At 34.3% G+C, this 57,671-nt stretch carries 60 protein-coding genes, 1 tRNA gene, 4 pseudogenes and 3 riboswitches (1 of these 68 only partly in view); of the genes and pseudogenes, 43 read left to right on the plus strand and 22 right to left on the minus strand.

Going from position 1 to position 57,671, the window contains the following annotated elements:
• From DM447_RS09760 to tenA, 6 genes are all read left to right on the plus strand, one after another.
• On the plus strand, positions 1–3,133 hold the 3' portion of the coding sequence (locus DM447_RS09760) for a DEAD/DEAH box helicase (RefSeq protein WP_112181047.1). The gene continues 62 nt to the left of window position 1, outside the view; only the last 3,133 of its 3,195 coding nucleotides appear in the window; the start codon falls outside the window, past its left edge; it ends in the stop codon at positions 3,131–3,133.
• 256 nt (positions 3,134–3,389) lie between these two features.
• Positions 3,390–4,745: a cytochrome ubiquinol oxidase subunit I gene (locus tag DM447_RS09765; protein ID WP_112181048.1), complete on the plus strand. Its 1,356-nt coding sequence runs from the start codon at positions 3,390–3,392 to the stop codon at positions 4,743–4,745.
• Positions 4,742–5,755, plus strand: coding sequence for a cytochrome d ubiquinol oxidase subunit II (locus tag DM447_RS09770; protein WP_112181049.1), 1,014 nt, complete (start codon positions 4,742–4,744; stop codon positions 5,753–5,755). The genes DM447_RS09765 and DM447_RS09770 overlap by 4 nt, the downstream gene beginning before the upstream one ends.
• Before the next feature lie 39 nt (positions 5,756–5,794).
• Positions 5,795–7,528, plus strand: a complete 1,734-nt coding sequence (gene cydD / locus DM447_RS09775) for a thiol reductant ABC exporter subunit CydD (RefSeq protein WP_112181050.1) — start codon at positions 5,795–5,797, stop codon at positions 7,526–7,528.
• Entirely contained in the window at positions 7,525–9,243 is a 1,719-nt protein-coding gene (gene cydC, locus DM447_RS09780; protein ID WP_112181051.1) for a thiol reductant ABC exporter subunit CydC, read from the plus strand. The genes cydD and cydC overlap by 4 nt, the downstream gene beginning before the upstream one ends.
• A 55-nt stretch (positions 9,244–9,298) precedes the next feature.
• Positions 9,299–9,407: riboswitch (TPP riboswitch) on the plus strand.
• Between the two features lie 86 nt (positions 9,408–9,493).
• Positions 9,494–10,168 (plus strand): thiaminase II, encoded by a 675-nt coding sequence (gene tenA / locus DM447_RS09785; protein ID WP_112181052.1) that lies wholly within the window; start codon positions 9,494–9,496, stop codon positions 10,166–10,168.
• Between the two features lie 178 nt (positions 10,169–10,346).
• On the opposite strand, the gene DM447_RS09790 is transcribed toward tenA, so the two are convergent.
• Positions 10,347–10,859 (minus strand): DUF3231 family protein, encoded by a 513-nt coding sequence (locus DM447_RS09790; protein WP_112181053.1) that lies wholly within the window; start codon positions 10,857–10,859, stop codon positions 10,347–10,349.
• Positions 10,860–11,075: 216 nt separating this feature from the next.
• Here DM447_RS09790 and DM447_RS09795 point away from each other — a divergent pair, with 216 nt between their 5' ends.
• On the plus strand, positions 11,076–11,639 hold the full coding sequence (locus DM447_RS09795; protein WP_232824051.1) for a spore coat protein: 564 nt from the start codon (positions 11,076–11,078) through the stop codon (positions 11,637–11,639).
• 45 nt (positions 11,640–11,684) lie between these two features.
• On the opposite strand, the gene DM447_RS09800 is transcribed toward DM447_RS09795, so the two are convergent.
• Complete coding sequence (locus DM447_RS09800) at positions 11,685–12,818, minus strand: zinc-dependent alcohol dehydrogenase (RefSeq protein WP_112181054.1); 1,134 nt, start codon at positions 12,816–12,818, stop codon at positions 11,685–11,687.
• Between the two features lie 133 nt (positions 12,819–12,951).
• Between DM447_RS09800 and DM447_RS09805 the strand changes: the two genes are divergently transcribed.
• Positions 12,952–13,383: a DUF2512 family protein gene (locus DM447_RS09805; protein WP_112181055.1), complete on the plus strand. Its 432-nt coding sequence runs from the start codon at positions 12,952–12,954 to the stop codon at positions 13,381–13,383.
• A gap of 113 nt (positions 13,384–13,496) precedes the next feature.
• Here DM447_RS09805 and DM447_RS09810 read toward each other — a convergent pair whose 3' ends face one another.
• A complete protein-coding gene (locus tag DM447_RS09810) occupies positions 13,497–14,330 on the minus strand; it encodes a manganese catalase (RefSeq protein ID WP_112181056.1) in 834 nt (277 codons plus the stop codon).
• 157 nt (positions 14,331–14,487) lie between these two features.
• Between DM447_RS09810 and DM447_RS09815 the strand changes: the two genes are divergently transcribed.
• Positions 14,488–15,813, plus strand: a complete 1,326-nt coding sequence (locus tag DM447_RS09815) for an amino acid permease (protein WP_112181057.1) — start codon at positions 14,488–14,490, stop codon at positions 15,811–15,813.
• Here DM447_RS09815 and DM447_RS09820 read toward each other — a convergent pair.
• The gene (locus DM447_RS09820; protein ID WP_112181058.1) at positions 15,799–16,428 is read right to left on the minus strand and encodes a LysE family transporter; all 630 of its coding nucleotides are present in this window, start codon (positions 16,426–16,428) and stop codon (positions 15,799–15,801) included. The two genes, DM447_RS09815 and DM447_RS09820, sit on opposite strands and share 15 nt — an antisense overlap.
• A 109-nt stretch (positions 16,429–16,537) precedes the next feature.
• Here DM447_RS09820 and DM447_RS09825 point away from each other — a divergent pair, with 109 nt between their 5' ends.
• Positions 16,538–17,359 (plus strand): manganese catalase, encoded by an 822-nt coding sequence (locus DM447_RS09825; protein WP_112181059.1) that lies wholly within the window; start codon positions 16,538–16,540, stop codon positions 17,357–17,359.
• Positions 17,360–17,411: 52 nt separating this feature from the next.
• Here DM447_RS09825 and DM447_RS09830 read toward each other — a convergent pair whose 3' ends face one another.
• Positions 17,412–17,738: a four-helix bundle copper-binding protein gene (locus DM447_RS09830; RefSeq protein WP_112181060.1), complete on the minus strand. Its 327-nt coding sequence runs from the start codon at positions 17,736–17,738 to the stop codon at positions 17,412–17,414.
• A gap of 209 nt (positions 17,739–17,947) precedes the next feature.
• Here DM447_RS09830 and DM447_RS09835 point away from each other — a divergent pair, with 209 nt between their 5' ends.
• The 3 genes from DM447_RS09835 (at position 17,948) to DM447_RS09845 (ending at position 20,522) form a co-directional block, all read left to right on the plus strand.
• Positions 17,948–19,390, plus strand: coding sequence for a UDP-N-acetylmuramoyl-L-alanyl-D-glutamate--2,6-diaminopimelate ligase (locus tag DM447_RS09835; protein ID WP_112181061.1), 1,443 nt, complete (start codon positions 17,948–17,950; stop codon positions 19,388–19,390).
• A 96-nt stretch (positions 19,391–19,486) separates the two neighbouring features.
• Positions 19,487–19,675, plus strand: coding sequence for a PspC domain-containing protein (locus tag DM447_RS09840; protein WP_112181062.1), 189 nt, complete (start codon positions 19,487–19,489; stop codon positions 19,673–19,675).
• Between the two features lie 160 nt (positions 19,676–19,835).
• Positions 19,836–20,522: an SGNH/GDSL hydrolase family protein gene (locus tag DM447_RS09845; protein WP_112181063.1), complete on the plus strand. Its 687-nt coding sequence runs from the start codon at positions 19,836–19,838 to the stop codon at positions 20,520–20,522.
• A gap of 84 nt (positions 20,523–20,606) precedes the next feature.
• Here the strand turns inward: DM447_RS09845 and DM447_RS18535 are convergent.
• Both DM447_RS18535 and DM447_RS09855 read right to left on the minus strand, forming a co-directional pair.
• Positions 20,607–20,681 (minus strand): annotated as a pseudogene (locus tag DM447_RS18535) (YjcZ family sporulation protein); the annotation flags it as partial.
• 123 nt (positions 20,682–20,804) lie between these two features.
• Entirely contained in the window at positions 20,805–20,927 is a 123-nt protein-coding gene (locus DM447_RS09855; protein WP_112181065.1) for a YjcZ family sporulation protein, read from the minus strand.
• Positions 20,928–21,100: 173 nt separating this feature from the next.
• A riboswitch (PreQ1 riboswitch) is annotated at positions 21,101–21,145 on the plus strand.
• 84 nt (positions 21,146–21,229) lie between these two features.
• Here DM447_RS09855 and queC point away from each other — a divergent pair.
• The 4 genes from queC (at position 21,230) to DM447_RS09875 (ending at position 24,044) form a co-directional block, all read left to right on the plus strand.
• On the plus strand, positions 21,230–21,898 hold the full coding sequence (gene queC / locus DM447_RS09860) for a 7-cyano-7-deazaguanine synthase QueC (protein ID WP_112181066.1): 669 nt from the start codon (positions 21,230–21,232) through the stop codon (positions 21,896–21,898).
• On the plus strand, positions 21,898–22,365 hold the full coding sequence (gene queD / locus DM447_RS09865; RefSeq protein WP_112181067.1) for a 6-carboxytetrahydropterin synthase QueD: 468 nt from the start codon (positions 21,898–21,900) through the stop codon (positions 22,363–22,365). Before queC ends, queD begins: the two co-directional genes overlap by 1 nt.
• A complete protein-coding gene (gene queE, locus DM447_RS09870; protein ID WP_198663110.1) occupies positions 22,358–23,086 on the plus strand; it encodes a 7-carboxy-7-deazaguanine synthase QueE in 729 nt (242 codons plus the stop codon). Before queD ends, queE begins: the two co-directional genes overlap by 8 nt.
• Before the next feature lie 127 nt (positions 23,087–23,213).
• Positions 23,214–24,044, plus strand: coding sequence for an undecaprenyl-diphosphate phosphatase (locus DM447_RS09875; RefSeq protein WP_112181069.1), 831 nt, complete (start codon positions 23,214–23,216; stop codon positions 24,042–24,044).
• A gap of 49 nt (positions 24,045–24,093) precedes the next feature.
• Here the strand turns inward: DM447_RS09875 and DM447_RS09880 are convergent, their stop codons facing one another.
• On the minus strand, positions 24,094–24,636 hold the full coding sequence (locus DM447_RS09880) for a site-specific integrase (RefSeq protein ID WP_112182714.1): 543 nt from the start codon (positions 24,634–24,636) through the stop codon (positions 24,094–24,096).
• A 611-nt stretch (positions 24,637–25,247) separates the two neighbouring features.
• Between DM447_RS09880 and DM447_RS09885 the strand changes: the two are divergent.
• A pseudogene (locus DM447_RS09885) lies at positions 25,248–25,714 on the plus strand (GNAT family N-acetyltransferase).
• 160 nt (positions 25,715–25,874) lie between these two features.
• Positions 25,875–26,684 (plus strand): YitT family protein, encoded by an 810-nt coding sequence (locus tag DM447_RS09890; protein WP_112181070.1) that lies wholly within the window; start codon positions 25,875–25,877, stop codon positions 26,682–26,684.
• 49 nt (positions 26,685–26,733) lie between these two features.
• On the opposite strand, the gene DM447_RS09895 is transcribed toward DM447_RS09890, so the two are convergent.
• Positions 26,734–27,624, minus strand: coding sequence for a vanadium-dependent haloperoxidase (locus DM447_RS09895; protein ID WP_112181071.1), 891 nt, complete (start codon positions 27,622–27,624; stop codon positions 26,734–26,736).
• A gap of 146 nt (positions 27,625–27,770) precedes the next feature.
• Complete coding sequence (locus DM447_RS09900; protein WP_112181072.1) at positions 27,771–28,331, minus strand: hypothetical protein; 561 nt, start codon at positions 28,329–28,331, stop codon at positions 27,771–27,773.
• Positions 28,332–28,435: 104 nt separating this feature from the next.
• Here DM447_RS09900 and DM447_RS09905 point away from each other — a divergent pair, with 104 nt between their 5' ends.
• The 5 genes from DM447_RS09905 (at position 28,436) to DM447_RS09925 (ending at position 31,317) form a co-directional block, all read left to right on the plus strand.
• A complete protein-coding gene (locus tag DM447_RS09905) occupies positions 28,436–29,344 on the plus strand; it encodes a phosphatidate cytidylyltransferase (protein ID WP_112181073.1) in 909 nt (302 codons plus the stop codon).
• 84 nt (positions 29,345–29,428) lie between these two features.
• Entirely contained in the window at positions 29,429–29,770 is a 342-nt protein-coding gene (locus tag DM447_RS09910) for a hypothetical protein (protein ID WP_112181074.1), read from the plus strand.
• Between the two features lie 228 nt (positions 29,771–29,998).
• The gene (locus DM447_RS09915; protein WP_112181075.1) at positions 29,999–30,100 is read left to right on the plus strand and encodes a YjcZ family sporulation protein; all 102 of its coding nucleotides are present in this window, start codon (positions 29,999–30,001) and stop codon (positions 30,098–30,100) included.
• 495 nt (positions 30,101–30,595) lie between these two features.
• Complete coding sequence (locus DM447_RS09920) at positions 30,596–30,700, plus strand: YjcZ family sporulation protein (RefSeq protein WP_112181076.1); 105 nt, start codon at positions 30,596–30,598, stop codon at positions 30,698–30,700.
• 227 nt (positions 30,701–30,927) lie between these two features.
• Positions 30,928–31,317 carry a hypothetical protein gene (locus DM447_RS09925; protein WP_198663120.1) on the plus strand — a complete coding sequence of 130 codons (390 nt, stop codon included), beginning with the start codon at positions 30,928–30,930 and terminating at the stop codon, positions 31,315–31,317.
• Between the two features lie 47 nt (positions 31,318–31,364).
• On the opposite strand, the gene DM447_RS09930 is transcribed toward DM447_RS09925, so the two are convergent.
• From DM447_RS09930 to DM447_RS09960, 7 genes are all read right to left on the minus strand, one after another.
• On the minus strand, positions 31,365–31,931 hold the full coding sequence (locus DM447_RS09930) for a polysaccharide deacetylase family protein (protein WP_112181077.1): 567 nt from the start codon (positions 31,929–31,931) through the stop codon (positions 31,365–31,367).
• An 82-nt stretch (positions 31,932–32,013) separates the two neighbouring features.
• Entirely contained in the window at positions 32,014–32,778 is a 765-nt protein-coding gene (gene phnC / locus DM447_RS09935) for a phosphonate ABC transporter ATP-binding protein (RefSeq protein ID WP_112181078.1), read from the minus strand.
• 49 nt (positions 32,779–32,827) lie between these two features.
• A complete protein-coding gene (gene phnE, locus DM447_RS09940) occupies positions 32,828–33,583 on the minus strand; it encodes a phosphonate ABC transporter, permease protein PhnE (protein ID WP_112181079.1) in 756 nt (251 codons plus the stop codon).
• An 11-nt stretch (positions 33,584–33,594) separates the two neighbouring features.
• The gene (gene phnD / locus DM447_RS09945; RefSeq protein ID WP_112181080.1) at positions 33,595–34,488 is read right to left on the minus strand and encodes a phosphate/phosphite/phosphonate ABC transporter substrate-binding protein; all 894 of its coding nucleotides are present in this window, start codon (positions 34,486–34,488) and stop codon (positions 33,595–33,597) included.
• 12 nt (positions 34,489–34,500) lie between these two features.
• Complete coding sequence (locus tag DM447_RS09950; protein ID WP_112182716.1) at positions 34,501–35,412, minus strand: NAD-dependent epimerase/dehydratase family protein; 912 nt, start codon at positions 35,410–35,412, stop codon at positions 34,501–34,503.
• Between the two features lie 83 nt (positions 35,413–35,495).
• The gene (gene selD, locus DM447_RS09955) at positions 35,496–36,548 is read right to left on the minus strand and encodes a selenide, water dikinase SelD (protein ID WP_198663111.1); all 1,053 of its coding nucleotides are present in this window, start codon (positions 36,546–36,548) and stop codon (positions 35,496–35,498) included.
• 38 nt (positions 36,549–36,586) lie between these two features.
• Positions 36,587–37,582 (minus strand): glycosyltransferase family 4 protein, encoded by a 996-nt coding sequence (locus DM447_RS09960; RefSeq protein ID WP_198671265.1) that lies wholly within the window; start codon positions 37,580–37,582, stop codon positions 36,587–36,589.
• Between the two features lie 249 nt (positions 37,583–37,831).
• On the opposite strand from DM447_RS09960, the gene DM447_RS09965 reads away from it, so the two are divergent.
• Positions 37,832–38,410 carry a cupin domain-containing protein gene (locus DM447_RS09965; protein WP_112181082.1) on the plus strand — a complete coding sequence of 193 codons (579 nt, stop codon included), beginning with the start codon at positions 37,832–37,834 and terminating at the stop codon, positions 38,408–38,410.
• Between the two features lie 157 nt (positions 38,411–38,567).
• On the opposite strand, the gene DM447_RS18355 is transcribed toward DM447_RS09965, so the two are convergent.
• Positions 38,568–38,664: transfer RNA gene (locus DM447_RS18355), tRNA-Sec, on the minus strand.
• Positions 38,665–38,973: 309 nt separating this feature from the next.
• Here DM447_RS18355 and DM447_RS09970 point away from each other — a divergent pair.
• The 5 genes and pseudogenes from DM447_RS09970 (at position 38,974) to DM447_RS09990 (ending at position 44,620) form a co-directional block, all read left to right on the plus strand.
• A complete protein-coding gene (locus tag DM447_RS09970) occupies positions 38,974–39,450 on the plus strand; it encodes an NUDIX hydrolase (protein ID WP_112181083.1) in 477 nt (158 codons plus the stop codon).
• A 197-nt stretch (positions 39,451–39,647) separates the two neighbouring features.
• Entirely contained in the window at positions 39,648–41,528 is a 1,881-nt protein-coding gene (selB, locus tag DM447_RS09975) for a selenocysteine-specific translation elongation factor (protein ID WP_112182717.1), read from the plus strand.
• Positions 41,529–41,663: 135 nt separating this feature from the next.
• Positions 41,664–41,849 (plus strand): annotated as a pseudogene (locus tag DM447_RS18745) (Rdx family protein); the annotation flags it as partial.
• A gap of 105 nt (positions 41,850–41,954) precedes the next feature.
• A complete protein-coding gene (gene selA / locus DM447_RS09985; protein ID WP_112181085.1) occupies positions 41,955–43,364 on the plus strand; it encodes an L-seryl-tRNA(Sec) selenium transferase in 1,410 nt (469 codons plus the stop codon).
• A gap of 23 nt (positions 43,365–43,387) precedes the next feature.
• Positions 43,388–44,620 carry an NADH:flavin oxidoreductase/NADH oxidase family protein gene (locus DM447_RS09990; RefSeq protein ID WP_112181086.1) on the plus strand — a complete coding sequence of 411 codons (1,233 nt, stop codon included), beginning with the start codon at positions 43,388–43,390 and terminating at the stop codon, positions 44,618–44,620.
• 57 nt (positions 44,621–44,677) lie between these two features.
• Here DM447_RS09990 and DM447_RS09995 read toward each other — a convergent pair whose 3' ends face one another.
• Positions 44,678–45,856 (minus strand): acetyl-CoA C-acetyltransferase, encoded by a 1,179-nt coding sequence (locus tag DM447_RS09995; protein WP_112181087.1) that lies wholly within the window; start codon positions 45,854–45,856, stop codon positions 44,678–44,680.
• 412 nt (positions 45,857–46,268) lie between these two features.
• Between DM447_RS09995 and DM447_RS10000 the strand changes: the two genes are divergently transcribed.
• A complete protein-coding gene (locus DM447_RS10000) occupies positions 46,269–47,441 on the plus strand; it encodes a hydroxymethylglutaryl-CoA synthase (protein ID WP_112181088.1) in 1,173 nt (390 codons plus the stop codon).
• Between the two features lie 79 nt (positions 47,442–47,520).
• On the opposite strand, the gene DM447_RS18365 is transcribed toward DM447_RS10000, so the two are convergent.
• Together DM447_RS18365 and DM447_RS10005 are read right to left on the minus strand one after the other, a co-directional pair.
• Complete coding sequence (locus DM447_RS18365; protein WP_157967309.1) at positions 47,521–47,697, minus strand: hypothetical protein; 177 nt, start codon at positions 47,695–47,697, stop codon at positions 47,521–47,523.
• A 172-nt stretch (positions 47,698–47,869) separates the two neighbouring features.
• A complete protein-coding gene (locus tag DM447_RS10005) occupies positions 47,870–49,159 on the minus strand; it encodes a hydroxymethylglutaryl-CoA reductase, degradative (protein ID WP_112181089.1) in 1,290 nt (429 codons plus the stop codon).
• 255 nt (positions 49,160–49,414) lie between these two features.
• Between DM447_RS10005 and DM447_RS10010 the strand changes: the two genes are divergently transcribed.
• The 5 genes and pseudogenes from DM447_RS10010 (at position 49,415) to DM447_RS10025 (ending at position 52,137) form a co-directional block, all read left to right on the plus strand.
• Positions 49,415–49,930, plus strand: a complete 516-nt coding sequence (locus tag DM447_RS10010; RefSeq protein ID WP_241964512.1) for a DUF5412 family protein — start codon at positions 49,415–49,417, stop codon at positions 49,928–49,930.
• A gap of 213 nt (positions 49,931–50,143) precedes the next feature.
• Positions 50,144–50,263: pseudogene (locus tag DM447_RS18675) on the plus strand (DUF5613 domain-containing protein); the annotation flags it as partial.
• Positions 50,243–50,734: a GNAT family N-acetyltransferase gene (locus DM447_RS18545; RefSeq protein ID WP_241964513.1), complete on the plus strand. Its 492-nt coding sequence runs from the start codon at positions 50,243–50,245 to the stop codon at positions 50,732–50,734. The pseudogene DM447_RS18675 and the gene DM447_RS18545, both read left to right, overlap by 21 nt.
• A gap of 98 nt (positions 50,735–50,832) precedes the next feature.
• A complete protein-coding gene (locus DM447_RS10020) occupies positions 50,833–51,330 on the plus strand; it encodes an LURP-one-related/scramblase family protein (RefSeq protein ID WP_112181090.1) in 498 nt (165 codons plus the stop codon).
• 24 nt (positions 51,331–51,354) lie between these two features.
• Complete coding sequence (locus DM447_RS10025; protein WP_112181091.1) at positions 51,355–52,137, plus strand: alpha/beta hydrolase; 783 nt, start codon at positions 51,355–51,357, stop codon at positions 52,135–52,137.
• 85 nt (positions 52,138–52,222) lie between these two features.
• Here DM447_RS10025 and DM447_RS10030 read toward each other — a convergent pair whose 3' ends face one another.
• Positions 52,223–52,786, minus strand: coding sequence for a hypothetical protein (locus DM447_RS10030; protein ID WP_112181092.1), 564 nt, complete (start codon positions 52,784–52,786; stop codon positions 52,223–52,225).
• A gap of 219 nt (positions 52,787–53,005) precedes the next feature.
• A riboswitch (cyclic di-GMP riboswitch) is annotated at positions 53,006–53,102 on the plus strand.
• Positions 53,103–53,233: 131 nt separating this feature from the next.
• Here DM447_RS10030 and DM447_RS10035 point away from each other — a divergent pair.
• From DM447_RS10035 to DM447_RS18845, 7 genes are all read left to right on the plus strand, one after another.
• Complete coding sequence (locus DM447_RS10035; protein ID WP_112181093.1) at positions 53,234–54,217, plus strand: HD-GYP domain-containing protein; 984 nt, start codon at positions 53,234–53,236, stop codon at positions 54,215–54,217.
• 59 nt (positions 54,218–54,276) lie between these two features.
• Positions 54,277–54,414, plus strand: coding sequence for a YpzI family protein (locus tag DM447_RS10040; RefSeq protein ID WP_112181094.1), 138 nt, complete (start codon positions 54,277–54,279; stop codon positions 54,412–54,414).
• A 192-nt stretch (positions 54,415–54,606) separates the two neighbouring features.
• Positions 54,607–55,374, plus strand: coding sequence for a DUF975 family protein (locus DM447_RS10045; RefSeq protein WP_112181095.1), 768 nt, complete (start codon positions 54,607–54,609; stop codon positions 55,372–55,374).
• A 102-nt stretch (positions 55,375–55,476) separates the two neighbouring features.
• Complete coding sequence (locus tag DM447_RS10050; RefSeq protein WP_112181096.1) at positions 55,477–55,869, plus strand: hypothetical protein; 393 nt, start codon at positions 55,477–55,479, stop codon at positions 55,867–55,869.
• Positions 55,870–55,940: 71 nt separating this feature from the next.
• Positions 55,941–56,495: a GNAT family N-acetyltransferase gene (locus tag DM447_RS10055; RefSeq protein WP_112181097.1), complete on the plus strand. Its 555-nt coding sequence runs from the start codon at positions 55,941–55,943 to the stop codon at positions 56,493–56,495.
• Between the two features lie 99 nt (positions 56,496–56,594).
• Entirely contained in the window at positions 56,595–57,152 is a 558-nt protein-coding gene (locus tag DM447_RS10060) for an isochorismatase family protein (protein WP_112181098.1), read from the plus strand.
• A 58-nt stretch (positions 57,153–57,210) separates the two neighbouring features.
• Positions 57,211–57,585, plus strand: coding sequence for a DUF4181 domain-containing protein (locus tag DM447_RS18845; RefSeq protein ID WP_162632620.1), 375 nt, complete (start codon positions 57,211–57,213; stop codon positions 57,583–57,585).
• The last annotated feature ends 86 nt before the right edge of the window (positions 57,586–57,671 follow it).

Here is a 57,671-nt window from a genome sequence, read left to right on the forward strand (position 1 = left end):
TGGGAATGTTTTTTATCGTAATAATAAAGTTAAGATTGAAACAAGTACACCGAACTTATGTAAAGCAACTGTTTTAGGTAAAGAAGCTTTTCAAGTTGAAATTGAGAAAAAATCAAATAAAGATTTCCAAGCGACTTGTAGCTGCCCTAATTTAGCTAGTTATACGTTTGATTGTCAACATGTAGCAGCGGTATTAATAACAATCAATGAACTACAACGCAAGACGAATGACTCTCAGCCATCACCACATTTGACAAATGGCTTGTTGGAAATTTTTAATCAACCCACTTCACGCACAAGTGCAGAACAATTACATTTTGAAAATAGAAAAGTACTTGATGTTGCTTTTATTTGCAATCCTGTAATAGTAGATAAAGAAGGTCATCTACTAACAATAGAAATGAAAGTAGCTGGAGTAAATGTGTCAGATATTCGAGCGTTCCTAACAAATCTTAAAGAAGGAAGATCCTATAGAATTTCTTCAGGGTTTATAGTTGACTTACAAGAACATTGTTTTAATCATAAGACGGATGAAGTTATTCAATTACTAATTCAACTTATGACGGATGAACGTTTTTATCTCGAGCATTTATCGAGTGAAACCATCGATCAGATAAAAAAGCAGCAAATACTCATTCCTGCTACTTCATGGGCCAAAATATTACCGTCATTAAAAAACGTATCAGAGGTTACTGTTCATTATAAATCAGCTACTTATCAAGGGATCCAACTAACCGAAGAAAAATTACCGTTACTGTTTGAATTAATTGAGACAGCTGAAGATGGTTACCAATTAATTGTAGACGGCTTAGATAATATGATTGTGTTTCTGTCCTATAAGATGGTCTTCTTCGATGGTAAATTCGAACAATTAAATCAGCAACACACGAAGCAATTAACGGAATTAAAAAGAATATTAGATAATTCAAATGCGAATAAAATACCAATCCCTAATCAGCAAGTAAACTTTTTTTTAGAAAAAGTTGTACCAGGACTGAATGGATTAGGAAAGGTTACGATTTCAAAAGAACTACAAAAAAATGTTGTACAAATCCCGTTGATTGCTAAACTCTATCTGGATCGTGTTAAGAACCGTTTGCTGGCAGGACTAGAATTTCATTATGAAAATACTGTGATTAATCCATTAGAAAATAGGGAACCAACGTTAAATACCCTGTTTATAAGAGATGAAGCTAAAGAAGCCGAAATTTTGCAAGTTATGGAAGATAGTCTGTTTGCTACGACTGAGAGTGGATATGTTCTTTATAATGAGGAGTTAGAATATGACTTTTTATATTATAAGCTTCCAGATTTACAACGGTTGACACAAGTTTATACAACAACTGCAATTAGAAACCGGATTGTAAAAAGTAACTCGTTTCCCAAAATAAGAGTGAAGTTTAAAAGAGAAAAAACAAACTGGCTAGAATTCACTTTTGAAATGGATGGAATACCAGATGATGAAATTCGAGAACTTTTAGAAGCATTGGAAGAAAAGCGTAAATATTATCGTTTGCAAAATGGTGCTTTACTCACATTAAATACAAAAGAATTTGACGAGATAAATCGTTTTCTTCAAGGTCTACCTAGAGAAGAAACCGGTAATTTAGTAGATGGTTTAACCATTCCAATAGTTAAGTATATGGAGATACTCGATTCGGTCGAATCGAGCAATACCTTTTTAGTGGAAGACTCATTTCGCCACTTTTTAAAAACAATTGAAGATCCTAAAAATATTGCTTTTGCTGTACCTGAAAAATTAATATCTATTTTAAGGGATTATCAAGTAGATGGTTACCAATGGTTAAGAACACTAGCTAGCTATGGCTTCGGTGGAATATTAGCCGATGACATGGGACTTGGTAAAACGATTCAGAGTATTACTTATATTTTATCTGAGTTGCCAGCCATTCGGGAACAGAAGCGGCCAATATTGATTGTATGCCCATCATCTATTACCTTTAATTGGTTAACTGAGCTTACTAAATTCGCACCAGAAATAAAAGCGATTGTTATTGGCGGAAATAAAAATAAAAGGATGAAACAACAAACAAATCTACTGAAGATGGATGTCATTATTACTTCCTATCCAATTGTGCGTCAGGACATCCGAATTTTTGAAAAGAATGTTTATCATACTGTCTTTTTTGATGAAGCACAGGCTTTTAAGAATCCTGTCACTCAAACAGCCAGATCCGTTAAACGGATTGATGCTGATCATAAATTTGCTCTAACAGGAACACCAGTAGAAAATACAATAGAAGAATTATGGGCTATTTTCCACGTTATCTTTCCAGATCTATTTTTAGGACTTAAGGAATACAGCACACTTTCTAGAAAGACAATAGCAAGGAGATCGCGTCCTTTTCTACTTCGTAGGTTGAAGACTACAGTATTAAAAGAACTTCCTAAAAAAACAGAAACACTCGAAACAATTGAGTTATTTTCGGAACAAAAGAAACTATATACAGCATATTTGGCTAAACTAAGACATGACACAGTAAAACATTTGGATAAAGAGACATTTCGAAAAAACAAAATTCGAATTTTGGCAGGATTAACAAGATTACGACAGATCTGCTGTCATCCAAGTCTTTTTATTGATGGTTACACAGGAACATCAGCAAAATTCGAGCAATTGTTGGCTATAGTTGAAGAGATTAAACAATCAGGTAGAAGGGTGTTAATCTTCTCGCAATTTACGAAGATGCTCGATCTAATTGGTAGAGAATTAACCAACAGAGAACATGCTTATTTCTATCTTGATGGACAAACACCTGCTGAAGATCGTCTTAAAACATGTAACCATTTTAATGATGGTGTACGAGATATCTTCCTTATATCAATGAAAGCAGGTGGACAAGGACTTAATTTAACAGGAGCTGATACTGTGATTTTCTATGATAGCTGGTGGAATCCTGCTGTCGAAGAACAAGCTGCGGACCGTGCTTACCGATTTGGACAAACTCGAGATGTACAAGTGATAAAACTTGTTTCTAAAGGAACAATTGAAGAAAAGATGCACGCATTACAAGATAAAAAAAGAAATCTAATCGGTGAAATCATTGATTCAGAAGAACAAATTAGCGCGGCAATTACGGAAGATGACATTCGTGATATTTTGATGCTTTAAATAGATCAATTCAAACTTTCACGAAAATAATGGTTTATTTAATACGTTAAAAGGTAAATTAAGAGCAATGATATTTTAATAAAAGGTAATCGTCACGAATTCGTCACAGAAACTTCATTAGCTATTCACAACTTTTTGAACCTTAAAGTTTATAATGTAAAAGGATAACATTTCTTACTTGATAAATGTTAAGATAGAAAACATAGTATGTGTATTACTTCACTTAAATGTAATAGCCGCGAAGGAGGAATAACCAATGGAATTTGATACAGTCACCATAAGTAGATTAATCACAGCAATGACCCTGACATTTCATATCATCTTTGCGACATTAGGTGTTGGTGTGCCATTATTTATTTCATTAGCAGAATTTATCGGAATTAAAAAGAAAGACAAACATTATGAGTTATTAGCGAAGCGATGGGCAAGAGGTTTTGTTATAACTGTCGCAATTGGTGTTGTTACAGGAACAGCAATTGGTCTGCAACTTTCATTAGTTTGGCCAAACTTTATGCAACTTGCAGGTAATGTAATAGCATTACCGTTATTTATGGAAGTTTTCGCTTTTTTCTTTGAAGCAATTTTCTTAGGTATCTATTTATATACGTGGAACCGATTTAAAGGGAAATTTACACATTGGTTTATTTCATTACCAATTGTAATTGGAGCAGGTATGTCTGCAGTTTTCATTACGACAGTAAATTCGTTTATGAATTCACCTGATGGCTTCACAATGGAGAATGGAGAGTTCGCTGCTGTCAATCCACTTGAAGCAATGTTAAATCCATCTGCACCAACTAGAATTGCGCATGTAGTAGGAGGATCATATCTTACAGTTGCCGCAATACTAGCAACGATTGCTGCAATTGCATTATTACGACGAAAAGGGGCTGCTGAGTATCATAAAAAGGCGTTAAAGCTAACTGTGATCTCAATGTTTGTATTCTCTTTAATAACAGCAGTTGCAGGAGACGCATCGGCAAAATATCTGGCAAATAATCAGCCTGAAAAATTAGCTGCTGCAGAATGGCTTTTTGAAACAGAAGAGAACGCTGATCTGCTCTTATTTGGCTGGCTAAATGAAGACAATGAAATTGTTGGCGCAATTCGAATACCTGGAGCGTTAAGCTTTTTAGCACATGGAAATTTCATGAGCGAAGTTACAGGTTTAGAAGAAACGCCCGAAGATGAACGTCCACCATTGTGGATACATTATATGTTTGATTCAATGGTTTCAATTGGAATGTTTTTAATCGGTATTTCATTTCTCTATCTGGTTCTAACTCGATTTAAAAAATGGGATGAAAATAATAAATTTATGCTTTGGCTTATAGCATTAACTGGACCATTAGCAATGTTAGCTGTAGAATTCGGTTGGATATACGCAGAAGAAGGAAGACAGCCATGGATTTTGCGTGGTTATATGCGAGTTGAAGAAGCAGCAACATCATCTCCATATATTTTGCATATGTTCTTTTTGTTTTTAGCTTTATATATTGTTTTAGGTACATTATTTGTTATCACGTTAAGAAAATTATTTAAAGACAATCCGGCAGAGATAGAATTAGAAAAACACTACCCTGAAACTATGGAAGAGGGGGAAGAAAAATGAGTTATGAAATAATTGGAATTACTGTTCTATGGTTATTTTTGTATGGGTATCTGATCATTGCATCGATCGATTTCGGTGCAGGGTTTTACGCCTTTTACGCAAAAATGACGAAACAAGATCATATTATCAATCAAATAATTTCAAGATATTTATCACCGGTTTGGGAAGTTACGAATGTGTTTCTAGTTTTCTTTTTTGTTGGAATAGTAGGCTTTTTCCCATCAACGGCATATTATTATGGTTCTGCTTTACTCGTTCCAGCAAGCTTTGCTATCGTACTGTTAGCTATTCGAGGATCATTTTATGCTTTTGAAAATTATGGGTCAAAACAAAGTAATATTTACATGTTTTTATATGGAGCAACTGGGTTGTTAATTCCAGCCTCTTTATCAGTTGCGCTAACTATTTCAGAAGGTGGATTCATAACCGAAGAAAATGGTGTAGTTTCGCTTAAATATTTGGAATTGTTCACAAGTCCTTTAGCATGGAGTATTGTTGCATTAGCGATAACGGCACTATTATTCATTAGTGCGAGTTTTTTAACGTACTATGCTTCCCGAGCAAATGATCACGCAGCTCTTAAAATAGTGCGAAAATGGGCTCTCTTTTGGGCTACACCAACAATTATAATGGCTTTAACGACAATGATTGCTTTAGGTCAGCATAACGAACGTCATTTTGATAATATGTTAGATCTATGGTGGATATTCGGTTTATCTATGGGCTTTTTCTTAATAGCAATGGGTCTATTATATATTGGCAGAAATTATGGATCAGCGTTTATCGCCATTATGTTGCAATTTTTCTTTGCATTCTTTGGCTATGGTGTTGCGCAGTACCCATATTTGCTTGATCCGTACATTCACATAGAGGATAGTGTAACGAATGAAGCTATGGGTATTGCTTTAATTGTGGCCTTCATTGGGGGATTACTCTTGTTAGTACCTTCTCTTTTCTTGCTCATGCGTTTATTTCTATTTAATGCAGATTATGCGAAAGGGGAAAAATAATTGTGTACGCAAAATTTGTATTAAAGGACTGAGTCGTTCATGCAAAATTTACAGCAAACCGTATGGATGCATAAAATAAGAATCTTCTTCTTAATTGGATTAACCGTAACACTAGGCCTCTCTATAATTGTACAGGCTTTTGCTATGACAACTATTGTCGATGGGGTCTTTTTAAAAAACCAAACGTTTCATGCGATGATTCCATGGCTACTGTTATTGTTAATCGTTCTATTTATTCGCGCATTAACGGATTATATAAGTAAACGAATTGGTGTTTCACTAGCAAGTGATGTAAAAGGAAATGTACGTAAAAAACTATTATCTAAATATGCTGCCCGTCCTGTTCAACTGGCTGAAAAAGGACAAACGGGTAAGAAAGTTAGTATGTTATTAGACGGTGTCGATGAGATGGATAGTTTTTATAGTCAGTTTATTCCTCAAGTAATGCAGAGTACTTTTGTACCGTTACTTGCCATGATCGTAATTTTCACTCAACATGTTAATTCAGGAATTATATTGCTTGTTACAGCACCGTTTATTCCAATTTTTATGATTGTAATTGGCTTACAAACACAAAAAAAGTCAGAAGAAAAGCTAGATAAATTAGCTTCTTTTTCTGGCACTTTTTTAGATACATTACAAGGTCTTGTTACATTAAAACTATTTAACCGAACAAAACAGCAGAAAGATAAAATTGAAAAGAGTAGTTTAGGCTTTCGAGATACGACAATGGAGATTTTAAAAGTTGCTTTCACTCAATCTTTTATGCTTGAAGTCATTTCGATGCTAAGTATTGGTATTGTTGCTTTGGAATTAGCTATCCAGTTAATAATATATGAAAGTATTTCGTTTTTCACTGCATTTGTCATACTTGTGCTTGTACCTGAATTTTTTACGTCGTTGAAAGAACTTGGTACGACTTTTCATAATGGTAGAAGTAGTTTGGGCGCCGCTAAAAAAGTATTAGAAGAATTCGATGAAGAAGACGGTGCGATACAATGGGGAGAAAAGCAATTAAGTAAAGAAGGCGGACCTCCAATGATTACGTTGGAACAGGTAGACTTTAGTTATCCAGATAGTAATTTTAACTTGCAGGCTATCACAGCGACTTTTCACCCGAAACAGAAGATAGCAATTGTAGGAGCAAGTGGTGCGGGTAAATCTACGTTATTACATTTGTTGGCTGGTATGATCACTCCTGAACATGGTGCAATCAAACTTGATAATCAACCGCTTGTTGAATTTTCGGAGTCATCATGGCTTGGGAAGCTTTCTTATATTTCACAGCAACCATATATCTTTTCAGGTACAATCGGCGAGAATATCGAAATGGGAACAAACTTACCAGTTGATGAACAGGATATACGAAAAGCTGCGCAGTTAGCAGGAATTGCGCCATTGATTGAATCATTGGAGAAACAATACGATACACCCATTGGAGAAGCTGGTCGAGGATTATCTAGCGGGGAAAAACAACGTGTATCTATTGCACGTGCATTTTTAAAAAAGCCAAAAGTTGTCTTACTCGATGAACCAACACGTGGACTTGATCTAGCTACAGAAAAAATCTTACAACAATCTATCGAACAATTGTCCAAAACGGCAACTGTTATCACGGTAGCACATCGATTACACACGATTAAAAAAGCAGATCAAATTCTATTTATGGAAAAAGGACAATTACTAGCGATAGGAACACACGAAACATTGCTAGCTACTTTACCTGCTTATAAAGATATGGTGACGATTCAACAGGGGGGAGAAGAAGCATGAGCGCTCTTTTTAAAGTCATAAAACTTATGTTGATTGAGAAAAGGGATATTTTGTTTGCTATTTTATTTGGTTTTATTGCTGGTATTAGTAGCGTTGGACTATTTGCTGCTAGTGGCTATCTTATTTCCAAAGCAGCTTTAATGCCTCCATTCTATGCATTAATTATGCTTACTTCTACAGTTAAATTACTTGGGTTTATTAAAGCTAGTTCAAAATATGGCGAACGTATTTATTCTCACAGGGCAACTTTTACTATCTTAAGTAATTTACGTGTTACTTTTTTTGAAAAGTTAGAACCTCTTGTTCCACAAATTTTTCATAAGTATAGAAGTGGAGACATACTTGGTCGAGTAGTAGGAGATGTGGAGAGTTTACAGAATTTCTTTTTACGTGTTTTTTATCCACCAATTGTGTTATTACTCGTTTTTGTAACAACAATCTTATTTAGTAGCTTTTATTCCATTGAAATCGCGCTTATTTTATTAGTTGGTTTCTTACTAACGGTATTTGTTATCCCAGCTTTTTTTTCGTTACGACAAGTAAGAATTAATGGTAAAGTCAGACAAGAACGTGGAGATCTTTCAACGGAAATTACTGAATTGATGTATGGTTTTCGAGATTTAAAGATATTTCAACAATTAGAAAAAAAACAAGAACAAATAACTATGCAATCAGAAAGTTATATTGAAAAACAAAAACGTGAAAATATTAATAAAGTCTATAGTCAATCGTTTAATGGTTTTATAACCTTTATCGTAAGCTGGTTCGTACTTGCAGTCGGAGCTTATTTGGTTGTAGATGGTAGGTTAGAAGGGATATTTTTAGCTATGCTTGTTATGATCTCACTAACCGTTTTTGAACCTGCTGCTCCAATGGCTGTTTTCCCAATTTATATGCAAGAAAGCCGCGATGCATCCAGCCGTTTGTATGAGGTAGTGGAGGATCCAGATATTCAAGTTAGCGAAGTCGAAACTAACGTTGAACAAATCACTAATAAACCACCAATGATTGGATTTAAAAATATTACCTTCACGTATAGGGGGGATTGGCGCACAACCATTCCATCACTTAGTTTAGAGATTCCTGCAGGTTCGAAAACAGCGATTGTTGGAGCAAGTGGTTCAGGAAAATCAACCTTACTACAGTTAGTTTTGAAACTACAGCAAGTACAAGCAGGTAAAATTTATTGGGATCACCACGATATTTCAACTGTTTCAGGAAATGCATTGTGGGAACAGTCAAAAGTCGTGCTACAAGAAAATCATTTCTTTTATGGAACAATCCGTGAAAACTTATTACTCGCAGATTCTGATTTAGATGACATTGTATTACATGAAGCATTAATGAATGTGCAACTTGAAAACTTTTCACTCGATGACCATGTATTAGAAAACGGTGAGAATCTTTCTGGCGGTGAAAAACAACGTCTAGCAATTGCTAGAGCAATCTTGAAAAACGGTCATATTTGGATTTTAGATGAGCCAACGTCATCACTTGATGCTAAAACAGAAGAAAAAATATATAAACAACTTTTTGAACAAGCACAAACAGATACATTATTGTTAGTTAGTCACCGTTTAAAAGGATTAGAAAAGATGGATCAAATTATAGTCATGGATCATGGTGAGATTATTGAATCGGGATCTTATACGAATTTAATGAAAAAGAATGGTTATTTTTATCAAATGAAGACACTGGAAGAAAGTTTACTTTAAGAGTATTGACATCTTCTTCCTAGATTTTATTCTATAGACAGAATAAAATAGCAAGAAAAACCACTAGAGGAGTCTTTATAAAAGACTGAGATTGAAGTGTTACTTCAAGACTCTTAGAACCTGATCTAGTTTAAACTAGCGGAGGGAAGTGGATGGGAATAAAGTCCTTTGGTTCTTTTACTTTATCATGCCACCACTTTCTTTTAATCAAGGAAGGTGGTTTTTTTATGCAGATAGGGAGGAAGTTGAGATGAAATTTTCACAATACATTCGGAAAGAGGCAGATCCAGTTTGGCAAGCTAGTTTTAATCATCCTTTTGTTAAGGGGATTGGTAATGGCACATTACCTTTAGAGAACTTTCGCTATTATGTCATGCAGGACTCTTATTATTTAGCACAATTTGCTCGTGTCCAGGCAATAGGTGCTGCAAAGGCGGAAGATTTAGAAACAACCAGTAGTATGGCGGCACATGCACAAGGAACTTATCAAGCAGAATTAGAATTACATCGTACTTTTTCTAAGCTATTATCTATTACTGAAGCAGAACAAAGAGCATTTAAACCTGCTCCTACCTCTTACGCTTATAGTTCACATATGTATCGAGCTGCTTATCATGGTCATCTAGGTGATGTGATTGCCGCAATATTACCTTGCTACTGGGTTTATTATGAAGTTGGAGAACAGTTAAAAAATAAAACACCAGATGAACCAATTTATCAAGAATGGATTAAAGCATACGGATCGGATTGGTTCAGAGCATTAGTAGAGGAACAAATTGATAGACTTGATCAACTAGCTGAAACTGTAACAGCCTCTGATCGAGAACGTATGAAAGAACACTTCTTACTTAGCAGTCAATATGAATATTTATTTTGGGATATGGCTTATAAATTAGAAAAATGGCCATTAGAAGAGATGGGATAATCCTGCTTGACTCGAATGGAGTAGGTGTTAATCCGACGGAAACGATCTGTGATTCGGCGGAAGTGTTAGAAATTAAGACTTAAGGTGATCTGCTTTCCCTCCTCCTTGTGTGTTAAACCCAATTCGAATTACAAAGTAGCAAGAAAAAAGCACTAGAAATAATCTAGTGCTTTTTTTACTACTCTTTATTTGGAATCTTTGCTTGCATTGGAGGGAGTATAATCCATCCTTTGTCTTTATTTAATCGAAGTGCTTTTGCTCCAGCTTGCGCTTTATTCATATGGAACTGGCCAAAAAGCATGGCAATATCTTCGCGAAGTGACTGTCCAATTATTGTACTACAAGCTATTAAACCTGCTGCAATGTTTGCAGAAACTACAGCACTAATTTCTTGATCACTGAACTTCGCACCAGATGGAATATCTTCAATGTCTGCGAGGGAACGTTCTGGAGGAGAAGGAGGCAAAGCTATTCCATTAACTTTAAGAATCTCTTCCACACTTTCCATTTCCTGTTTCATTCCTCGGTTTAAATCTTCTAATAAATTTTTTAATTCTTTATCACCTGTATGGTTAATAAATGTTTGATACGTCGCATAGTTACCTTTAGCAGCTGCTAGAAAGGACCACATGCTAAAAACTTCACCATAATGAAGTGGTTGTTTCTTTGGATTACCTGATAGTACACCCATTTCTAAACACTCCTTTGTTAAGTCTTACATAGATAGTCTTTTCATCAAGGCAAAACTTATTCCAGAAACATTGTAAATAATAATTTTAAATTGGTATAGATAAGACTTTTTGAGCAAAACTATAGCCGAAAAGGAGGAGAAAAAATGAAATTAGCTGCACACTAATTACAAGATTTAAATGAATTAACAATGAGTTGTGTGAACTCTGTGACTTCTATGGCGTACATGTTAGATCATGTTCAAGATCAGGAACTCAAACAATTATTAGAGCGTCATTTCCCGTTTCATGTAAGAGATTATAATATGAAAGTGGAATTTTTAAACAAGGTAGAAGGTGCAACAACAGAACTGCCATTATTTAAAGAAGATGGTAAAATACTATCCGATTATACACAGTCAAATATGAATGCCTATCCACCTGTACAACCTAGAGTGACTGTTACAGATATGAATGATAGAGAGATGGCAACGAACTATTTATTAACGTTAAAAAGAGCTGGCCGTGAATATGCCTGGTCTGCAATGGAAAGTGCTAATCCAGAAATTCGTTCTTTTTTACAAACAGCCTTTATGATGAGTTGTTCACATGCATATGAAGCATGGCAATACATGGTTAGTAAGGGATATTATCCATTAGAACCAGCTGATCAAGCTATGACTACAAAAATCGGCGCGATGTACCAGATGGTGCCTGAAGATCAACAGAAAATTCAAGCAATGATGATGAAATACGATGGTCAAAACCCGATTGCAGGTTCAAGTGATCAAATGTATCAATAGATAATAATATAAAAAAGAACTCTGTGACTAGAGTTCTTTTTTGTATTATGGTTTGAGTATTACTTTAATACAATTGTCTTCTTTTTTATTAAATATGTTATAACCATGTGATGCTTCATCTAGAGGTAGTGTATGTGTAATGATCTTTGTTGGGTCTATTTCACCATTCACTATTTGATTATAAATTGGTTCCATGAAAGACCTAGCATGTGCTTGGCCCGTCTTAATATTTATATTTCTAGAAAAGAAGGCGCCTAAAGGAAATAAATTATAATTACCTCCATACACACCAGTAATTTGATACGTTCCACATTTCTTAACAGCTTTCGTGGCAATCTGAATTGGTCCCATTGTTCCACCTTGCAATTTAAGTTTTTGTTCAACAAACTCTAAAGGGGACTTTTTACCATCCATACCGACACAATCAATGACAACGTCAGCACCACCATTTGTTACGTCTTTTAAAACTTCACCCATATCATCATGTTTCGAAAAGTCGAATATCTCTGTCTTGTTTACATTTTTAGAATACTGCAAACGATTATCGATATAATCTACAGCAATTACCCTTTCCGCACCTTTTTGCCATGCGAATTGCTGTGTCATTAATCCAATAGGACCGGAGCCCAAAACAATCACTGTATCTCCAGCTTTAACGCCTGCATTTTCTACACTCCAATATGCTGTTGGAAGCACATCAGAAAGAAATAGAAGTGACTCATCTTCAAGTTCGCAATCATCCGGAATTCGAAAAGGTGTGTAGTTCCCATAAGGAACACGTAAGTATTCAGCTTGTCCCCCTGGATGATCGCCAAATTTTTCTGAATAACCAAAATAACCACCTGAATCATAATGTGGATTTGCGTTATCACACTGACTTTCTTGGTGTGCGTTACAGTATTGACACGTTCCACAAGCAACAGTAAATGGAATTACAACACGGTCACCTTTTTTTAATTTAGTTACTTCAGAACCAACTTCTTCGACAATTCCCATTGGTTCATGTCCGATTACGTAGCCAATTGGCAATGGAAAGTTTCCTTGATACAAGTGCAGATCAGAACCACAAATTGCAGTAGAAGTAATCCGAACAATAATGTCTTGTTTATCTTGTATTTTTGGATAATCTACTTTTTTTACTGCAATTTCATATTTCCCTTGATACGTAACAGCTTTCACGAATTTCCACCTCAAATGATATAAGATTTAACACCTAAAGTATGTGTTAATTCGTCGAAATCATACAATATTCTAAAATTATGCAAGTATATTATTACGAAACCTACAAAAAATAAGTAGAGGAGGTGTTACTATCAAGCATTTTAATTTAATTGGGTTAAAAATCTTACTATTATTAGTAGTGCTTTATACAATATTGGGAATTGGGTATAATGTATCGTTTGGTAATGTAATGTTTATAAGCATTGTTTTAGGAATTTCTGCTTATTTAATTGGTGATTTGCTCATACTATCTCGAACGAATAATACAATTGCAACAACAGCTGATTTTGGGATGGCGTTTGTGATTATTTATCTAATGACTGACGGATTAACAGTAGGTGGAAATCCATTCGCAGCTGCATTGATTTCTGCTGTTGCAGTGGGAATATGTGAGGTTATTTTCCATAAATATGTTGCGAATAAATTGAATATGAGCAGTGATGATTTTATTCCAATAAATCGTACGAATTTTAGTACGGAGACGTCTGAGGAATTAACACCATATAAGGATGAAGAAAAATAAATAAAATGAAGCATTCCAAACGAATGCTTCATTTTATTTTTGGTTATAAACACGTAAATGATATTGAATTGTATATTTTCACTACATATAATAGCAGCATTATAGCAGCATTTTTATTTCGATGGAAGTGGAGGCGTATTAAAGAGATTTGCTGGTGCGGGTTGTAGTTTAGGTATTCCTGCATATGGTATTGGTTGTGCGATGTATCTAAATTGTCCTCTGCCGTCAGGTGCAACGCCTTGCGCCCATGGTCCATTAGCATCTGCTTGCCCCTGTGATGTATTGTATAGATCATACGAAACTTCTTGTTTTTCACATTCTCTTGGAAAATTAGTTGGAACGACAACATCTTGTGCTTGTGCTTCAAGCTCACGAATTGCTTCAATCCATTGGTTTTGGTGCGCAGTGTCTCGTGCCAATAAAAAGCTTAGTGAATCTTTGACCAAAGGATCGTCTGTCATCTGGTATAAACGTGCTACTTGTAATCTTCCTTGTGATTCAGCTGTTACGTTAGCCCGAAAGTCAGCAAGTAGGTTACCACTTGATATAATATAATCCGCTGACCATCTATTACCAACACTATCTGCTGGCATCGCACCCAAACCAGAAACAATCGCATGTTGCGGATTCATACCACCCATAATTGCAGCAAGTGCTGGGTCTGATTGGTATGCTTGTTCTTGCACGTCAATTGGTGTGTTATCCAATAACCTAGCAATAAGTGTTGCTAGAAGTTCAACGTGTGCAATTTCCTCAGTACCAATATCCAAAAGTAAATCACGATATTTTTTATTTCCTCTACAATTAAAACCTTGAAACAGATACTGCATTGTTACCGATATTTCGCCCCATTGACCGCCTAATACTTCTTGTAACTTTTTAGCATAGACAGGGTCTGGTCTAGAAACTTTTGCTTCATATTGTAGTTCTTTTACATGAAAAAACAATGTAATCCCTCCTATTTAATCAGACTATTCAAAGATATGTGGGCCTTCAGCGAGATATTCCAATAAGTAGAATAATGGATTTATTTTTTGGTTGTAGGAAAAGATCTGTTGGCTATACTAAGGTGATATGTTCTTAAAAATAAGGGGGATCTATAAAATGGGGTCTAATAAAAAAGGAAAACACAAGAAAATAAAATGGTGGCAACTAGCTCTAATCGGCATTGGTTGTACAATTGGCACAGGATTTTTTTTAGGATCAGCAATTGCAATTAAAAGAGCTGGACCTACTGTACTCATTTTATTTATTCTTGCTGCACTAGCTACGTATATAGTTTATGATGCATTATCAAGTATGAGTGTATCTGATCCACAGAAAGGATCCTTTCGTACATATGCAAAAAAAGCATATGGACGTTGGGCTGGCTTTAGTAATGGTTGGGTTTATTGGTCATCTGAATTATTAATAATGGGAAGTCAATTAACGGCTTTAGCCATCTTTTCACAATATTGGTTTCCAGATATTCCACTTTGGATATTATCAAGTGTTTTTGCTTTTTTAGGGATTGGTGTAATCATTACTGGTGTATCAGGTTTTGAACGAATTGAAAATATTTTTGGTGCAATGAAAATTGCTGCAATTCTAATGTTCATTATTATCGGTATTTTAGCTATTAGTGGTTTATTAAAGGGCGGAGCACCGGATCGTGCTTTCTCATTTACAGGAAGGGGATTATTCCCAGAAGGCTTTACTGGAATTTGGACCGCCTTTATCTATGTATTATATGCTTTCGGAGGTATCGAAGTTATGGGTATCATGTCCAATGAACTTAAGAACTCAAAAGATGCCCCGAAAGCCGGAAAAGTAATGCTCTCTGTTTTAACGATAATTTATGTTACTTCGATTGGTTTAGCGGTTTGGATTGCACCAAATAACAAGTTCACCACTGATGAGAGCCCTTTTATCATGGTAATTAATCAATTTGATTTAACTGTCATTGCGCATATATTTAATGGTGTATTAATAATTGGTGGTTTTTCAACCATGGTTGCATCGCTTTATGGCATTACAACTATTTTAACTTCATTATCAGAAGATAAAGATGCACCAGCATTATTTTCTAAGACTGGGCCTCGAAATGTTCCTTATTATTCTGTCATCCTTACAACTATTGGACTGATTGCCTCAATTGTAGTTGCTATACTCTTACCTGGAAAAATTTATGAGTATTTAACGACTGCAGCAAGTCTCATGTTGTTGTATATATGGATTTTCATTTTGTTTTCCTACCATAAATTAATAGATATAAACGGTTGGAAAAAAATCAAACGATGGATAGGTATTTGTTTATTATTTACTGGTATTATTGGAACATTATTTGATAAAGTGGCCCGCATTGGTTTTTTTATTAGTTTTGCTTTTATACTAATTATTTCAATTGTCACTTTCATGATGAGGAAGAAGTGGCGGTCAGAATCTAAATAACAACTGAAGTGCTTGAAAGCCAAAGTAGCCAGCAAATCCGAATAATGATAGGGCTGATACAAACGATATACCTTTAAGCAAGGCTGGTGTTAGAATCTTTCTAAAACTACTAGAGAGAACTGCCATCGTTACATCCCACAACATCAATCCTAACAAAACAGCACTACCATACATGATAACATGTGGCATATCATAGTGATGGATTGTATTTGCTAAAATAGATCCATAAATACCGAGCCAAAATAAAATTGATAAAGGATTCGTTATCGTTAAGAAAAATCCACTCCAGAAAGTTCTTTTAAGTGAATCCGTTTGTCTATTAGTTGCATTGTCTATTTTAGGTACACTAACCATGTTCTCAATTGCTGTGTAAAGAAGTACGAACGTACCGAACGACCATAGAAATGTTTTCATGATTGGCATTTCTAAAAAATGAACAAGTCCAAAAAAGATTGCAATGATAAATAAAAACTCACCAACAATTGAACCTAATCCAATTAACCATGAATGAAAAAAACCATTTTTGATACCTTGATTAATTTGTGCTGCATTAATCGGACCGATTGGAGCAGCTAAAGATAATCCCAATACTAGATAACTTAAAAATACACCCACCAAAATCACTCCTTTTACTGGCTTGTACTATTTTTATTCAAGATGTTGTATTGCTATGCGAATAAATAGTAATTCTATGGTCATGCTAAGTAGAAAAGGAGTGGGTAAAATGTTTTCACATATTAAGAAACTTCAATACACAGCTAAACCAACTACGCCTGATCCCGTTTATGCTAAAAAACTACAAGAGATTTTAGGTGGTCAATACGGTGAAATATCGGTAATGATGCAATATTTATTTCAAGGGTGGAACTGTAGAGCAACTGGAAAATATAAAGATATGCTTTTAGATATTGGAACAGAAGAGATAGCACATGTAGAAATGTTAGCTACTATGATCGCACAACTCTTAGATAATGCACCAGTTCAAGATCAAGAGGCTGGGGCAAAAGATCCTGTTATCGAGGCAGTTCTAGGAGGAATGAATCCGCAGCACGCAATTGTCAATGGTCTAGGAGCACAACCAAATGATAGTGCTGGTTACCCTTGGAACGCGCGCTATACTATTTCTAGTGGTAACTTACTAGCTGATTTCAGAGCAAATTTAAATGCTGAATCACAGGGACGATTGCAAGCAGTAAGATTATACGAGATTGCAACTGATCCAGGAGTGAAGGACATGCTTTCCTTCCTTATTGCAAGAGACACCATGCACCAAAATCAATGGATGGCAGCGATTGAAGAATTGGAGCAAAAGCAAGGTGCTGTTGTACCATCTACATTTAATGCTGAAAAACAAAAGCAAGATGTGGCATATGCATTTATGAACTTTTCTGAAGGTGAAGAGAGTAAAGCTGGACGCTGGGCAAGTGGAACATCAATGGACGGCAAAGGAAACTTTGAATATATTCAGAATCCACAAGCAAATGGACAAAATCCAAGTCTAATGCCAGCACCGATCTATATTCATGGAACACCACCACTCCAGTAGTAAATAAAGAGAGCCTCTACTTTGCACATGCGAAGTAGAGGCTCTCTTTATTTTATGCTATTAATTTTTTACAAGCATCTTCACATGCATAACAAGCATCAGCACATTTTTTACAATGGTCATGATCATGTTTAGCACATTCATCCCCACAAGCTTTACAAGCTGTTGCGCACAGTTGTGCGTATTCTTGTACAAAAGCTGTATCATACGTAAGAGCTTGTTCAAAAGAAGCACAAATTGTTGCACATTCTCGATCTAAACGAATACATGCCTCCATTTTATTTGCATCCTCTTCAAAACAAGAGGTGTAACAATGATTACAAGCCTCCATACATTCGTGCAATGTTTTAATTATTTCTTCATATTTCTGATGACTCATTTCCAATGTCCTCCTTTAAATCTTATCTAGTTATAATACCCAGCGTGAATCTCACTAAACATTATAAGTAAAAATTTTACTTGAGTATTATAAAAGGCTTAGGAAATAATAATGTAAATAAATCTCAGTTTTAATACGTTAATTAAAGGGTAACATTCAGTATAATGGACAATTTTAAAAGAGTACGTATGAATAAGGAGTTATACAACATGAAGCTATTAAATTTACTGAGTAATATAAAATATAAACAGATTAAAAATCAAAATTTAAATGAGATAGAAATTCATGGTATTGCTGAATCCTCATCTGAAGTGAAACCAGGTTTTATTTTCGTTGCGATTAAGGGTTATAGATCAGACGGACATGACTATATTGAAGATGCGATAAAAAATGGTGCATCTATCATCATTGGAGAAAAACAGTTTACTGATTTATCGGTACCATTTATTAATGTAAGTAACAGTCGTAAAGCGTTAGCGGTTATAGCGGGAAACTTTTATGGAAATCCATCTCACAATAAAATAATGATTGCTATTACGGGAACGAATGGAAAAACAACAACAAGTTATCTCGTCAAGCACATATTAGAAAGTAATGGCATGTCTTGTGGATTAGTTGGAACAATTGAAACTATTATTAATGGCGAAAGTAATCCGTCTATTAATACAACTCCGGGTTCACTCACACTCAACAGATTATTGTATGAAAGTAATGATCAAGTCATCATTTTGGAAGCTTCTTCACACGGCCTATTACAATATCGACTGGAAGGAATAAATTTTGATAGTTGTCTCTTTCTGAACTTAAGCCACGAACACTTAGATTATCATGATTCTATTGAAGAATATTTCGAAACAAAAGCAACACTTTTTCAATTGTTAAAAGAAAACGGACAAGCTATTATAAACACGGATGATAGTTGGGGAGCAAAGTTAAATGAGCGATTACAGCTTGATGAAGTTAACACTTCTACAATAGGAAAAAGTGCTACTAATGATTACTGCATTGAAATAACTGGGCAAGATGGTTCGTTCAAAATAAAAAGAGAAGGAAGAACAGAGGAAATAAATCCATCAATGAAGGGCATTCATAATATATATAATTCCAGCATGGCTTATGCAGTTGCACACCAACTTGGAGCTAACGAGAGATTAATAAGTAAGTCATTAAAAAATTTCCCAGGTGTTGATGGTCGATTTCAAGTGTTCCCGCAACAAAATGGCGCAAATGTTGTTGTTGATTACGCACATACTACGGATGCTTTTTATCATTGTTTACATACAGCTAAAGTAGCCGGCGCTAAAAGAATTGTTCACATATTTGGTTTTAGAGGAAATCGAGACAAGACGAAACGAAAAGACATGCTTGAGATTACAGCTAAACTGAGTGATCAATATTTATTAACATTGGATGATTTAAATACAGTACCTTTGGAAGACATGATTGAAACGCTAGAAAATATTCACAACACTATCGGTAACCATAAAGGATTAGTGATCCCAGATCGAACTTTAGCCATTCAACAAGCAATGGTTACAAGTCAGAATGGTGATTGGATTATTATTACTGGAAAAGGTCATGAACCTTATCAACAATCATTTAGCTTACCTACCAAATCCGATAAAGAAACTGTAACTTACTTAACAGAATAAGTTGTCTATAAACTAGTATGCTTAATACTTTATGTCACCTTTTGATTTACAATTCGTATAATTATATATAGCTTCAAGAGGAAGGAAGAATTAAACGTGAAAAATAGAGTAACCCGTTCTGTTAGTGACAGAAAAATATTTGGTGTTTTTGGTGGAATTGGTAATTATTTTAACATTGATCCAACTATATTAAGATTGGCTTATGTAGCTTTGACTATATTTAATCCAACTTTACTATTAGTTTATATTTTAGCTATATTTATCATACCTGAGGAAAAGACTTAACTGTAATGTATCTATTTACACTATTAAGAGACTGTTAAAGGTTCTGTCATTCAATTTAGAATAGAAATGCATTGTCGAAATTAGTCTAATCATTGATTGCATTATAAAAGGAAATGAATGTTATAATAAGAACATCAATGAATTATAGAAGGTGATAGTTATGAAAATAATTTGTTTTGGAGATAGTCTTACACGTGGGGTCTCTGTAGCAAAGGGTAGATTGCGTATTTTAAAAGAGAACTATCCTGCTTTTTTACAGCAATTATTTTATGAAAATGAGGGAGAAACTGTTAACGTTATAAACAAAGGTGTTTTTAATGCTAATTCTGACTCTTTACTTTCCAGATTAAATAAAGATGTAATAGACCAACATCCTGATTATGCTATAATTGAAATTGGTGGCAATGATTGCAATTTTAATTGGCAAGAGGTTGTGAAAAGCCCACGTTTTGAACATGCTCCTATTGTTCCAATTGACCGTTATTTAGAAAACATTCGAACAATCGTTACAAAAGTCCAAGAAAGTGGTATAACTCCAATTATTTCCACATTGCCACCTTTAGATCCGGTACGTTATTATAAAAATGTTTCTGATAAATATAGTGATGTAGTTGGACATCTGATTAGTTCTATGGGTGGTATCGAACATTGGCATGGTATATATAACCGCAATTTAAATAAGTTGGCAGATGAGTTAGGTGTTTTAAAAATTGATGTTAGAAGCGCAATAAAAAAAGCAGGAGACCTTGCCGAATTAATCAGTGATGACGGTATACATCTAACTGCAAAAGGGTATAAAGTTTTTAGTCAAGATGTATATAAAAACATAATGAATTTTGTCAAATAAAATAAAATTTAAGCAAAGATAACTATATGTAGTAGTATGTGGCGTGCACATTAGTACACGCCACAAATATCTATTTGTTAGCTATTAATAAATAGCTGCACCTACAATAATTAGGAGAATAAACAATACAACAATTAATGAAAAACCGCCACCATATCCTGCACCTGTACCTACACCATATCCAGCACCGGCACCATATCCGACTGGAGCACCATAACCGCCATAACCTAAACTCATATATTTTTCCTCCTTCTTAATTCGTTAGTCATTCCTTCTTCTTTCTTAATAACCGAAACCGCCACCATAAGAAGCTCCTATGATTATTAACAATATAAACAATACGATGAGTAATGCAAAACCTCCACCAAATCCTGCTGTTGGTGCAGCTGCTACTGGTTCACCCATTAGTAAATCCCTCCTTTTCTTAATGGCTCTAAGAGTATACTATGTCATGGTTAACATAATGTTATGGACAAATGCCTGGTTATTCTAAAAAGGTGGGTAAAAGTCATTAAACATACTTTTTAGTTTTTTTATGGTATACTTTAGAAGAAAATAATTAACAATTCTGCAATGATGCAGGAGAGGTTCTAGCTACACCCTCTATAAAAAACTAAGGATGGACGTTACCTTCCTTAAGGTACCGTTTTTTTATTTTGTTATGGGTGTGTGGAATTCTCTTTGTTACTTGAAAGGAGAATTTTTTTATGAAAAAAAATAGTAAAGCAATTGTTGTATTCAGTGGAGGGCAAGATAGCACCACGTGTTTGTTCTGGGCGCTTCAAAATTATGAGCATGTTGAAGCTGTCACATTCGATTATAATCAAAGGCACAATGATGAAATAGAAGTAGCAAAAGAAATTGCTACAGAATTAAACGTTAAACATCATGTTTTAGATATGTCATTGTTAAACCAATTAGCACCTAGTGCGTTAACGCGCGATGATATCGAGGTTAAAGAAGGAGATAATGGTGATTTACCTTCGACATTTGTACCAGGAAGAAACTTACTCTTTTTATCTTTTGCGACTATATTAGCCAAACAAATTGATGCAAAACACATTATTACTGGTGTATGTGAGACTGATTTTAGTGGGTATCCAGATTGTCGTGATATATTTATTAAATCATTAAATGTCACCCTTAACTTATCAATGGATGATGGATTTGTTATTCATACACCACTAATGTGGTTAGATAAAGCTGAGACGTGGAAGTTAGCGGATGAATTAAATCGATTTACATATATTCGCGAAAAAACGTTAACCTGTTACCACGGCGTTCGTGGGGATGGCTGTGGAGATTGTCCTTCTTGTAAGTTACGTCAGAACGGACTAGATGCGTACCTTAAAGAACGCGATGAGGTGAACGGTTAATGTATGGTTTTACGATTGTTGAAAACTTGCAGAAAATAAATGAAGATATAAAACGTCACGAACTTAAATATCACACAAAACGGGTGATGGTTAGTAAAGAGTTCACATTTGATGCTGCACATCACCTTCATTGTTATCAAGGAAAGTGTAAAAACTTACATGGACATACGTACAAAGTTATCTTCGGAATAAGTGGTATGGTAGATGAAATTGGCTTAGTTATTGACTTTGGCGATATCAAAGAGATTTGGAAGGAAGAGATTGAAATTCATCTTGACCATCGTTATCTTAATGATACATTACCAAACATGAACACAACGGCAGAGAATATGGTCGTATGGATTTATCAAAAGATGGAAAAAGCACTTGAAACGCATGCAACTCATTTTCGTGTTGAATTTGTTAAACTATATGAAACACCAACAAGTTATGCTGAAGCTAGACGGGAGTGGATGGACGTTGAATAAATTCCCAGTACTTGAAATATTCGGTCCAACCATCCAAGGAGAGGGCATGGTTGTAGGTCGGAAAACGATGTTCGTTCGAACAGCTGGTTGTGATTACAGCTGCTCTTGGTGTGATTCAGCCTTTACCTGGGACGGCAGTGCAAAGGACCAAATCGAAAGACTAACTGCAGATGAAATTATTAAAAAATTAAAAGAAACAGGTGGAGATAAATTTGATCATGTTACAATATCAGGAGGAAATCCTGCACTTTTAGCAAAGCTTGATGAGTTAGTTGACGCCTTACATGAGCAAGATATGGAAGTAGCGCTCGAAACACAAGGAAGTCGTTGGCAGGAATGGTTTCTTAAAGTTAATGACCTCACCATCTCACCAAAACCACCAAGTTCTAAGATGAAGACAGATTGGGAGAAGCTAGACCTTATTATTAAAAACATACAAAGTGCTAATCATTCTCAAAAGACCAGTCTAAAAGTAGTGGTGTTCGATGATGATGATTTACTTTATGCTGAAAATGTTCACGAAAGATATCCTGATATCGCCTTCTTTTTACAAGTAGGTAATGATGAGTTAGCTGAAAATAATGTTTCCAATCTTACCAGTCACTTACTAGATAAATATGAATGGTTGATTGATAAAGTTGTAGCATCTACAAAATTAAATCATGTTCGTGTTCTACCACAAGTTCATGCACTTGTCTGGGGTAATAAACGGGGCGTTTAAAAGAATATCCAATTGGATATTCTTTTTTATTTGTATTATAAAATAAAGCTAGCTATATATTTAATTAGCGATTATGATTAATAAAATTATATAACATTTAATGCATGAGAGAATGGGAGAAACGATAATGGATATTTTTATGTTAGTAAAGGCGATTATACTAGGAATGGTAGAGGGATTGACTGAATTCGCTCCAGTTTCCTCAACTGGACATATGATTATTGTTGATGATATGTGGTTGCAATCAGAAGTGTTTTTAACAAAATATGTAGCAAATACATTTAAAGTTATGATTCAGTTAGGATCAATTTTAGCGGTAGTAATCATTTTTAGACATCGTTTTATTGAGATGTTGAATTGGAAAGCAAATAAAAATAACATCGATAAACCAAGACTTAAGTTGTCACAAGTCATAGTTGGCCTTATGCCTGCTGGCGTGTTAGGGCTTTTATTCGAGGATTATATTGATGACTATTTATTCTCTATAAATACAGTTCTAATAGGTTTAGTAGTAGGAGCAGTACTAATGATTATTGCAGATATTGTTAGTAAAAGATCGACCACTCAGCCATTGGAAACTGTTGATCAAATTACGTATAGACAAGCACTTATGATTGGATTTATTCAGTGCTTATCACTATGGCCAGGGTTTTCAAGATCTGGATCTACGATTTCTGGTGGCGTTATGTTAGGAATGAGTCATCGAGCTGCAGCAGATTTTACCTTTATAATGGCTGTTCCTATAATGTTAGGTGCAAGTTTAATATCCTTACTGAAAAATTTGCAATACTTTTCTGTGGAATTCATACCATTTTTTATCGTTGGATTTATTAGTGCATTTATATTTGCTTTAATTTCTATCCAGTTTTTCCTGAAACTAATTAACAAGGTCAAACTAGTACCATTTGCAATCTATCGTATACTATTAGTAGCCGTTATATATGTTCTTTACTTTTAATTGTTAAATAGTGACGCGCATCCACTTGATGCGTGTCGCTATTTTATTTTTACAAACTAAAATGTTCAAGACTCTTATCAACAATATCTTGATTTATTCCAATATATCTAAGTGTGATATCTGGTGAGGAGTGATTAAAAATATCTTGCAATAGCGCCACATTCTTATTAATCGTGTAATGCCAAAAACCAAACGTTTTACGCATACTATGTGTTCCAAAATCCTCAATTCCCACACTACTAGCTGCTTGACTTAACACTTTATATGCTTGCACTCTTTTTAATGGTAAATCTGTTTTCTTAGAAGGGAATAAATAATCTTCATCACTTAAATCAATCGTGTAATCTAAGATGATATTTCTTAATTCAATATTAATCAAAAATCGTTTATTTTTCCTCGTTTTTGTTTCCTTCATAACAATATGTGATTTCCCACGTACATCTTGAACACGTAATGGAAGGAGGTCACTAATTCGTAATCCCGTGTTAAGTCCCATAACGAATAGAAAATAATTGCGATACGATGTGTTTAATAATGCAGCTTTCATCATGTCAATTTGTTGTTTGTCTCTGATAGGTTGGACAGTTTGCATGCCCTTACTAATTAATGCATGGTAATCAGATTTGACTGACTTGATTCTTCTTGGATCTCTTAGTTTTGTTTTATTCAAATCGTTTATTTTTTTAGTAAGTTCATAATCACCATATTTTTTTAATAGATAGATATATTCGCCTTCTGTTAAATTGACATATGTTGCATATGCTGTTTTGTCGATAGAAATAACCCCCTAATTAATTCCATGCAGAGAAACGCTCTCAGATGAAATTATCTTATCGTTCATGACCAACTGTACGATTAATTGTCTTTAAATGCGATTCTACGTTAAAGGTACAAGTGTTCCTATTTATATGTAAAATAGTATGCAGTCTAGTTTAAAATAAACAATTTACTAATTATGTATGAACGTTATGATTTAATATGTATTATACCATTATTTGATAAAAAGCGATATAATGAATTTAACATTGATATGACTTGTTTTCATTAATTTTCACAATGAAACATAATACATATTATGTTTCATTATATAATTTAACAGTGAAATAATAAGCAAAATTATTATTAATCTACTAAAAAAAGGATGGATATGCTAAAGTTTAATAGTATTTGATAATATTGCTAAATAAATGGAGGTAACCTAAATTGTTGATACGAAATATTAAATCTGAAGACTTTGAAAAAATAACGCCTATTTTACGTGAATGGTGGGGAGGAAGGGATATGTCTATCCCAAGACTCTTTTTTAATCATTTTCAAGATACGAGTTTTGTTATCGAAGCTGACCATAAAATAATAGGGTTTCTAATAGGTTTTAAATCACAATCCAAAAGAAACGAAGCGTACATTCATTTTGTTGGAGTAGAACCTAGTTTTAGAAACAAAAAAATAGCGAACAAACTTTATAATCTATTTATTGAAGAAGTTAAAAAAATGGCGTCAATAAGCTAACGTGCATTACTTCATTTGTAAATAAAAATTCAATTGCATTTCATACAAGGATTGGATTTGATATTGTGCCTGGTGACAAAGAGATAGATGGAATAAGTGTCCATTCCAATTACGATGGAGCCGGTGTAGATAGAGTATTGTTTGTAAAGCAATTAGTATAGACATTTAGATTGAAGTAAATATAGAAAACAGCTAATATTTTGAATTTAACGTGAATGATCTAATGTATTGACAGAACCTATACGCCTTTGCTATTTTTATCCTAGTAAATAAAAAGCATTGCATTTTAAAATTGATATGCGTAGCAGAAGGCTGGTTTTTATGAAACATGGTATCGTTATAATAGGCTCGCTGATTGTTGCATTTGCTTTTAATTTTTTTCTTGTTCCATACGAAATATTAAGCAGTGGGATAAGTGGTGTTGCTATTTTACTTGGATTACTTTCCCCGTTTAATATTGGACTTATTAATTTAATCCTTAATCTACCGTTACTTGTTTTAGGTTACAATAAACTTGGAAAAGTCATTATAATTAATACAATTACTTGTGTTGTTTCGTTATCTATTTTCTTGTACGTTTTACCAGTTATCTCGGTAGCAGATAATATCTTGCTATCGAGCATATTTGGAGGCGTTATTGGCGGCTTAGGTATTGGTATCATTTTAAAGTATTCTGGTACATCTGGTGGGCTAGATATTATTGCCATCATTATATCAAGAACAAGTAATATAAGTGTAGGTATGTTACTAACAGGAATGAATGGGATCATTGTACTTATTTCAGGTGCTGTTTTTGATTGGAATATTGCTTTGTACACTATGTTATCGATATTTATCACTGGAAAAGTAATCGATACCATTCACACGAATCATATCAAATTAACGATGCAAATTGTGACAACTAAAGGTGAGACAATTCGAAAAGATTTGGTTGATTCGATATACCGAGGAATAACAATTATGGACGGCTATGGCGGTTACACACAAGAAAAGAAACAAATTCTAATGATGGTCGTTACACGTTATGAAACGATGCAAATTAAATCAATTGTTCGAAAACATGATTCAAAAGCATTTATTAATATATACGAAACTGTCGAAGTAGATGGGGAATTCGCCAAGAACGAATGATAATGCATTGCACTATAATATAAAATTATAATGCAATGCATTATTTAATTTATCTGAAGAGAAATGGTTTAGGTGCATTGATATTATTTTCTGTAACCCTAGTCGTTTCATTTCCTATTAATAGGGAGTGACAGTCTTTTTCAAAATCATACGGAATGAACTGATGATAATTTTTCGGGAAAATAGCTGCATTTTGATTGTCTCGGTGGGGATTATCAATTAATTCCAAAACATTGTTTTGCGACTCTAAATGTTCCACAATTGTTTTGCCAAGGTATCTTCCAAGAACTAGACCTTGATCATTATCCGATGGAAAATGTACACCTGCATATAATCGACCATGTGCATTATCTTCTGCGATTCTCTTTAATTTCTTTGCTTCCTTAGGAAAGAAATAACTTAATACAACTTCACAGCATCCAGCCAACGTAGCATGACCGGATGGATATGTTGGAAAATTTGGCGTACACAACAATGTTCTTAACGTATAGTCATATTGATTTGGTCTAGCTACATCCCATTTGTACTTTAAATCCCACACTATAATCATTGTATCATTTATTGCACCGTGCACGGAAGCTAATATTCTTGTGGCATGCAATGGCGAGACGTCATATGCATCAATTAACCTATCAATTACAGGTGTCCATTGTTTAGTAGGGACACCTGTACCATAATAAGTACCTATCTTTTTTTGCTCTGGTGTTAGGTTATGCAATGTTTTTCTGACTACATGTAGTTCTTTATCAAAATCAATTACATTAGGTGAAGTTATTGGGAAATGCAACTTTTTTCCTGCTGGATCTAAAAAATCGTCTTTACTATCGCGTTTTAAAAAAACAAGAGGCCAAGAGCCAGCTAGAGGTGTAGCTGAATAACGAGGAGGATTACTCTCTCCAGCGTAAGGTAATGCTGTCCAACGTAAATAATTTTTATCCAAATTCATTCACCACCACATTTTTAATATATTGTATTTTAAAAATGGTTAAGTGCGTAGACTTTTTATATTTCAAAGGGCTAATTACCAAGTTAATAGCGTAAAATCAATGCTTTTCTTCTTTGTTTCATTAATTTTTATACATAATTCTATTTATTAGAAATTTGTTGTTTAATTGGTTCAAATTCAAATAACTTTCCTTCGTAGATATGCTCTAAACGATCATTTTTACGAAAATCATCTGGTGTCACTAATGCTGCAAGTTTATCCCAGAGTTTAATTCCAGAACGATTAAGCACTTCTGCAACAAATTGGGAACAAAAATAAGAATTACTGAATTCAACAGCTTCGTTAACAGATATCCCCATTACACCAAGAAAATTGTATAGAAATTTATCATTATTCCGAATAAAAACATCTAAAATCCGGTTCATCTTTCTTATTTCTCTATCGGTAACGGCCAGCTTATAAATCACACATGTTGTATCTCTATACCTACTATATGTACCAGTGAAAATATCTTCTTTCACAAAACCACCATTTAATGGGTTTGTCGGTTTTTTTCTTCCAAAGCTATACATTTGTTTTAATTCTGGATCAAACGAAAGGGAAGCATGATTATAAGGTGCTTTCGTATATTTTTTTATTAAGTTAGAAAATAATGTCCCTGTATCGGATAGCATAATATAAACATAACGATCTGAAACCATTTTAATTCCTTCTTTTTAAAAATTATTCTTTATTCCTCAATTATATAGTATTCTAGTTAAATACATACAGTTTTTTTAAACTTAATTCCATTAAGGGTGATAAAATGACAGAGGTATTATGGACTTTATCTATTATTTTCATCAGTTTACTTTCGTCGACTATTATATTATCAATTATTAAAAGGAAGGAAAGGAATAAAGACTTTTCTAGTATTTTTATCCGTGTTAAAACATGGTGGGGGATGTTTGCTGTCTTTTGTGTAGCAACATTATTTGGTCCAGTCGTATCGCTATTTGCAATTATGTTTCTGTGTTTCTTTTCATTAAGAGAGTATTTTTCTATGATAAAAACAAGAAAGTCTGATCGTCGCATATTTCTATGGGCTTATTTAACCATTCCTATTCAATTTTATTGGATATACATTGGTTGGTACGGTATGTTTATTGTCTTTATTCCAGTATACGTCTTTCTGTTCTTACCTTTACCACGTATTATTGGTAAAGGTACATTTGGTTTCTTGCGATCAGTTAGTTTGACACAATGGGGATTAATGCTAATGGTATTTGGTTTGAGTCATTTAGCCTATTTTCAATTCATTACACCAGAATACGGATCAAATTTAGTTTTATTCTTAATTGTATTAACACAATTAAATGATGTTGTTCATTTTCTTATTTCTCTCTATATTGGTCGTAAGAAAATTGTTCCATCAGCTAATCCATACATAACATGGGAAGGATTTATTGGAGCATTACTTATTACGACAAGCATATCTTACTTTCTGTATACATTTCTGACACCTTTTGATTTAACCTTTGGCATACTATCGGGGGTGATTGTGGGGATTGCTGGCTTTGTGGGAAGTCTAACGATTTCTGTTCTTAAAAGAGATTTACTAATAGGAGATAAGGAGAAATTAGAAAAAATAATCTACTTAAATCGCGTTGATAGCTTAGCCTATACATCACCCGTTTTTTTTCATATCATTCGATACTTTTTTGACTTTATGTAAGTAAAAAAAGTCTAAATGATACAAGTTAATTTTAAATATAGAACATGTTTTAAGTAATATAAAATAAAATAGAAATAGAAGGAGGTGAGAACGCTGATTAATAAAAAAACGTTAATCGTTCTTCTTCTCTTACTATTTATCATTTTTGTTGGTATTCCATTAGGTGTTAGTCTTTATTACGGTAATATACCATTTTATAATAACAATTCTCTAGAATCATATGATGTTTTAGTCTCAAATGACGAAAATATTAATGAAAGTGAATTAACTTTTATTAAAGATAATACATACACATGGGCAGAAATAAAAGATTATGTTATTCGAAATCAAATGACCTTTCCTCGCGTGTTTCGAAATACAGTAATATTGATTTGCGTTGCTATTGTATCAGTTATGCTGGATAGATTTCTTTTTAGACGGTCCTAATGGTACATGTTCTATATTAGAATTGTAGTAGGCGCTATCATTAATTTCATAACAATTAGATAACTTTATATGAACACATAAAGTTTGTTATATAAAGGTTTAGCGTTATTTCTAACTATAAAAATAGCTATAAAAAAAGTAAACAGACTAATTTTTCATTATAAATACCCTTACACATTTCATTCAAATTGCATATAGTATCTTGAAACGTGAAAAGGAGGGAATACAATGTCTGCAGGATATGGATATGGTGGCGGTTTTGCATTAATCGTTGTACTGTTTATTTTGTTAATAATTATTGGTGCTTCTTACGGCGGTTATGGTGTTTAATTAATATTCTCACAAAAAGACTAACTAAGTCTGTTTTCAGACTTAGTTAGTCTTTTTTACATAGTGTGGAAAATGCGAAAATACTTATCTCAAATTCATTATATTATATTGTAAAATGTATAATATCTGTTTGTAGCAACATTGTTATCCTATGCTCATATGAAGCTTCACAATCTTGCACCGTGTTTAGTAATCATAAAAGTTATTGATGATTCGGCGCTTTATGTTCTTCTTGCATAATATTCCAATTGTTATTATACAAATTTATTCCTCCTAAAGGTTTTATTCATTTTCACCATGTGGTATGCGCCTATAGGCATCATTGCACTAGGAATTTAATAAATATTTTAGAAATTTTAATAGGTAGTGCTGATATACGCGTGCAATAGGAAAAATGGAAAAAATTAGTTTACTATTATGTATTCATTATAAACGCCCTTTCACATTTTTATGCTCTTGCATATAGTAACTTGAAAAGTGAAAAGGAGGGATACAATGTCTGCAGGATATGGATATGGTGGCGGTTTTGCATTAATCGTTGTACTGTTTATTTTATTAATAATTATTGGTGCTTCTTACGCTGGCGGTTACGGTTACTAAAAAAACGTTAGAAAAATAATTACTATTAAGTTAGTAACCAAATAATAATTTGTCCTCTGTTCAGGAAAGTTATTATTTGGTGTTTATTATAATTGAATGTTATGTTCGTTTTGAAAAAGGATTGATAAAATTAGTGGTTTTGCCCAGTCCATTTTATTAGAAGTCCATAGGATATAGGGACAATAGGAAATTGATTCTATCACATGATGTGAAAAAGGAGCGTTTATATGCATGGAATGAGAAGAGATGTACCCATGAATCAAGTACCAATGAACCAAGTGCAACCGGATGAACGATTTGGACCGGTTGGAGCTGTTAGTCCTTTAACAACAGGTCTAATAGGAGCTGGTTTAGGTTATTTAGGCGGCGAGTTATTTGATGGACCTGAACCAGGACCTGGGTATGGTGGATATGGACCTGGATACGGCGGATATAACCCTGGATATGGTATAAACAATCCTGGTTATGGTAATAATTATTATGGTCCTGGAGCTGGATATACACCCGGTTATAACCCTGGGTATGGTGGCGGAATTGGCTATGGTTCCCCAGGATACAATCCAGGCTACGGACCATTGAATTATGGGAAACCTGGAAGAAAACCCGGATTTTTTTAATTTTAAAAAGTAAAGCTGATTTCCTCTTGAAAGGGGAAATCAGCTTTTTATTTTAATAAACGAAAAGAATATCCTTTTTCTTTTAATTTTGAAATAATGATCGGCAAAACTTCAACAGTTTGTTGTAATTCATGTAATAGGATGATTGCACCATCTTCTACATAATCAATTACATTCGAAACAATTTGGTTTGGATCACATTTTAATTCCCAATCAATTGAAGCAACTCGCCACATTACTGTTTGTAAACCTAATTCTTCAGCGATACGAATAGTATCCGAGTTAAATTGGCCAAAAGGAGGACGGAAAAAATCTACCTTTTTTCCTGTTATACGTTCTAAATCAGTAGTACTCGTTTTTATTTGTTTATATTGCTGTTCATACGTCAAGTTACATAAATTAGAGTGGTTAATAGTATGCGATCCAATACTATGCCCATCATCAATTACACGTTGCCATGGCCTTTTTGGATATAAAAGTCGAGTTTGCCAAAAAAACATTGCAGGGACTTCTTCTTTTTTTAATATGTCGAGTATTTTTGAAAGCACTCGACTCGGACCATCATCAAATGATAAAACAACTGTTTTATTACTAAGCGTAGATACTTTGGTCATTACTTTTGGATGCTTAGAGTCGTACACGACCCTTGATTGATCAACTATTCATGGGCTTTTTATCAACGGTAATCAAACTCCTTTACTTCGTTAAGGCTAACTTGTTTGTTTCTGAATGATAAGTATGGTAATAAGCTTCTTCATTAAATAATTCAGGAGCATCATCAAACACTATTTTTCCATCCTTTAATGCAATGATACGCGTTGCATATTGTCTAGCTAAATCAACATCATGTACATTAATAATAGTGAGTAATCCTAAGCGTTCATGCATTTCTTGCATCAGATTAAATATATGGCTAGATGTACCAGGATCAAGGCTTGAAACAGGTTCGTCCCCAAGAAAGATAGCTGGTTCTTGTAATAAAGCACGTGCAATACCTACACGTTGTTTTTGACCACCACTTAACTGTTCAATGCGGCGATGAGTTTGATCCGCAAGCCCGACGTCAGCAATTATTTTTTTTGCCCGATTTACTTCTTCGGTTGTAAACCACCCAATTAAATTCTTAAAGGTAGAACGATAACCAAATAAACCAGTTAAAACATTCTGAATAACAGAGAGGCGGGGAACCAAATTAAAATGTTGAAAAATCATTCCCATTTCTCTGCGAACCGTTCTTAATTGTTCTTCATTCAATTTTGAAATTTGTTGATTATTCCAGTGTACTTCACCAGTTGTGGGTTTTTGTAAACCATTGATACAACGAATAAATGTTGATTTCCCAGAACCACTTTGGCCCAAGATACATACGAAATCACCTTTTTCAAAAGATAAATTAATATCCGATATAGCATCTTCTTTTCCACCAGAATATCGAACAGAAAGATTTTTTAACTCTAACAATTTAATCGTGCTCCTTTGTACGTATGCTTTAGGCTAAAGAAGTTATACATTAAATGACTTTATTTCTTACATAGCTACCAAATAAGTCTACGATAACCACTATAACCATGATAATTAGTACATCGAGTGAGACTGCAGAATATTGGAACGTTTTAAAGTCATTAAATAGTCTTTGTCCAATACCGCCTCCACCAATAAAACCCAAGATAAGCGAAGTACGGATCGCAACTTCAAAGCGATAAAAATAATGTGATAATAGATTTGGCCAAATTTGTGGCATGGTACTAAAAATGTAGGCAAACCCTTTTTTAGCACCAACAGCCTTTATTGCTTCTTGTGGTCCAGGATCTGACGATTCAATGAGTTCTGAGATCAATTTACCTAATACACCGACATTATGAAACATGATTGCCATAACAGCAGGGAAGGGGCCTAGGCCTAGCGCAGTTAATAATATTAACCCAAAAACAATTTCTGGTATTGAACGAATAAAACTAAGTGCAAATCTTGAAAAGTGATAGAGAGACTTAGATGGTGACGTATTCGATGCAGCAAAGAAACTTATAGGCAATGCAATTAAAAGACCGAGAAAACTACCTAGAAAAGCCATTGCTAAAGTTTCCATACTATCCTGTAACATAAGCGGTAGCTTAGAAAAATCCATCGGGAACCACTGCGACAAGAAATCAATCATATTTCGGAAGTCTCTAAATTTTGTTAAATCAAACTCAGTTAACCTCATGCTAATGTATAGGAACACGATTAACAGGATCACTGTATAGATGTTTTTTTTCTTGAACCACACGTTAATCAACTCTATTCTTCAATAATACCTTGCTTAATTGCTGCTTGTTTTATACTTTCATAATCTTCATCGGTAGCTTCTGTAAATCCACTAGCACCAAAAGCGTTTAAAATATCTTCATCTTCAATAGCAAAGAAGGCTTCTTGTAAAGTTTCAATGGTTTCTTGATCTGTATTTTCATGAACAGCCCATGGATATTGGAACAATTCTTCTGATTCCCAAATTATTTTTATTTGTTCCTCATCAATTTTTCCAGCTTCAACAAGTTGATTATAAATTGCACTATCTATTGCTCCAGCATCCACTTGTTGGTTTTGAACAGATAGAGCTGTTGCATCATGTGAACCTGTATAACGAACGGAATTAAACGCATGATCATCCTCAGACATATAAGCTCCACGATCTTGTAATTCAATACTAGGTATTAAAGAACCAGAAGTGGAGTTAGGATCTCCAAATGCAAAATCAACTTCGGCAGAATCCTCTAGCAGTTCATCAAGTGAATCCCATTTATTATCGGTATGCGTAATGATATATGAATGATAAAATGGCTCGCCATCAATTAACTGCGTGATAATAGCTTGGGCTCCACTTTTTGCATTAGCAACAACGTAGGTCAATGGGCCGAAATATGCCATATCAATTTTGTCATAATTCATTGCTTCAACTACACCGTTATAATCAGGGTAAACTTCAACTTCAACATCTATTTCTAATGCATCTGTCAATGTATCTTGTAACTTAGTCATTGCCGTATCCATTTCACCTTCTGTTTGTGCTGGAATGACACCAATTGTGAAAGTATCTTGCTCATCTAAATTTTGACTTTCTTCATTTTCTTCTCCACATGCAGCAAGTAAAAGAATAAGTAAAAAAATGCTTAACGTTAGTAAGACTCTCTTCATTTAAATACACCTCTAATTTATATTTTTTAATTCAGCTACCATCAGACGTAATCCTCGTTCTAAAGAATAAGAACTTTCCCAATTTAACTTCTCACGTGCCAACTCATTTGATAAAAAACTGTGTGAAATATCTCCAATACGAGAAGGGAGGTAGGTTGCTTTTTGGTTTTTCTCTAATATTATGTTCAACTTGTCCACTAATTCATTAAGGGTTGTTGGATTATTCGTACTAATATTTACGGTTTGTCTATCACCTTGCGTAATTGCAGCAACATTAGCACGTGCAACATCTTTTACAAAGATAAAATCTCGAGACTGTTCACCATCACCAAAAATAGTAGGGGAGTTGTCCGATGTTAATTTGTCTATAAATCTTGAAATAACATTTCCATCTTCTATTCTTAAGGAACCAGGACCATAAACATTTGCATACCTTAAGATCGTATAATTTAATCCATGTAGTGCTGCAAATGTTTCAATATACGATTCAGCAGTAAGTTTCGATACACCATAGAATGAATTAGGACTCTTGGGGTGATTTTCATCAATTGCCAAGTATGTAGGTTCTCCATAAATAGCTGCTGATGATGCATAAATTATCTTCTTTACTTGCTGTTTTTTACAGTTTTCTAAAATATTTAATGTTCCCAAGATATTGGTAGAAGCGTCTAACATCGGATCTTTCACAGATTTAGATACATCAACCTGTGCAGCAAGATGAATAACAATATCAGGTTTTTCTTGCTCAAATATAGCTGTAACATCTTTCGTAATATCTGCACAGTAGTAGTGCACTTGATTATCTAAATCAGTCTGATCAAACGGTTCTAGATCAATAACTGATACGTGGTAATCTCCTTGTAAAAGTTCATTAATAACATGTCTGCCAATAAAACCGGCACCGCCTGTAACCAAAATTCTCATTTGGATAATCCTTTCATATAAAGAAGGACTCAACAGAAGTAGAGTCCTTCTTTCATTTCAATTTAGTAAGTGAGATTAATATTTTAAATAACCGTTATTTTACCAGGTTTCTCACTTGTTACTTCACCAATTATTGCTGAAAACACATTATTATCTTTTAGTTTTTGTTGTAATAAGTCTGCTTCAGATTCCGGAATTGAAATCAATAATCCACCTGATGTAACAGCATCACAAAGGATATATTGATCAACTTTACTAATATGGTCTCCGTATTCAATGCAATCAGAAAGCCATTTATGGTTCTTCTTCGTACCACCAGGAATAATATCTTGTTCAGCTAGTTCACGCGTTTTGGATATAACGGGGACATCTTTATGGTTTACCGTAATTCCAACATTACTACCTTCAGCAATTTCACGTGTATGACCAAGTAGGCCAAAACCAGTTACATCGGTACATGCGTTAATAGTATAGCCGTCCATTGCTTCAGAAGCGTATTTGTTTAATGTCGCCATTACATCCATGACTTCTTCAATTGTGTCATCATCTAACAAACCATTTTTAAGCGCAGTTGTTAAAATACCAACTCCTATTGGTTTTGTTAAAATAATACGATCACCAGGTTGGGCACCAACGTTAGCGCGTATATGATCAGGGTGAACGGTACCTGTTACAGATAAACCAAATTTAGGCTCATCATCATCAATAGAATGTCCACCAACTAATACTGCACCAGATTCAACTACCTTATCAGAAGCACCAGCTAATATATCTGCTAAAATGCTTTTATCTAATGTATTTATTGGAAAACCAACAATGTTCATGACTGTCAACGGTTTACCACCCATAGCATACACATCACTTAGAGCATTTGCTGCACCAATTTGTCCAAACATATAAGCATCATCGACAATTGGAGTAAAGAAATCTAATGTTTGTACAAGCGCAGTATCATCATTTATCTTATAAACACCAGCATCATCAGATGTATCTAATCCAACGAGTAAATTGGGATCAACTGCAGTTTTTGGTAAGTGTCGCAGAACCTGCGACAGGTCTTCAGGACCAATTTTGCATCCTCAGCCACCTTTTGTAGATAAAGATGTTAATTTAATAATCTCTTCTTTCTTTGACATGGTATCACTCCTTTAAACAAATAATCTCTGTTAACAAATCATCTTAATCGGGTTTCATATATAGCTAATAAGCTTTTTATCTCATCATTACCTGAATGATGAGAAGAAATATAATTCATAGCTTGATGCCCGATAGCTTGCCTTAAAGTTACATTATTCATTATTTTCTCTGCATAATCAAGAAATTGGTTTTGCGAGTCATATATAAATCCAGTTTCCTCGTTCATTATAATACTCGCATTACCCTCATTATTTGCTACTAAAACAGGTAAACCATATCCCATTGCTTCTAAAATGGCTGAAGACTGTCCTTCGGAAATAGACGTATTTAAAATGCAATCCGCTTCCTCGTATATGGTCCCCATTTGATCATGCGGAACTTGTCCAAGATAACTTACCCATTCTTTATTCTCTTCGACCAAACGTTTCACTTTATTACCTTCTGATTCTTCAAGTATAGGTCCTACTAACCAAAGCCGAATTTGATTATCTTTTTCGCGTAGTAACTGAAGCATCTTAATTGCTGCTGGTACATCTTTTATCTTTCTAATACCGGCTGGTAAAACAAACAAAAATGAGCCATCTGGTTTTTTGTGCGGAAAACTTGTACTAATAAACTCACTTGTTCCTTGAGGAATCATAAACAATTTGTCTTTTACATCTGGAATTTCTTTCTCAATTGTTTTTTTACCTTCCTCATTAAATACATGAATCGCTTTTGCTTCACGAAGGCAAGTTATTACATCTTGGCGCGTGTCTTCATCATATAAATTATGATTTAGATCCGTACCAGTTATCGTAATCATGTATGCTTTTGGTTTAGTATCCAATTGTTGCATAAAAGTGTAGAAACGATAGGCATGAAAACCATGAACAATATCCGCTTCAGGTAAACTATACTTTTGAGGCTTTTCTGTTGTTGAAATAATCTCCGTAGTTATACCGTTTTTTTCTAATCCATCCGCAATCCGTTGCACCGTTATCGTATTTCCACGTGGCTGATGAAAATTAGGTGTTGCTAATAAAACTTTCATATTATTCATCCTTTAGTCGACTTGTTTAGTTTAAATATACTGTTTAAAGGTGATGGCACGGATTTGAAATGCCTCTACATTACTATGTAACAATATATTCCTTAGTATTGCTTATTCCATTATATAAATGCTTAAACTTAATTACAATTAATTCATTCTATATACAAAAGTAAATTTACGCAAAATCAACAAGTACATTCGCTCCATTCTTGCATAGGATAATGTGATAAACAGAAGGGATTGAAAAGAATGTACTATGTTCCTTATATGTATCCTGGTCAACATCCTCATTATAGGCATGCTCCAATGTATAATTATGGCGGACAGTTTGTTCAGTTAGATTTTTCTAATCAGTCAAATCATTGGGGTGGAATTGATAATCTACGATACTCAAACATTGAGGCAAATAGGCTGTTAAAAGATTATGGACCTGAACCCTTTGTCATTAATATCAATGAAGCAACTAAGAAAAACAATACATTTCGCACTGCTTTATGGACAGGAAGCCATCTTCAGGTGACGTTGATGAATCTGGAAGTTGGTGAAGATATTGGTTTAGAAATGCACGCAGATGTTGATCAATTCTTACGTATTGAACAAGGCCAAGGAAATGTTCGAATGGGCAACACGAAAAACAATGTAACTTTTGAAGCAACTGTTTATGATGATTCTGCCATCGTTATACCTGCAGGGACGTGGCACAATCTCATTAATACAGGTACTATTCCACTAAAACTGTATTCTATATATGCCCCACCAAATCACCCATTTGGCACTGTTCATCCAACCAAAAGAGATGCAATGACTGCAGAAGAAGGAAACAGTTAAAAGGAGAGAAATGATAGGATAGTAGGAAAAGACCAAACCGCATAACGATTTGGTCTTTTCCTATTTATAAGCTAACGGTTTTAACTGATTGACGTATTATAAAGATCTATTAGTTAAGGGGAATATTATAATAAATCACTTGATAATTATGTTAGTTTGGCGGAATTGTGTGGGAATCGAACCCACCGAGCCTGACACGCAGGCCCCTCAGGGTTTTGAAGACCCAGGAGGACACCAGTCACCCATCCAACCCCATAATATACTTAATATTACTGTTCTCTACTGAAGCCAATAATAAGCCTCACTTGAACTGACTAATTTACATTATACTTATTTTCATACAAATGGACAAGAAATTAAAACTTTAAATGGGAAAGGTATATTTCGCTTGATCAAAGTAAAAGAACGGTCCTCAGTTAAATTGAATTTTATGGTAAAATAAAATTATAGTTAGAAGAAATTCCATAAGTGTATAAGGTACATTTAAATTAAGTATTTATTTGGTATCAAAAGAAAAGAAAGTGCAATGTCAATGCGTATGATAAAACTTGGAGGTGAAAACTATGGATGCAACATTTTTTCTAAAAAATGCCGTTTTTAATTATAGAGTTGCTGGAGTTATGATTGAAGATGATCACGTACTTATACATAAACAAGTAAAGGAAAAGCATTGGGCTTTGCCAGGTGGAAGAGTAAAAGTTTTAGAGGACTCGCAGACAAGTATCAAAAGAGAGATTAAAGAGGAATTGGGATTTGATGTATCGGTGGATAATCTGCTTTGGATTACGGAGAATTTCTTTGCGTACAATAATCAAAACTATCATGAAATAGGATTATATTATCGTATTTCTTCAGCAGCTTTCTCATCCAGTTTTACAAAAGAGGAATTTTATGGTGAAGAAGGGGAAAGATTAATTTATAAATGGACACCTATTAGTGAAATTGATGGTATTAATCTATATCCTGAATTTTTAAAAGATGGACTTAAGGAGATACCTTCTACACCGAAACATCTTATTCTTAAACATTATAAAATGTAGAATTTCTGATTAAAATGAAAGATGATATAGAATCTAAGGATTTGGAGATTGACTTGAAAGGAAATGTAGTTGAGATAAATGATAAGTTTCCTTTTGAAGTAGGTGGTTCATTAAAGATTTTAATGTATTATGCTTGATTCACCTGTAAACTATGATTAAAGTAGGGTTATATAGATCATATGAAAGCAGGTTTAAAAATGGAAGAGTCATATTATACAATTGGCATGGCTGGACATATTGACCATGGCAAAACAACCCTAACAAAAGCATTAACAAACGTCGATACAGATCGATTAAAAGAAGAAAAAGAACGTGGCATCTCCATTACTTTAGGATATGCCCCGATACATACACAAGACGGCACTCACGTTTCAATCGTTGATGTACCAGGGCATGAACGGTTTATCCGTCAAATGATTGCAGGAGTGGCTGGTATTGATCTCGTCGTGCTTGTGATTGCAGCAGACGAAGGAGTAATGCCGCAAACAAAGGAACATATAGAAATATTAGAATTTCTAGGTGTAGAACATGCAATTATTGCCGTGACAAAGATCGATCGTGTCGAAGCGGATATGTTAGAGCTTGTAAGCTTAGATATTGCCGAGAATCTCGAAGGAACTACTTTTGAACAGGCAGCTGTATTTTATGTTGATAGTCTCTCAGGTAAGGGCATTGATCAATTAAAAGAAACAATATTTACTCAGGTAAATACAATACAGAATAGAGACCGTTATGGTTCTTTTCGAATGCCAATTGATCAGGTTTTTACTGTTCAGGGACAAGGGACGATAATAAGAGGTACAATCTATGAAGGTATTGTTAAACAAGCAAGCCAATTAACTGTATTACCATCGAGAAAAAAAGTGCGTGCGCGAAATATTCAGGTACATAACAATGATGTAATAGAAGCAAAGGCTGGTCAACGAACAGCGATTAATCTCACTGGATTAGACCGTGAAGAGATCCAACGTGGGGATGTTTTAGTAACTTCTGAGCATTTTATTGTCACAAAGACGATCGATGTCTCGATTCGATTTGTAAAAGCTATTAGGTACACATTAAAACAACGTGCTCCTGTAAAGGTTCATATTGGTACTTCCGAAGTTATCGGTAAGATTGTCTTTTTTGATCGCAATGAGCTAACAGAAGCAACAGAGGAAGTTCTCTGTCAAATTCGATTAGATAATGAAGTAGTTGCTCGCAGGGGTGATCGTTTTATTATAAGAAGGCCAACACCTGTTGAAACGATAGGTGGTGGTTGGGTGATTGATCCAATAGGTGAGAAATATCTTTTTGGTCACGAAACAATCGAGATGTTAGAGAAAAAGAAACAAGGTTCACCAGAGGATTTAATCGTCGATGCCCTTTCTCATGAAGGATTGCTGTCACTTGACCAACTTATTCAAATGACGTCTCTAGATAAAGAAGTAGTCACGAAACTAGTAGAAAGTGATTTATTCATTAGCTTACCTAGTAACAAGTATGCACGAAAAAAAGACATCGAAATAATAAAAGATATGTTGGTAACCGAATTGAACCACTATCATCAGGATTTTACAATGCGTATAGGTATGAATAAAGCAGAATTGATTCAATTGGTACAAGCTAACTTTTCTAAGCAACTTATCGTATTCACACTGGAGCAAGCAATAACAGAGGATTTAATAAAAAAAGAGAGTCAATTTATTGCTTTAAAGAGTTTTTCACCACACCTTCCAAAAAAATGGTCCAAAAGGATGGTAGAAATTATTGAGACAGTTGCTGGAGATGGTCTTTCTGTACAAAAGTGGGAAGACTATTTTATAGACACGCCATTTTCACAAAAGGTCGTAGACGAATTAAAGAACTATTTACTTCAAACAGGACAAGCCTATCCGCTAACAGAGGATTTGCTTGTTGATAAAGAAGCATTTGATCAAGCTGTTCATACGTTACGACAACAAACAGAAAATACTTTTGATTTGAAAGAGGCTAAAGAAATCTGGAACGTTTCGCGTAAATACCTTATTCCACTGCTTGAACTATTAGATCGATTGGAGCATACGAAAAGAGATGAAACAAAGCGATCTTGGCTTTAATAGGGTCGAGCACATTTTTTTAGTTTCCATATGATCAAGGATATAATAAAAGAATAGATAATTTTAAAAAGGAGGAAGTATCAAATGAAGTATAATCTAGTTGTAGAATTTTGTATGCAGTGAAACTACGCACCTAAAGCCGCAAGTTTTGCGGAACAGTTATTTACCCATTATCGCAGTGCAATTACATCATTAGAATTAATCCCAAGCTCTGGTGGAGCATTTGAGATTAGCGTGAATGGGGACAAGATTTATTCGAAACGAGAGACAGGCGAATATCCTGATCTAGCACTTATTATCAAAGAAATAGACAAACACTAACAAAAAGCTACTGCTGATTCACATCGTCAGTAGCTTTAACTATCTAATGAAGACATTTCCACTTATACTAAACTAATAGATTGTGTTCCATGAGGAGGAATGAAGATGAAGCATTTAGTAAGGGAATTGCCACCTGTGCATGCTTTCAAAAAAAGTGATCAATTCACAAATCTTATCGAAACAACAGGTTTAACTGAATCACGGGTTATAACAATCATCCAGCATGTAATAAGTGAATTGCGCGAGCAGCTTCTTACTGGAACTTCACCGATTGAGAACCCTTCACAAGAAACCTTTTTTAACTACATCATTATGCGGACAGAAGAAAGTGTACAAAAGCGACAACAAGATTCCCTAAGACCTGTTATTAATGGCACGGGTACGGTTTTACATACGAATTTAGGACGAGCTCGTTTGAGTAATGATGCGATTGAGCATGTGCGTGCTGTTGCGGGAAGTTACTCAAACTTAGAGTACAACATAGAAGAGGGAAAACGCGGTTCACGACATGCTATATTGGAAGAATTACTGGTGGAAGTCACTGGTGCAGAAGCCGCGATGGTTGTGAATAATAACGCCGCAGCGGTTTATCTGATTTTACGGGCATTAGCTAAAGATAAAGAAGTCATTGTTTCAAGAGGGCAACTTGTTGAGATTGGTGGATCATTTCGAATTTCTTCTATTATGGAAGAAAGCGGAGCTAATCTTGTTGAAGTTGGTACAACAAATAAGACACACTTGTATGATTATGCCAATGCAATCGGAGAGCAAACCGGTATGTTATTAAAAGTACATACAAGTAATTTTAAAATGATTGGTTTTACGGAGTCGGTTCGAACAGAGGAGTTAGTGGAACTAAAGAATCAACAGGATGATTTGATTTTTTATGAAGATTTGGGAAGCGGATCTATTTATGACTTTAGAAATGACGGTATTGGTGACGAGCCAGTGGTGAAAGAAGTCATTCAATCTGGTGTTGATCTTGTTTCTTTTAGCGGTGATAAATTACTTGGAGGACCGCAGGCAGGTATTATTGTTGGGAAAAAGGAGCTGATTAATCGACTGAAGAAGCATCAACTAGCAAGAGTGCTACGTGTTGACAAAATGACTTTCGCAGGATTAGAAAAAACAATTCGTGCTTATTTAACAAGTGAAGAAGCTATACGTAAACTCCCTACAGTAAGAGATATTACAAAACCCTTAGACGAGATTGAACAACAAGCAAATATGTTCATAAAAGCGCTAAAAGAAGTCGCTACAGCTTATACATGTTCTATAAAAGATTCCACCTCACAAATCGGTGGAGGAACCATGCCTGATGTCGAACTTCCAACCTATGTGGTTTCAATTACGCACGCAACAGATACTGCCAATGATTTAGCAGAAAAACTAAGAAGCGGCAAACCCGCAATTATCACGCGGATTCAAGAGGAAGCTGTCTTATTAGATTTCCGGACGATTGCACTAGAAGAAATCGATATGCTTATACAAGTATTTATTGAATTAGAAAGGTGAAAATAGGAGAGGAGACTTTTAATATGAGCGAATTAACTGTAACACAGCCTTTTTCATTAAAAAACGGGGCGATTACATTTAAAAATCGCATTGTGAAGTCCGCAATGAGCGAAGGCCTTTCTACAAGAGATCACCTTCCCACAGACAATATTATTCGCTTATATGAGACGTGGGCACAAGGTGGTGCTGGACTTGTGATCACAGGAAACGTCATGATAAACAACACAGCACTTGGAGAACCCAAAAATATTGTATTAGATAATGATAATAATCTAGGAAAATTTAAAAACTGGGCAAAAGCGGGGACGAAAAATAATACCCATTTATGGATGCAAATTAATCATCCAGGAAAACAGGTTATAAAAGGGGTAACCTCTGAAGCCTTGGCACCATCTGCAATCCCTTTTGAACCAAAATTCCAGCGTTTCTTTCCAATGTGTCGAGCGCTAACTGAAGAAGAAATTAATGACCTCATTCAACAATTTGCTAACACAGCGAAACTGGCTAAAAGTGCTGGATTTACTGGTGTGCAAATTCATGCCGCACATGGTTATCTAATCAGTCAATTTCTTTCTCCAAGACACAACCAAAGAAGCGATAAGTGGGGTGGCAAAGTAGAAAACCGCTTCCGTTTCTTGTCAGAAATCTATCAAGCTATGCGTTTAGAGGTAGGGAATGATTTTCCGATTGGGGTTAAAATTAACAGCTCTGATTTTATGAAAGCTGGTTTTTCTGAAGAAGAGTCACAATTTGTGATCACAAAGTTAGATCAACTCGGTGTTGACCTAATTGAAATATCTGGTGGTACGTATGAAAGGCCAGAAATGACTGGTAATCACGTAAAAGAATCAACAATTAAACGAGAAGCCTATTTCTTAGAGTATGCAGAAAAGCTAAAAGAAAAAACAGGGGTACCACTTATTTTAACAGGTGGATTTAGAACACGCATAGGAATGGACGAAGCATTGCGGTCAGGAGCAACTGATTTAATAGGATTAGCAAGACCATTAGCTATAGATCCAGACTATGCAAATCAAATATTACTTGATAAAAGTACAAAAGTTAACGTGAAGCCGATCAAAACAGGTTTTTCGTTTATAGACAATAAAGGACTAATGGAATTGACTTGGTACGCCCAGCAACTAAATAGAATTGGCAATGGAAAAGAACCAAAGCAAAATTTTTCACCAATACTTTCTCTATTTCTTACCATATTCAAAAATGGAAATGATGTTTTTAAAAAAAGAAGAGTTTAATTACTATCAAAAAAAATGCAAGAGCCAGTTATTAGTTACTGGCCTTGCATTTTTTATTTATCGTTCCAAGATCATAGAAACGCCAATTCCGCCACCTACACAAAGAGAGCCTAGACCCAAATGGGCGTTTGTCTTTTGCATTTCATGAAGTAACGTTACTAGAATTCTTGCACCAGATGCACCAATTGGATGACCCAATGCAATTGCACCACCATTAACATTTACTTTCTCGGTATCAATCTTTAAATCTCTTAATACTGCAATACTTTGTGAAGCAAAGGCCTCATTCAATTCAAACAAATCGATCTCATCTAAACTAATTTCTGTTTTCTCCATTAGCTTCTTAATAGAGTAATATGGTGCATATCCCATTAATGCAGGATCTGTTCCAACTTCTGCATATCCTTTAATCGTTGCTAAATAGGGAATATTTCTTTCTTCTGCAGTCGACTTCTTCATCAGTACAAGTGTTGCTGCACAATCGTTAATACCAGATGCATTACCAGCCGTGACCGTACCATCTTGAATAAACGGTGTTTTCAGTTTTTGCAAATCTTCTATTTTTAAATTTTTACGGACATGTTCATCTGCAGAAAATAAATATTCTTCTCCAGTATCATCTTTTACGGTGACTGGGATGATCTCATCATCAAATCTACCATTTTCAATAGCCTTTTGCGCTTTTTGTTGCGAGCTTAAAGCAAATGCATCTTGCTCCTCACGAGATACAACTAGCTTCTCTGCTACATTCTCAGCTGTTACTCCCATATGGGTTTGGTTAAATGCATCTGTTAGACCGTCATGTATCATGCTATCTTTCAAGTTTGACTCATCCATAGCTTTATCCCAGCGATAATTTGGTAATAGGTGGGGAGCTTGTGTCATATTTTCTGTACCACCTACGACAACGATATCCGCATCACCTAGTTTAATAGCTTGACTGCCAAGAATAACAGACTTTAAACCGGAACCACATACTTCATTAATTGTCATAGCAGTTGCTTCATAAGGTATTCCAGCATTTACAGCAATTTGGCGTGCCGGATTTTGACCTGATCCAGCTTGCAAAACATTTCCAAAAATGACCGAATCAACATCTTTTGGCGTAATATGTGCACGACGAATGGCTTCTTTAACCGTTAGTTCGCCTAATTTTTCTGCAGATATATTTTTTAAACTCCCTTTGAATTTACCGATAGGGGTACGAACCGCGCTAACAATTACAACATCTTCCATATTTTCATGCACTCCTTCATAGAAATATATAACAACTTGAATCCGAAAGGTAGAATATTTCATTGACTTTAATTACTTCTCATTAAGATAATAAGGTTTTGCTACTGACTTTTATTCAATTACTAGATTTTGTAAAGAGAAAAAATTGGTGTAAATTACTTGAAGATAAAAAAGAGATAGGGTATCCTCAGAATTAACAACGAAATGAATCAAGAAGGATATCCTATCTTTGTTTACTAGTATAAAACAAGAAGTATTGTAAAATCAACTAGACCAACTGAAACATTAAAAAGAAAATGATAGGGTTTTCTTCAAGCATTATTCGGTGTTATACTTAGGTAAGATTTCTGACATAGTAGAAGCAAGTAGAAATGGAGATTTATCATTAAATTAAAAAGGATTGTGAACTATTTTGAAAATAGGAATTGATAAAATTGGTTTTTATACACCACATATGTATGTTGATATTAAGGAATTGGCTATTGCTCGAAATGTAGAACCAGAGAAATTCACTATTGGAATTGGACAAGAGAAAATGGCCGTTCCACCTATTACTCAGGACGCCGTTTCTTTAGCTGCTAATGCAGCCTTAGAAATATTAACGGAAGAAGATAAAAAAACAATTGATTATGTTATTTTTGCAACAGAATCAGGAATTGATCATTCGAAAGCAGCCTCTATTTATATTCATGAATTATTAGATTTAAACCCAAATGCTCGCTCAATCGAAGTGAAACAGGCTTGTTACGGGGCAACAGCAGGTATTCAAATTGCAAAAGGTCATATTGCATTAAATCCTGAAAGTAAAGTACTTGTTCTAGGATCTGATATAGCACGTTATGGCTTACATACAACTGGTGAAGTTACCCAGGGAGCGGGAGCAGTTGCCATATTGGTGAGTAAAGATCCAAAAATTATGACAATAGAGAGCCCGAGTGCTTACCAAACTGAACAGGTAATGGATTTCTGGCGTCCTATTTATTCAGATACTGCTTATGTTCAAGGTAAACTTTCTGTTGACCAATACTTAAACTTTTTCCAACGTGTTTGGAAAGAACACAAAGAAAAGACAGGGTTTGAATTAAAAGATTTTAACTCAATCTTTTTCCACTTACCATATACAAAAATGGGCTTAAAAGCACTAAGAACTGTTATTGATGAGGGGACAGAGGCGGATAAGGATCGTTTATTAGCTAATTTTGAAATTAGTAAGCGATATAATACTATTGTAGGTAATATTTATACAGGAGCCCTTTATCTAAGCTTACTATCCTTACTTGAATTAAATGATACCATTGAGCCAGGATCTAGAATAGGATTATTCAGCTATGGATCTGGTGCAGTGGGCGAATTCTTCTCAGGAATATTACAACCAAATTATCGCGAAGCCTTATTTTCAGATCAACATGCGAAATTATTAGCAGATAGAAAAGAAATTAGTGTTTCAGCTTATGAAGAGGTATTCCAAGATACATTACCAGTTGGTATTGATAACATTACTTTACCAATCGAGAAAGATCCAGCTTCGATCTGCTTCTCAGGCATAAAAGATCATATGCGCCAATATGTAAACAAAAACAAATAGGCCAAAAATCCGTTAAGCACAGCTGCTTAACGGATTTTTTTAATAATTATTATGTATTACATTATACAAGTGGATGGCATTAGAGATTATCGGTATTAATTCTTGGATACTCTGGTTCAACCGCTGCTAAAACACGTGCATTATTATTATGTCGTTCATTTTTTGATTCTTGATCACAATCTCCGTCAGCTATCGGAATAGTATTGTATTGACTCTCTCTCTTTCCTTTTGTTTCCTTATTATTTTTGTTATGCATTTTATCACCTCCACCATAGTATATCTAGGAATAACAGCACTATACATGTTCCTAAGTTGGCAGGTAGTTTTCAAAATAATCAACAGAAGGATCAGTCTAAGTTAAAGTGATAGACTGATCCTTTTTAAAATATAAAATTGTAAAACAAGTGTGAGGTTATGGGTATTATTAATTAGTTTTTTAGTCGATTCAATATATCTTTAGCTGTTGCCAAGTTCATATTCTTTCTCTGTTTCAATTCTTCTGTAACGATATCAATTTGTTCACCCTTAGCCCCCGCACTAATAGCAAGCGATTTCGCATGAAGTCCCATATGTCCTTTTTGAATACCTTCGGTTACAAGTGCCTTAAGAGCAGAAAAATTTTGCGCTAAGCCAACAGAAACAATAATCGATTCCAATTCTTTTGCTGTCGGATTTCCTAAAAGTTGCTTCGTGAATTGAGCTGTAGGATGGATGTTAATAGAACCTCCAACAGAACCTACTGGTAAAGGAATTGTCATTGAGCCAACTAAATCACCGTTTTGTGCTTTAGACCATGTAGAGAGGGAACGATACTGGCCACTCCGTGCTGCATAAGCATGTACGCCTGCTTCAATAGCTCGAAAATCATTTCCTGATGCAAGAACTACCGAGTCAATACCGTTCATAATTCCTTTATTATGTGTGACAGCTCTATATGGATCAACAGTAGCAAATTGACAAGCTTCGATGATCCTATCACGAACTACCTCACCTGAAAAAGCACCTTTTTCTAATAATGTAACTGGAATATGACAAGTTGCAGTTGCTAAACATTCTGTCGCATAGTTTGAGAGTATGCCCATTATGGCAGTTCCACCTGTCAAGTTTTCTACATATGGCTTAATAGCTTCAACCATTGTATTGATAATATTGGCTCCCATTGCTTCTAATGTTTGAACGTGGATATGAATTACAAAAAAAGAAGGCGAATCATACTGATCATCTGCTTCAATCTGTCTGGTTACAACAGAACGAGCACCACCGCCTCGCTTCACAATAGAAGGATGGGCTTGATTTGCTTTTTCTATGATCTGATCTACATGCTGAAAAATATTTTGTTCAGCTTGATTCATATTAGAAACGTTCGTTAAAGCAATCTGACCTATCATAGTTCGTTCTTGTATAGTTGTCTCAAAACCACCTGATTGGCTGATAATTTTTGCTGCAGAACTAGCGGCAGCAATAACGGATGGTTCCTCAACGGCCATCGGGACAATGTATTCCTTTTGATCAATTAAAAAGTTAAGTGCAAGCCCAAGTGGTAATTCGTATGTAGTAATTTGGTTTTCAATCATATGATTCGCAATTTCATCTGGTAATTCTAATTTACGCTTTAAGTCTACTGCATCTTCATCAGTTAGAATCTCAGCTGAAATCAATGCTTTGATTCGTTCTTCATGCGTCTTCTGATAAAATTTATTTAAAAAGTGCTTTTTCATTTGTTGGCCTCCTGTGATCATAACAGTTCATTCTAATTTTAATTTATCACAGAAATGCTTGAGATCAAAGAGATGTATGCGATTGTGTGAAATTCTGAAAAAAACAAGTTATTTTAGTCGATGGAAAACATATGAAATCTACAGTTAGTTGTCATTATATGTTAAAATATGTATAGACGTTTTATGCATTTAGTTAAAAATTACTAACCTATTAATTGAGTTAGGGGGAAGTGCTGTGGAGAGAACCTATAATTTATGGCATTTTATTTAATATTATTATGTATTGGTTTGTCTCTCTACTCACTATATTCTAATATCAGCAACGCTTGGAGAATTGCACCATCAAATTATGTACTTCTTTTAGTTAGTATCATTGCATTTATTTTTGGAGTTATAGGATTCAAAGATAACAGGCACTGGAAGAGTAAAACAAGAAGTTGGTTGACTCTAATTTTATCTATATTGTTTTCGTTAGCTATTTTCTATGTGATATTATTATCGTCACTTTTATCTTCAATGGGAGTAAATGAACAGATTAAAACAGTTAGTTCTCCCGATGAGAATTACACCATTGATTTTTATTTTTATGATGCAGGAGCATCAGGATCATTCGGAATAAGAGGCGAACTAAACGGACCATTATGGTTTAAAAAAAGAATTTTCCTTCAAAGCGGAACAGAAGAAGTAACTGTTAAATGGGAAAGCAATAAGATAGTGGTAATTAATGATCAGACGCTAGATTTAGATAAAGGAGATACTTTTCGTTATTAGAACTTTTTAATTTAGTGACATGAATTATAAAGAAGGAGAATATGAATGGACCAAATAACATTTGAAGATATATACACACTTGGAAAAATCGTAACCGAAAATGCTCATTATAAACACTATCATTATGCATAGATGTTAATCAGGTATGATAGTAATTTCATTGAATTTAAAAATTCACCTTCTTTAAGTAAATTTTAAGAGGCAGAAAAATACTTAAGGGAATTTCACCTGAGACAAGGCCAAAAACATGTAAAATTTTATTTTCCTGCTAATACAAAGCCTACCGCAGAACTCCTTGCACAACTGAATGATATGGGTTATGAAATAGGGTCTCTAGAACTATATACTATTCAACCGAAGCACTTTCCTTCTTTGAGAAACAACACAGATATAGATATTCAAGTAGTGACAGGTGAAAATTTAGAAGTTCTTCTTCATCTACAATATCAGTTTGACCTTAACTTTGGAAGTGAGTTTGCAAAACAAAAAGCTGATCTTATAAAACGTCAATTTGAAGAGGAACATATTCATCAAGTTTTAGCTTTTTATAAAGGAGCTCCAGCAGGTTGTGTAGATGTTATTATTTCTAATGAAACAACAGAAATCGATAATCTTACTGTTGTCGAATCGTTTCGGAATAGAGGAATAGGCAGCAGATTACAAGAATTTGTAATGAAGACATTCCCTGATAAGACTGTCATATTAGTGGCTGACGGTGAAGATACGCCTAAAGAAATGTACTTAAAACAAAACTATAAGTATCGTGATTTTAAATATGAAGCACAAAAAATATATCAAGATTAGATTTTAATGAATTTTATAAGAAACCAGGAATTTTGCCACATTTGTCGAAAAGGTAACTAATGAACACCAAATTACTTTAAAAAGAAAGCGAGGCTTATATGAAAAAACTATATATTAAGCAAAAAGTTTTTAGTTTGGGTGGTAATTTCACTGTTAAGGACGAATTTGAACAAGATAAGTATGTGATAAAAGGAAGTTTCCTTTCCATTCCAAAAACTTTTACTATCAAAGATACCTCTGAAAATGAAATTGGTACAATAACAAAGAAGGTATTTAGTCTAATGCCGAAATTTTTCGTTCAGGTTGATGGAAAAGATGTTGTTACTATTAAAAAGGAATTTTCTTTTTTAAAATCACGCTATCAAATTGAAGGGCAAGATATTTCAGTACGTGGTGACTGGTGGGACAAAAAATTTGATATAGTGAGCAATGGCGAAATAGTAGGCCAAGTTACCGAAAAATGGTTATCATGGGGCGACACCTATGAGGTAAACGTTAACGACGAATCACTAGAACATATAATTATTTCATTAGTTATAGCGATTGACTTTGTCAAACAAGAAGAAAGCACCGTAGCAACAAATGCGGGTAATTAATTACAACAGAGGGGGCAGAAGAAGATGCTGTTAGCACTATATAATGTAGATAAACAGTTACATACAATAGATGAAACGGTCCCTAGCTTGACACCATATTTATTAAAACAACAGAATCCAACACCAGTTATAATTGTATGCCCAGGTGGTGGGTATACACATCGTGCAGAACACGAGGGAACACCTATTGCAGAATGGCTCAATGAAATTGGAATAGCAGCAGTAGTATTACATTACAGAATAGCTCCTCATCAACACCCGACTCCGTTAAATGACGCTAAACGAGCTATTCGCACTGTTAGACATCATGCTAGCGAATGGAATATAGACCCAGATCGAGTCGGTATATTAGGTTTTTCTGCAGGCGGGCATTTGGCAGCTTCCGCTAGTATTCATTACGACGAGGGTAATCCTGAGGCGGATGATGCCATTGAACATCAAAGCAGTCGTCCTAATCTAATGGTACTATGTTATCCTGTTATTTCGATGGGTGAATTTACGCATGAAGGTAGTAAGCAGGCTTTACTTGGCGAACAGCCTAATTCTTCTTTAGTGGAACTTATGTCATTGGAAGACCATGTAACAACTGATACACCACCTGCTTTTTTATGGCATACAGCAGATGATGGCGCCGTTCCAGTAGAGAACAGTCTACAGTTTGCTAGTGCTTTAAGTAGAAAAAAAGTTCCTTATGCGTTGCATGTTTTTGAAAGTGGTCGACATGGACTTGGACTTGCGAACGATCTGAAAGATGTCAGTTGGTGGACATCTGTTTGTGAAATGTGGCTAAGAAAAAGGGGATTTTAAAACACAAGTAAAAAGTAAACATAATCTGAATTTCTGTATACTTTAATATAAAATGTTAATCTGAATTTTCTAGGGAATGATGACATTATTTAGGTCTACTCCCTAGTTTTCTCACTATTTTCGTCATCCAATAAGCACTAATCGCTATAACCAAATCAACAAGTAACAGATAAAATGAATTCATTCCTTTATCAAATTTTAATAATCCTACCTTATCTTCAATAATTGCTAATCCAAACGCAAAAAGAATACTTAATAGTAAGATGTATAAATAAAAACTCTTCTTATCATTCGTACAATACTGGTATATAAGTAAAAAAGCTACTGGTAGTGCGGAAGCAGTCATGCTTAGTGCATAGGGGATAAACGGTGTAAGAAAATAGGTGTGAACGAAAAAACCGTGACGCGATAATATAATTTCTGCGTATGTCCAGAGCATATGTACTGTATAACCAAAGAAAAAAACTTCAAAAATTCGTTTGCGATCCACTTTAAAATAAAGAAGAACCAAGGGTGATAAAAAGAAAAGAACAACTATCCAGAATTGCCATGTTCCAAAGCTTGAATAGGCATGCCAATACGAACGGAAAAGTTCATTTAACGCTTCGTTCTTATCATATATATTCTCCCAGTACGTTTGATATTCCATGAAGAGCCCTCCTATAGTAGCAATAGTATTTTCTTATTTTGTGACGTTAAGTGCAATCTATACCGAAAAGAATTAAACCTTAGTTTAATTTAACTGCATTCTTTAGCTTAAAAATATACAATAGCCTTTTTCGTCGAAATATGTTGAATTATAATTAAAAATAAGCTATTCTTAAAACAATACTAAAGTACTAATAAAAGGTGTTACTTAAATAGAATATCACGAAAAAGGCAAACTATTTGAAAGAATAGGACGCAAAGTCATGGGTCTAAGGTATGGATTTATCTTCATTACTATTGATCGCCAGACCACCAAATTACATTTACAGTTATTTTGGCTATACATTTATTTGTGATAGCTTTTTTTATACTCTTTTATCGAACTACTAATAGTTATGAGTAGAACTATGTTAATTAGTATTTATAGATTATAAAAAGAGGTGTAAACATGAGACTAATCAGTATCTCAGACTATGACAACAAAAGTATGGTACTTGCCAAGCCAATATATGATTCGAGCAAACGTGTTTTACTTGCAACTGGTAGAACGATCGATCCTAAAATACAATCTAGACTAGAAAACATGGGCATTAATTTTCTTTTTATAGAGGATGAGGTTTCTAAAGGAATTACAATTGAAGATATGCTCGATATGCCAACATGGACAGACGCCATTCAAGCAGTTAAAACCTTTTATGAACATGCGACGCAAAAAAGCACGCCGGAATTAAAACCTATTCAGCAAGTAGCAGGCATATTGCTTAAAGAAGTAAAGCATAGACCAACACTTATACTTATTCCATCGGGAACAATGACAAAGGAATTACAGCCTTATGCACATGCAGTTAATGTCACCATTCTGGCTTTATTGACTGCCAAAGAAATGGGCTATAATGACTTAAAACTTAGGGATCTAGCAATTGGTTCCTTATTACATGATATAGGTAAAGCAATTGATACAGATGAACAGAAACATCCTGATTCAGGCTTCCAATTATTGCGAACAATTAGTCAGTTTAGTATTGTATCAGCTCATATTGCCTATCAGCATCATGAAACATTAGACGGAAAGGGTTTTCCACGTCAAATAAAGGATAATGATTTTCTAGAAATTGCTCAAATTTGCGCTGTTGCAAACCGCTATGATAATTTAATTGTAAAAAAAAAGCTTCCACCACATGATGCTATGGAAGCAATTATGGCTATGTCAGATCGTTTGTATTCGCACAAAATTGTTACAGCTTTTAGTCAATCCATTTCTACTTACCCACCAGGAACGAAAGTACTGATCAATCATAATCAACCAGCAATTGTTACTGAAATAAACAAACATTTTCATCGACCAATGATAAAAATACTTGCGACTGAAAAAGTGATTGATCTAATTGATAATCCTACGTTTATGATAAAACCATTTGAATCAGCAGTATAGATTACTCTCCGAATAATTTCACTTTAAACGATCCATGTTAGCATTAGGAGGTGTTTAAAGTGGGAAAAGACCGTCAAGAAAAGAAATTAAGAGAAAGTGGACGTGTTGAATCTGATCGAGATCAAGATCTAAGTAAAGCAGGAGCAACTAAAATGTCTAGCCCTGAAGAAGGCAGAAAATTGAACGATGGGAAATAAGGCAGCATAGTATCAAAAAATAGATTTTGAAGAACACTTTTCTTTTTTTAGAAAAGTGTTCTTTATTATATGAAAAATAAAAAAATTAAAAGAGGAATCTAAATTGATTGGATATTTATGTTAAAATAAATATAACTTTGTGGTAAGAGATTACAAAAGTTAATACTAATTTTTTTGTTGAAGGAGAGTTTTATGATTCAAAACGTTTTTAAAGAAGCGATGACAATACTTAGTAATAATTGGTTGAAGATTATCGGAATGGTTCTTCTAACTTATTTTATCAAGCTTTTACTTGGAACAGTGCCTATTCAGGGATCTGTAAGTATTAGAATGGATCCATTAGCAGTATCAAGTTTAGACTCAATACAGTCATTACTAATAGGACCATTAGTAAATAGCATATTGTTTTTTATACTTCTTCAATACATTATCCTAACCAAAAACACGATGAGAAAAAGGTTTTTGACCGCTATCACTTATCCATTTCGAAACGCGCGCTTGCTCTATAAAGGACTTATTGTCTTAATCATTTCAAATTTCCTACTGTATCTTATCGGAATGTTAGCTATATATACAGTAATTATATTTCTTGCAATTATTCCAGTTGGGTTAAATTTAGGAACAGGTTCGATAATAGCTGGTTTTATAATTCTATATGGTATTCTTTTTTGGCTTTATTTAGGTACTTCACAAGCGCTGTATTTGTTACATGATGACCCTAAGCTTGGTATCTTTAGAAGTGTTAAACAAAGTTTCTCCTTAATGAAAGGTAATAGATGGTCCTTATTCGGATTATTTTTATTAACAGGCTTAGGGTTTATCATCGGCATACTACTATTACTAGTTGGAGCAATATTTAGCATCGTGGTATACGAAGTTGCTCGCTTAGCTTTTTACAGAGAACTGTTACGCAAAAAACGAAAGAAAGAATGGCAGGATAAAGTTCAGAGAGTAGACTAGTTGATGTTAACTTATCCCATTAAATGTTTAATGTGCAAAAATATTGCGAGTTGTTATTTTTAGAAACATAGATAAACTAATAATCTAAAGGAAGTTATTTTTATGAAAAATAAATTAACAGGTTACATAGTTCTTATTATTGCTATAATCTCTATTATAAGCTTTGGATTATATAAGTGGTTTATTGACAGTCAATTAAGAACTGATACATTTATTTATGTTTCATTTGTTCTTGCATACTTATTTAAGTATTTAGCAAATGGAGAGACGGATACAAACGCTCAAGACAAAAAGGAAGTTTATTTATCTATAAAGGCATTACGAATAAGTTATTTACTATTGGTAGTTGGTTTAGGGATAACATTGCTTGTAACTGAGGGAACAAGTATGCTAATGGAATTTGAAAATACACCTTTAGTAATCTGCTTCTCGATGAGTATAGTGATCTATCCTTTAGTCCGGGCAGTTATATTTTTAAAGCATGCAAAGATGTGATAACCCGTAAAGATTGTTAGCATGTCTCTTAAACATTATGGAATCAATACAAAGCGAGGTACCCTTAAGTCATGAAAGTCACCGAAGAAAAATTTACTGTAAATGGAATTACTTACAATATTAAAACTCCAATGAATACAGATGCAAAAGCTTTGTCAGATTTACGGCTACAAATTGATGGAGAAACTGAAAATTTAGATAGAGTAAGAGGGGAAGAATACATAGATTTAATTAGATTTGAAGAAATAATTAAAATAGACAATGAGAATGCTAAAAACCTATTTTTAGTTGTAACCGTTAATAATCGAATTATTGGATATTCAAGATGTACAGGAAATCCATTACAAAGGTTTAATCATAATGTTGAATTTGGAGTCTGTGTACTGAAAGAATTTTGGTCTTATCAAATCGGTGGGAATTTATTACAAAAATCCATTAAATGGGCAGATGACAATCATATCAAAAAAATAAATTTAAGAGTAATGGAAACAAACAGTCGAGCAATTAAACTTTATCAAAAATATGGTTTTGAAATCGAAGGTGTTTTAAAAAGAGATAAATTACTTTCTGATGGAAACTACTACAACACCATTATGATGGCTCGATTTAAAGAGGGATGGAATTAAACTACTTACATTCCTTTAAAAAACAAAAAACACATATAAACTAAGAGGAAATCGATCAAATTAAATAATCATTTTTTATGATAAGAGAGGAGAAATCATTTGAATCAAATTTTGTTAATCATTGATGCTCAACAAGAGTTAATTGAAGGTAATCAGGAAGAAAATGCTGTATTTAAAAAAGAACAACTTCTTAGAAACATTAATTTAGTAATTAAAAAAGCAAGCAAATTTGATATACCTATTGTTTTTGTTAGAGACCTAGAAATCGCAGATGGTAAAGACAAAGGATTTCAAGTCCATGAGGAAATTAACGTCACTAAGAATGCAAAGTTTTTTAATAAACTCGCAACAAATGCGTTCCATGGAACTGGACTTCTAAATCATTTAAAGTCTCAAATAATTGAACATATTGTTGTCATGGGCTGTGCAACCGAACATTGTATTGATAGTGCAGTCAGAACAGCAACTATTAATGGTTTGGATGTCACATTAGTCGGAGATGGACATTCAACAAAAGACAGTGCTGTTTTAAGTGCAGAAGAAATTATAAAGCATCACAACGAAACGCTTCATGGTCATTACAATGTTGAAAACTTTTCAATTGTAAGAAATACAGAAGAAGACTTGTTCACTCCAACTCATTATTTATATAGATAAGAGTCAACTCAATTGGTAAATAGGAGGGATTATGTACTTTTTAAAATTTGGATTAATCATGTTAATTATTTTTAGTCTTATATCAATAGTTAATTTTATTTTGAGGAAGCTTTTTAAGATTGAAAAAGTTAAAAATAAGTTTTTTTCTAATAATTATATAAATGTTTTACATCGAAGGGTAGACAAATGGAATAGATATTGTATTGCAATCATAACAATTCTAATTTGGAGTCTCTTTATATTTAATGATTTATCCTACTTGATTTTTATTGGATTAACGGTTCCTCTGGCATTAGATTATGGCGTAAAGGCATTCTTTGAATTGAAGTATAGTGACTACCCAAAACGAGCTATTATAACGTTAAGCGAAATGTTGTTAATGTTAACTGCAGCAATTATAATAGTACTTCAGTTAGAAAGATGGTTTCCTTAAGCTGACGGTAAAATTAAGAAGCAGCCTCCATTCTATAAGAGGTAGAAAGGGCTGCTTCGATTTATATAGATAAAGCTTTAGATGCT

Source organism: Paraliobacillus zengyii (assembly GCF_003268595.1).
Taxonomy (GTDB): Bacteria; Bacillota; Bacilli; order Bacillales; family Amphibacillaceae; genus Paraliobacillus_A; species Paraliobacillus_A zengyii.

Coding starts and splice junctions, on each gene's coding strand:
- DM447_RS10020 (WP_112181090.1), top strand. CDS start 50,833: ATGAAAAAACTATATATTAAGCAAAAAGTTTTTAGTTTGGGTGGTAAT.
- DM447_RS09835 (WP_112181061.1), top strand. CDS start 17,948: ATGAAGCTATTAAATTTACTGAGTAATATAAAATATAAACAGATTAAA.
- DM447_RS10050 (WP_112181096.1), top strand. CDS start 55,477: ATGAAAAATAAATTAACAGGTTACATAGTTCTTATTATTGCTATAATC.
- DM447_RS10035 (WP_112181093.1), top strand. CDS start 53,234: ATGAGACTAATCAGTATCTCAGACTATGACAACAAAAGTATGGTACTT.
- DM447_RS10005 (WP_112181089.1), bottom strand. CDS start 49,159: ATGAAAAAGCACTTTTTAAATAAATTTTATCAGAAGACGCATGAAGAA.
- DM447_RS09905 (WP_112181073.1), top strand. CDS start 28,436: ATGACAGAGGTATTATGGACTTTATCTATTATTTTCATCAGTTTACTT.
- DM447_RS18545 (WP_241964513.1), top strand. CDS start 50,243: ATGGGTTATGAAATAGGGTCTCTAGAACTATATACTATTCAACCGAAG.
- DM447_RS09825 (WP_112181059.1), top strand. CDS start 16,538: ATGTTTTCACATATTAAGAAACTTCAATACACAGCTAAACCAACTACG.
- DM447_RS09990 (WP_112181086.1), top strand. CDS start 43,388: ATGAGCGAATTAACTGTAACACAGCCTTTTTCATTAAAAAACGGGGCG.
- tenA (WP_112181052.1), top strand. CDS start 9,494: ATGAAATTTTCACAATACATTCGGAAAGAGGCAGATCCAGTTTGGCAA.
- DM447_RS09855 (WP_112181065.1), bottom strand. CDS start 20,927: ATGGGTGAACCAGTAGCAGCTGCACCAACAGCAGGATTTGGTGGAGGT.
- DM447_RS18365 (WP_157967309.1), bottom strand. CDS start 47,697: ATGCATAACAAAAATAATAAGGAAACAAAAGGAAAGAGAGAGAGTCAA.
- cydD (WP_112181050.1), top strand. CDS start 5,795: ATGCAAAATTTACAGCAAACCGTATGGATGCATAAAATAAGAATCTTC.
- DM447_RS09930 (WP_112181077.1), bottom strand. CDS start 31,931: ATGACCAAAGTATCTACGCTTAGTAATAAAACAGTTGTTTTATCATTT.
- DM447_RS09795 (WP_232824051.1), top strand. CDS start 11,076: ATGGCGTACATGTTAGATCATGTTCAAGATCAGGAACTCAAACAATTA.
- DM447_RS09900 (WP_112181072.1), bottom strand. CDS start 28,331: ATGGTTTCAGATCGTTATGTTTATATTATGCTATCCGATACAGGGACA.
- DM447_RS09960 (WP_198671265.1), bottom strand. CDS start 37,582: ATGAAAGTTTTATTAGCAACACCTAATTTTCATCAGCCACGTGGAAAT.
- DM447_RS10010 (WP_241964512.1), top strand. CDS start 49,415: ATGGCATTTTATTTAATATTATTATGTATTGGTTTGTCTCTCTACTCA.
- DM447_RS09925 (WP_198663120.1), top strand. CDS start 30,928: ATGCATGGAATGAGAAGAGATGTACCCATGAATCAAGTACCAATGAAC.
- DM447_RS10055 (WP_112181097.1), top strand. CDS start 55,941: ATGAAAGTCACCGAAGAAAAATTTACTGTAAATGGAATTACTTACAAT.
- selB (WP_112182717.1), top strand. CDS start 39,648: ATGGAAGAGTCATATTATACAATTGGCATGGCTGGACATATTGACCAT.
- DM447_RS09845 (WP_112181063.1), top strand. CDS start 19,836: ATGAAAATAATTTGTTTTGGAGATAGTCTTACACGTGGGGTCTCTGTA.
- phnD (WP_112181080.1), bottom strand. CDS start 34,488: ATGAAGAGAGTCTTACTAACGTTAAGCATTTTTTTACTTATTCTTTTA.
- DM447_RS09995 (WP_112181087.1), bottom strand. CDS start 45,856: ATGGAAGATGTTGTAATTGTTAGCGCGGTTCGTACCCCTATCGGTAAA.
- queC (WP_112181066.1), top strand. CDS start 21,230: ATGAAAAAAAATAGTAAAGCAATTGTTGTATTCAGTGGAGGGCAAGAT.
- DM447_RS09965 (WP_112181082.1), top strand. CDS start 37,832: ATGTACTATGTTCCTTATATGTATCCTGGTCAACATCCTCATTATAGG.
- DM447_RS09915 (WP_112181075.1), top strand. CDS start 29,999: ATGTCTGCAGGATATGGATATGGTGGCGGTTTTGCATTAATCGTTGTA.
- DM447_RS09875 (WP_112181069.1), top strand. CDS start 23,214: ATGGATATTTTTATGTTAGTAAAGGCGATTATACTAGGAATGGTAGAG.
- DM447_RS09950 (WP_112182716.1), bottom strand. CDS start 35,412: ATGAGAATTTTGGTTACAGGCGGTGCCGGTTTTATTGGCAGACATGTT.
- DM447_RS10025 (WP_112181091.1), top strand. CDS start 51,355: ATGCTGTTAGCACTATATAATGTAGATAAACAGTTACATACAATAGAT.
- DM447_RS09830 (WP_112181060.1), bottom strand. CDS start 17,738: ATGAGTCATCAGAAATATGAAGAAATAATTAAAACATTGCACGAATGT.
- DM447_RS09920 (WP_112181076.1), top strand. CDS start 30,596: ATGTCTGCAGGATATGGATATGGTGGCGGTTTTGCATTAATCGTTGTA.
- DM447_RS09790 (WP_112181053.1), bottom strand. CDS start 10,859: ATGGGTGTACTATCAGGTAATCCAAAGAAACAACCACTTCATTATGGT.
- DM447_RS10045 (WP_112181095.1), top strand. CDS start 54,607: ATGATTCAAAACGTTTTTAAAGAAGCGATGACAATACTTAGTAATAAT.
- queD (WP_112181067.1), top strand. CDS start 21,898: ATGTATGGTTTTACGATTGTTGAAAACTTGCAGAAAATAAATGAAGAT.
- DM447_RS18845 (WP_162632620.1), top strand. CDS start 57,211: ATGTTAATTATTTTTAGTCTTATATCAATAGTTAATTTTATTTTGAGG.
- DM447_RS09890 (WP_112181070.1), top strand. CDS start 25,875: ATGAAACATGGTATCGTTATAATAGGCTCGCTGATTGTTGCATTTGCT.
- DM447_RS09815 (WP_112181057.1), top strand. CDS start 14,488: ATGGGGTCTAATAAAAAAGGAAAACACAAGAAAATAAAATGGTGGCAA.
- DM447_RS09765 (WP_112181048.1), top strand. CDS start 3,390: ATGGAATTTGATACAGTCACCATAAGTAGATTAATCACAGCAATGACC.
- DM447_RS09770 (WP_112181049.1), top strand. CDS start 4,742: ATGAGTTATGAAATAATTGGAATTACTGTTCTATGGTTATTTTTGTAT.
- DM447_RS10030 (WP_112181092.1), bottom strand. CDS start 52,786: ATGGAATATCAAACGTACTGGGAGAATATATATGATAAGAACGAAGCG.
- cydC (WP_112181051.1), top strand. CDS start 7,525: ATGAGCGCTCTTTTTAAAGTCATAAAACTTATGTTGATTGAGAAAAGG.
- selA (WP_112181085.1), top strand. CDS start 41,955: ATGAAGCATTTAGTAAGGGAATTGCCACCTGTGCATGCTTTCAAAAAA.
- DM447_RS09970 (WP_112181083.1), top strand. CDS start 38,974: ATGGATGCAACATTTTTTCTAAAAAATGCCGTTTTTAATTATAGAGTT.
- DM447_RS09880 (WP_112182714.1), bottom strand. CDS start 24,636: ATGCAAACTGTCCAACCTATCAGAGACAAACAACAAATTGACATGATG.